This window comes from Nonomuraea sp. NEAU-A123, assembly GCF_018603905.1.
GTDB lineage: Bacteria > Actinomycetota > Actinomycetes > Streptosporangiales > Streptosporangiaceae > Nonomuraea.
In genome coordinates, this window is record NZ_JAHFZZ010000014.1 from 57,672 (window position 1) to 115,342 (window position 57,671).

Sequence of the window (57,671 nt, forward strand, 5' to 3'; positions counted from 1 at the left end):
CCGCCACTGGCTGATCGGCACCACGGACACGGCGTGGACGGCCGGGCTCGACCATCCGGCGGCGACCTCGACCGACATCGACTACCTGCTGCGCAACGTGAACGCCGTGCTGGAGACCGAGCTCGGCCGGGACGACGTCGACGGCGTCTTCGTCGGCCTCCGCCCCCTCATCCACGGCGAGGCCGGCACCACCAGCAAGCTCAGCCGGGAGCACGCGGTGGAGACCTCCGTCCCGGGGTTCACCACGATCGCGGGCGGCAAGTACACCACTTACCGGATCATGGCCAAGGACGCGATCGACGAGGCGGTGAAGGGACTCGGCCGAGAGGCGCCCCCGTCGCGGACCCAGAGCGTCCCCCTGATCGGCGCCGTCGGCTACGCCGAGACCAGGGCGCGCGCGGCCGGCCTCGCCGCGTCCGGCGGCCTCACTCCGGAGCAGACCGACCACCTCCTCGGTCGCTACGGCTCGCTGACCGAGGACCTGATCGCCATGATCGTCGAACGGCCCGAACTCGGGCGGCCCATCGACGGCGCGCCGGACTACCTGCTCGCCGAGGCGGTCTACGCCGTGACGCATGAGGGCGCGCTGCACCTCGACGACGTTCTGACCCGCCGTACCCACATCGCGATCGAGACGCACGATCGGGGTGCCGCCGCCGCGCGCGCGGTCGCCCCGGTGATGGGCGCGGCGCTCGGCTGGGATGCCGAGCGGGTGCGGAAGGAGCTCGACTTCTCCCTCGCCCGGATCGAGGCGGAACTGGCCGCCCAGCGGCTCCCCGACGACGAGTCGGCAGTGGCCGCCCGCGAGGTCGTCAGGGACCCCCGGCTTCGCGTGGCCGACGGTGATCGACTATGACGAATCCTGAAACTGTCCCCCACGCCGAAAGAGCCCCCGTGCGAAAGAACAAGGCTCGCCAGAACCAGATCGCCGACCTCATCCTGGGGGAGGGGTCGATGACGGCGCAGGAACTCGCGGAGATGTTCGGCGTCAGCGTCATGACGATTCACCGTGACCTCGACGAGCTCGAGCGGCAGGGCGTCCTGCGCAAGGCGCGCGGCGTCGCGACCGCCCTGCCGAGCGGGGTGTTCGAGGCCCGCGTGGCGTTCCGGCACGCGACCGCCATCGAGCACAAGCGCCGGATCGCCCAGGCGGCGCTGCGCCACGTCGAACCCGGCATGTCCGTGATGCTCGACGACTCCACGACGGTCCTGCACATGGTCCCCGGCCTCGCGGAGTACGCGCCGCTGCACGTCGCCACGAACTTCATGGCCGCGCTCAAGGATCTGACCGCCCTGCCGGACATCCGCGTCATCGGGATCGGCGGCGACTATGACCCGCTGCACGACTCCTTCCAGGGCATGCACGCCATCGAGGTCATCAAGGCCATTCACGCCGACGTGCTGTTCATGTCCACCTCGGCCGTCGCGGCCGGCCACGCCTACCACCAGGAGGAGCGCATCGTGGCGTTCAAGCGGGCGATGATCGGGTCCGCCTCGGTGCGCTACCTGCTGGTGGACAGCAGCAAGCTGGACAAGACCGCGCTGCACGGGCTGGCTCCCCTGTCCGTCTTCGACCTAGTGATCACCGACTCCGAGGCGAGCCCGCAGGCGCTCGACGCCCTTGAGGCGGCCGGAGCGACCGTGGAGGTGGCCTCATGACCCATGCCCAGACCATCGAGGGGGTCGTCTTCGACCTGGACGGTGTGATCATCGAGAGCGAGCACCTCTGGGAGGAGGTCTGGCGCGACTTCTCCGAATCCCGAGGGCGCCCGTGGGAGCTGTCCGACACCCTGGCCGTCCAGGGCATGAGCTCGATCGAGTGGGCCGGCTACCTCGCCGGCCATGTCGGCGCCCCCGGCGACGCGGACGTGGCCCGCGACTACTGCGTGGACGGTCTGGTCAGCCGCATCCGGCGCGGTGAGGCCGAGCTGCTCCCCGGCGCCAGAGAGCTGGTCACCAGCGTGAGCGCCCGCGTCCCCATCGCGCTGGCCTCGTCGGCCGCCCGCCGGGCCATCGACGCGGTGCTCCACCATCACGACCTGGCCGGCCTGTTCACCGCGACCGTGTCGAGCGAGGAGGTGCCTCGCGGCAAGCCGAGCCCCGACGTCTACCTCGAGGCCGTCGCCCTGCTCGGGATCAGCCCCGGCAACGGCCTCGCCGTGGAGGACTCCAGCAACGGCATCCGGGCCGCGTACGCCGCCGGCCTGCTCGTCGTCGGGATTCCGAACGCCACGTACCCGCCCAAACCGGATGCGGCGGCGCTGGCAGACCACCTTGCCGCCGATCACGTCGACGCGCGCGAGTTCATCCTCGCGCAGTTGCCGGAGGGAGTACGCCAGTGACCAAGATCTACAACGATCCCGCCGACTTCAAGAACGAGGTCATCAACGGGTTCGCCCTCGCCTACCCGGACTACGTCCGCCAGGTGCCCGGAGCCTCCGGTTTCATCCGGTCCGGCGGCCCGCGCGCGGGCAAGGTCAGCCTGGTCGTCGGCGGTGGATCGGGTCACTACCCGTCCTACTCGGGGGTGACCGGCGTCGGGTTCGCCGACGGAGCCGTGCTCGGCGACGTCTTCACCTCGCCCTCGGCCGAGCAGGTCTACCGGGTCGCGCGCGCCGCGCACGGCGGCGCCGGCCTGGTCCTGGCCTTCGGCAACTACGCCGGTGACCGGCTGAACTTCGCCGCCGCCGCCGATCGCCTGCGCGCGGAAGGCGTCGACGTCCGCATCGTGTACGTGACCGACGACATCGCCTCCGCCACCGCCACCGAGGTGGACAAGCGGCGCGGCATCGCCGGCACGTTCACCGTCTACAAGGTCGGAGGGGCCGCCGCGGAGCGCGGCGACGATCTCGACACGGTGGAGCGGATCATGCGCGCGGCCAACGCCCGCACGTTCTCGTTCGGCGTGGCCTTCGCCGGCTGCACGTTCCCGGGGCAGTCCGGCCCGCTGTTCGCCGTGGCCGAGCGGACGATGGACTTCGGGCTGGGCATCCACGGCGAGCCCGGTGTCCGATCCGACGCCTGGATGCCCGCGTCGAAGATCGCCGCCGCGCTGGTGGAGCCGCTCCTCGCCGAACGTCCGGCGGGCGCCCGCCGCGCCGCCGTGCTCCTCAACGGCCTCGGGGCCACCAAGTACGAGGAGCTGTTCCTGCTCTGGAGCAACGTGTGGCCGCTGCTCGCCGACGCCGGTGTCGAGCCGGTCATGCCGGAGGTCGGCGAGCTGGTCACGAGCCTGGACATGGCCGGCTGCTCGCTCTCGATCACCTGGCTGGACGACGAGCTGGACGAGCTCTGGCGGGCCCCGGCGCAGACACCCGCCTTCCGCCGGGGCGGCGTCCGCGCCTTCGAACGCGCCGAGACCTTCGGACGTTACGTGCCTCCGGGACAGGCCGTCGTGGCGGGCGTCGCGGACGAGCAGGCCGGCCCCGAGTCGGAGCGCGCCGCCGCCGTGGTCCGGGACGCGCTGCGCGCGATGACCGCCGTCGTGGTCGAGCACGAGGACGAGCTGGCGCGGATCGACGCGGTCGCCGGCGACGGCGACCACGGCTCCGGCATGGTTCGCGGGTCGCGCGCCGCCCTGTCGGCCGCCGAGGCGGCCAGGGGAGGCGTCGAGACCGTGCTCGCCGCCGCCGCGAGCGCCTTCGGTGACCGGGCCGGTGGCACCTCCGGGGTGCTGTGGGGCCTGTTCCTGCGCACGATCGGGGAGTCCCTCGGCGACGTCGAGCCCGTCGACCCGGCGCGGCTCGCGCGGGCCGTACGGCGGGGCGCGGCGGCGATGAAGGACTTCGGCGGGGCCGAACTCGGCGACAAGACCATGCTCGACGCGCTCTTCCCGTTCGTCGACGCCCTCGACGCGAACCTCGCCGGGGGCGCCGCGCTCGCCGACGCGTGGGCCGCCGCGGCCCGGTCCGCGGTCGAGGCGGCCGTCGCCACCTCGCGGCTCGTGCCCAGGATCGGCCGGGCCCGGCCCCTGGCCAAACGGAGCGTCGGGTCCCCGGACGCCGGCGCGACCTCTATGGGCCTCATCCTCACCGCCGTCGGCGACGTGCTCGCCCGGCACAGCGGCTGAGCCCGACCGCAAGAACGTACGAAGGAGACGACTGTCCATGGTTTCCAAGCACTGGCGGATGGCGATCGGTTGTGACGTAGCCGGGCTCGCCTACAAGGAGTTGATCCTCGCGGATCTGCAGGCCGACGACCGCGTGGAGTCGGTCCGCGACCTCGGTGTCCCCGCGTCGGATCCGGAGAGCGAGTCCTACGGTGAGGTCGGCATCAGGCTCGCCGAGCTCGTCGCGGCGGGAGAGATCGACAGGGGGGTGCTGATCTGCGGCACCGGCATCGGCATGGCCATCAGCGCCAACAAGGTGCCCGGCGTGCGCGCCACGGTCGCGCACGACTCCTTCAGCGCCGAGCGGTCGATCCTGTCCAACGACTGCCAGGTGCTCACGCTCGGCCAGCGCGTGATCGGGCCCGAGCTGGCCCGCCGCCTGGTCAAGGAGTGGCTCGGCTACGAGTTCGACAGCTCCTCCCCGTCGAATGAGAAGGTCGTGGTCATCACCCGCTACGAGGAACGCACCGCGAGCTAGGGATCCCTCCCCGGAGATCAGCGCGGTCACGAAGGAGCGAGAAGCATGGCCATCCTGTGCGTCGACGCGGGCACCACCATGGTCAAGGCCGTGATGTTCGACGACGAGGGCCGCGAGCTGCAGGTCGCCCGCCAGGCGACGCAGGTCCGGCGACCGTCCCCGGGCTTCAGCGAGCAGGACATGTACGGCGTCTGGGACGCGGTCGTGTACACCGTCCGGTCCGTCGTCCACGGGTGCCGCGAGCCGGTGCGGATGCTCGCGTTCACCGGGCAGGGGGACGGATGCTGGCTGGTGGGACCCGACGGCCGCCCCACGGGCCCGGCCATTCTGTGGAACGACGGGCGCGCCGCCGACATCATCGACCGCTGGGAGGCCGGCGGAGTGCTCGACGACGCCTTCCGGATCAACGGCAACTACGGCTTCGCCGGCACGTCCGGTGCCATCCTGAAGTGGCTGCGGACCAACGACCGGGAGCGGCTCGACGCCTCCCACAAGGCGCTGTACTGCGGCGGCTGGCTGTTCCTGCGGCTCACCGGCGAGTACGCGGTCGAGGAGTCCGACGCCGCCTCGCCGTTCCTCGACATCCGCGGACGCACCTACTCACCCGAGATCCTCGACCTCCTCGACATGCCCTGGGCTGAACGCCTCCTGCCCGGCGTCCGCGGCGCCGGCGACCGGATCGGCGAGCTGCAGGCTCTGGCGGCGGCGGAGCTGCGGCTCCCGGCCGGGCTGCCGGTGGTCATGGCGCCGTTCGACATCCCGGCCACGGCGCTCGGCATCGGAGCCGTCACCCCGGGACAGACCTGCACGATCCTCGGGACCACCCTGTCCACCGGGACACCCGTCGCCGCAGTCGACACCTCCGGCACGCCGGCCGGGATGACCCTGCCCTCCGGAGCGCCGGGCGGATATCTGCGCTCCCTCGCGGCCATGGCCGGGGTCGAGGCCATCGGCTGGGGGATGAAGCTCATCGGCCTGGACAAGCCCAACTGGATCTCCGACCTCGCGCAGACCACCGATCCCGGCGCGGGCGGCATCTTCTTCCACCCGTACCTCAGTCCCGCGGGCGAGCGCGCCCCGTTCCGGGACACCCGGGCCCGCGGCTCGATGAGCGGGCTGTCCTTCGAGCACACCCGGTCCCACATCGCGCGCGCCATGCTGGAAGGGATGAGCTACGTCGTCCGCGAATGCCTGGAGTTCTCGGGTACCCGCGCCACGGAGCTGCGGATCACGGGTGGCGGCGCGAACAGCGACTTCTGGTGCCAACTGCTCGCCGACATCACCGGCGTGCCCACGATGCGGTCCACCGACTCCGAGATCGGGGCCAAGGGCGCGTTCGTCACCGCGCTCGTCGCCTCCGGCGCCGTGCCCTCCGTACGGGCCGCGGTGGAACGGCACGTGGTGCCGCGCGACGTCTTCGAGCCCGACGCGCGGCGGTCCGCGCTGTACGACGACCTGTACGGGGACTTCCTGGCCATCCGCGACGGGGTGATGAACAACTGGGACCGGCTGGCCGTGTCCCGGGCCCGATACCAGGCGCCCGACCCGGTCCCCTGGGAGGACCCCGGCCCAGTCGTTCTCGCCTGAGCGACTACCCGAGATAGCCGCCCATGGTGCGGAAGTAGTCGGTGGCCGCGTGCTCGACGCCGTCCGGCGTCCGCAGCCGTCTCACCACCAGCCCGCGCCGCTGCCCCTTCCGGGCGTCCGAGCCGGAGACGATGGTCACGCCGTCCCCCTCCCGGATGAAGATCCGTCCTGGGGTGCCGCCGTAGCGGGCCTGCGACACCGCGGCCGACAGGATCTCGATCCGCTCGCCGCGATGGTGGGTGAAGGCGTTCGGGTACGGGTCCGACTGGGCGCGGATCAGCCGCTCCAGGTCCTCCGCCGGCCAGTTCCAGTCGATCCGGCCGTCGTCGACCGACCGTTTGTGGAAGAAGCTGGCTTCGGCGCGGTCCTGGGGGACCCAGCGCGCCCGGCCGGAGGCGATCAGGTCCAGCGACTCCCGCACGATCGGTTCGATCAGGTCCACCGTCCGGTGGAAGAGGTCGGTCGCGGTGTCGTCCTCCCGCACGGGCACGGCCCGTTGCAGCAGAATGTCGCCCGCGTCCAGCTCGGCGTTCATGCGGTGCGCGGTGACGCCGACCTCCCGCTCGCCATTGATCAGGGCCCAGATCAGCGGTGAGAAGCCCGCGTACGCCGGCAGCAGCGAGTCGTGGACATTGAGCGTGCCGTGCGGCGGAAGGTCGAAGATCTCCGGCGGCAGCCAGGTCCGCCAGTTGTTGGCGACGATGATGTCCGGCGCGGCGTCCTTGAGCGTCCGGATGAGCTCGGCGTCGTCGGGCCGGTTGCGTAGCAGCACCGGTACGTCGTGCTCGGCCGCGAGCTCCGCGACCGAGTCGTCCCAGATCTTCTCGTAGGCGTGCTCGCTCTTGGGATGGGTGACGGCGAGGATCACGTCATGCCCGGAGTCGAGCAGGGCACGCAGCGTCCGATGACCCCAGGTCTGGTACCCGAACATGACCACTCGCATGATCGACCCTCTCCTTCATGATTATTGAAAGGTTAGCCTAACCTTATCTACTATGACCACGATGAGGGAGGCGATGCCGCGGTGGACACACTGCCGAGTGGGCCGGACAGCATCTACGACATCCTGGGAGTAGGTTTCGGGCCATCCAACCTGGCGCTGGCCATAGCCGTTGACGAGCACAACGCACGGGTTCCGGAAGCGGACCGGCTCCGCGCCGGGTTCCTGGAGAAGCAGCCCGCCTTCGGCTGGCACCGGGGGATGCTGCTCGACGACGCCACCATGCAGGTGTCGTTCCTGAAGGACCTGGTCACCATGCGTGATCCGGCGAGCGACTTCAGCTTCCTGTGCTACCTGAAGGAGCGCGGCAGGCTGGTGGACTTTCTCAACCACAAGACGCTGTTCCCGTTACGGATCGACTTCCACGGCTACTTCGAGTGGGCCGCGGCCCGCATGCGCGACGTGGTCGAGTACTCCGCCGAGGTCGTGTCCATCGAGCCGGTCGTCACCGACGACGGAGAGGTCCGCCTGTTCGACGTGATCAGCCGCGACCCCGCCGACCCGGATCGCCTCATCGTCCGCCGGACCCGCAACATCTGCGTCGCCACCGGCCTCGAACCGCACCTGCCGCCGGGCGCCGCCCTGTCGGACCGGGTGTGGCACAACAGCGAGCTGATCCCGCGCGTGGCCGCCCTCACCGAGGCCGGTGTCCCGGTGCGCCGGATCCTGGTGCTCGGGGCCGGGCAGAGCGCGGCCGAGACGGCCGACTATCTCCACCGGACCTTCACCGGGGCGGAGGTGTGCGCGGTGTTCGCCAAGTACGGCTACACCCCCGCCGACGACAGCCCCTTCGCGAACCGGATCTTCGACCCCGAAGCCGTCGACACCTTCTTCCAGGCTCCGGCCCCGGTCAAGCAGGCGCTCTACGAATACCACCGCGGCACCAACTACTCGGTGGTCGACATGGACCTCATCGAGTCCCTGTACGCGACCATGTACCGCGAGAAGGTCCAGGGCAACGAACGCCTGCGCATCCTCAAGGTCTCGCGCATCAGGGACGTCGACGTCGTGGGCGACCGCCTGGACGTCACGGTGGAGTTCCTGCCCACCGGCGAGCGGGAGGTGCTGGCCACGGACATCCTGGTGCACGCCACCGGCTACCGCCCTCAGGACCTCGGCTCCGTGCTCGGCGAGACGGCCAAGCTCTGCCTGCGGGACGAAGAGGACGAGGTACGGATCGGCCGCGACTACCGGGTCGAGGTGCCCTGGCACGTGTCCGCGGGCATCTACGTACAGGGGGCCAGTGAGCACACCCACGGCATCACCTCGACGCTGCTGTCCACCACGGCAGTCCGCGCCGGCGAGATCCGCGACTCCCTGCTCGCCAACCGCGCACGAGCCACGAGCTAGTGGTAGCCCTGCGCTTACGTCCGGGACAGGCGGAGCAGGCGGTGACCGGCGGCGTCGCCGCGACCAACGCGGGCCGGAGCGCGTGGCTGGCGGTGTGCGTGGCGCTGCTGGCCGCCGCCTGCGTCCTGAGCATCGTGATCGGCACCAAGAACATCGCGCCGGCCACGGTCTGGGACGCCTTCGCCCACTTCACCAACACCGACGACCAGGCACTCGTCCGCGAGCTGCGCGTCCCCAGGACCGCGCTGGGCCTGCTCGTCGGCGCGGCGCTGGGCATCTCGGGCGCGGTCCTCCAGGCCGTGACCCGCAACCCGCTGGCCGACACCCAGATCCTCGGCATCAACGCGGGCGCGGGCCTGTTCGTGGTCTTCGCGATCGGGGTGCTGGGGCTGACCGGCATCTGGTCGTACGTGTGGTTCGCCTTCCTCGGGAGTGCCGTGGCGATGGTCCTGGTGTACGCCCTGGGCTCGGCGGGGCGCAGGGGCGCGACGCCGGTCCAGCTCACGCTCGCCGGTGTGGCGCTCGGCGCGGTCATGGAGGGCGTCTCGGCCGGGATCCGGCTGCTGAAGCCGCGGGCGTTCGACTACCTGCGGTTCTGGGACGTCGGCACCCTGGCGGGCCGGCCGCTGTCGATCGCGGGAGCCGTGGCGCCGTTCGTCGTGGCAGGGCTGGTCCTGGCGCTGGCCGTCGCGCGTTCGCTCAACGCCATCGCTCTGGGCGACGATCTCGCCCGGTCCCTGGGGACGAACATCGGCCGGGCGCGGGCGCTGTCCATGGTCTCGGTGACCCTGCTGGCGGGAGCGGCGACGGCGGCGGTCGGGCCGATCGGGTTCGTCGGGCTGATGGTGCCGCATGCCGCTCGCTGGATCGTCGGGCCGGACCAGCGCTGGATCTTCGCCTACACGGTGGTCTGCGCGCCGATTCTGATGCTCGCCGCCGACGTCGTCGGGCGGGTCGTGATCCGGCCGGCCGAGCTGCAGGTGGGGATCGTGACGGCGTTCGTCGGCGCCCCGGTGCTGATCTGGCTGATCCGCCGCAGAACGGTGAGCGGGCCATGAAGCGGGTTCTGGGCTCCGAGCTGGATTTCGGCAGGCGGGTCGTGGTCGTGCGTGGCGAGGCGCTGTCTCTGCGGCTCGGCGTGCGTACCGGGATCATCTGCGCGGTGCTCGGCCTGGTCGCTCTCGCGGTGGGCGTGCTGGCTCTCGGCACCGGTGAGTTCGAGGTGCCCGTGGGGGAGGTGGTCCGCGTCCTGCTGGGCGGTGAGCAGGGCCCCGCCCGGCTGGTGGTCGTGGAGTGGCGGCTGCCGCGGGTGCTGCTGTCCCTGATCATCGGGATGGCCCTGGGGCTGAGCGGTGCCGTGTTCCAGTCGTTGATGCGTAATCCGCTGGGCAGCCCCGACGTGATCGGGTTCAACACCGGGGCGTACACCGGGGTGCTCGTCACGATGATGTTCGTGGGCCGCGACTACTACCAGACGGCCGCGGGCGCGCTGGTGGGCGGCCTGCTCGCCGCCGCGGTGGTCTACCTGCTCGCGTACCGGAAGGGCGTGCAGGGGTTCCGGCTGATCATCGTGGGGATCGCGGTCGGCGCGGTGCTCGGGGCGGCCAACCAGTGGTTCGTCATCAAGGTGAACCTGCAGACCGCCGTCGCGGCCGCGATCTGGGGACAGGGCAGCCTGAACACCCTGAACTGGGACCAGGTCCTGCCCGTGGCCGCCTCGGTCGCGCTGCTGACCGCGCTCCTGGTGGCCCTCGGGCCGCGCCTGTCCCTGCTGGCGATGGGGGACGACGCCGCCGCGGCGCTCGGCGTCCGCGCGGAGCGGTCCCGCCTGGCGTACCTCGTCATCGGGGTCGCGTTGACGGCGGTGGCGACCGCGGCCGCCGGGCCGATCTCGTTCGTCGCGCTCGCCGTCCCGCAGCTCGCCCGCCTGCTGACGCGTACGGCCGGCATCGCGCTGGTGCCGTCCGCGGTCACGGGCGCGCTGCTGCTGGCCACGAGCGACTGGCTCGCGCAGCGGGCCTTCGCCCCCACCCAGCTCCCGGTCGGCATCGTCACGGTGTCGCTGGGTGGCGTCTACTTCGCCTGGCTGCTGGCCGCGCACGCACGAAGCCGATGAGGAGAGGAATCATGCGCCTGAGTGCCCGGGACATCACCGTGGGCTACGGTCGCCGGCCGATCAGCGAACACCTGAGCGTGGACGTGCCCGACGGGCGGTTCACCGTGATCGTCGGGCCGAACGCGTGCGGCAAGTCCACCCTGCTCAGGGCGCTGTCACGGCTGCTCAAGCCGGACGCCGGGCAGGTGGTGCTGGACGGCAAGGACATCCACGCCTATCCGGCCAAGGAGGTCGCCCGGCGACTCGGTCTGCTGCCGCAGTCGTCGATCGCGCCCGACGGCATCACCGCGGCCGACCTGGTGGCCCGCGGCCGGTACCCCTACCAGAAGCTGATCAGGCAGTGGTCCGCCGAGGACGAGGCCGCCGTGGTGGCCGCGATGACGGCGACCGGCGTTCTCGACCTCTCGGGCCGGCTGGTGGACACGCTGTCCGGCGGGCAGCGCCAGCGGGTCTGGGTCGCGATGGTGCTCGCCCAGCAGACCCCGATCGTGCTGCTCGACGAGCCCACCACGTTCCTCGACATCGGCCACCAGATCGAGCTGCTCGAACTGTGCCGGCGCCTGAACCGCGAACACCGCAACACCACCGTCGCCGTGCTGCACGACCTCAACCAGGCCTGCCGGTACGCCGACCACATCATCGCCATGAAAGCGGGCGCCGTCGTCGCGCGGGGCGACCCCAAGACGATCATCACCGCCGAGCTGATCGAGGACGTGTTCGGCCTGCCCTGCCGGATCATCGACGACCCGGAGACGCACACGCCCCTGGTCATCCCGCGATCCCAGCCCATCCCCTATGCCGAGGAGGCACAGTGTCCGACAACCCCTTCGACGACGAGAACGGCACCTTCTACGTCCTGGTGAACGACGAGGAGCAGCACTCCCTGTGGCCGACCTTCAAGGAGGTGCCGGCCGGCTGGCGGATCGTCTTCGGTGACGGCGGTCAGAGCAAGCGGCAGGAGTGCCTGGACTACGTCGACCAGAACTGGACGGACCTGCGTCCCAAGAGCCTGCGCGAGAGCATGGCCCACGCTTCGGTGCAGGTGAACGACAGCTGAACGCGTCAGCGGCAGCGCGGCCCTGGACGGGTTGGCGCATCCTTCTACGTACGGTGACCCGCAACCGGCGGCGGCTGGGCCTGGGAACCGGTCTCATCAGCCTCCACCAGGTGTGCGAGTCACTCGTGCCGATCTTCATCGGGGTCATCGTCGACCGGGCCATCGGTCCCGGCGACGGCGGCGCGCTGGTGTTCTGGGTGGCGGCTCTGGCGGTGCTGTTCGTCGTGCTGACGACGGTGTACCGGTTCGGGGCCCGGCAGCTCATGCTCGCCATCGCGGTGGAGGCCCACACGCTCCGGGTCGAGGTCGCGGCGAAGATCATGCATCCGCGTGGCATCCGTACCGACCAGCGCGCCGGCGACCTGCTCACCGTCTCGACCACCGACACGGACAACACCTCGTACCTGCTGGACTACGTACCGCGCATCGCCGGTGCGGTGACGGCGACGGTGGTGAGCGCCGTCGCGCTGCTCGTGATCGACGTCCGGCTCGGGCTGGCCGTCCTCGTCGGAACGCCCGTGGTGCTCCTCGCGCTGCAGGCGGGTACGCCGCTGATCACCAAGCGGGTGACCGAGCAGCAGGAACGCGCGGCCGAGGCCACGTCACTGGCGACCGACCTGGTCAGCGGGCTGCGCCCGCTGCGCGGCATCGGCGCCGAGGAGGCGGCCGCCCAGCGTTACCGGGAGGTCAGCAGGCGTTCGCTGCGGGCCGTCGTCCGGGCGGCCCGCACCCAGGGCGTGTACGCGGCCGCCTCGACGGTCTGCGGCGCGCTGCTGGCCTGCGGCATCGCGATCCTGGCCGGATGGTTCGCGCTGAACGGGCGGATCAGCGCCGGGGAGCTCATCACCGTCATCGGGCTCGCCCAGTTCCTGATGGAACCGATAGGGCTGCTGGCCATCGTCCCGAGCTGGGTCGCCGAGGCGCGGGCGTCGGCCGAACGGGTGGCCGTCGTCCTGGCCGCGGACCCGCTGGTGCCCGAGGGCATCGAGGAACTCGCCGCCGGAGCGCCCGGACTGGAGGTGCGCGCGCTCAGGTACGGCACGCTCGAGGGGGTGGACCTGGACGTGCGCCCCGGCGAGTTCGTGGGCGTGGCGGCACACCGCGCCGCCGACGGGGAGGCGCTGGTCAAGCTCCTTTCGGGGCGGGTGGCGCCGGAGGAGTACGACGGCCAGATCCTCGTCGGCGGCCGGCAACTGGCCCGCGTCCGGCTGGCGCAGGTCCGCCGGACGATGCTGGTCGAACCCCATCACACGGACCTGTTCACCGGCACGATCAGAGACAACGTCACCGCCGGCGCACCACCGAAGCCCCTGACCGAGGACTCGCCAGATCGGGCCCTGCTGGCGGGGGTTCTGGTTGCCTCGGCGGCTGACCAGGTGCTCTCCGCGCATCCCGACGGCCTGGAGCACCTCGTCACCGAGCGGGGTGCCAGCCTGTCGGGCGGACAACGGCAACGGGTCGCGCTGGCCCGGGCGCTGATGGCCCGGCCACCGATCCTCGTACTGCACGACCCGACGACGGCCGTGGACGCCGTCACCGAACACGCGATCGCCCAAGGCGTACGGGCGCTGCGACACCCACCGGACGAGACGGAACCGTTCACCACCGTCGTGATCACGAGCAGCCCCGCGATGCTGGCCGTCACGGACCGGGTCGTCGTCATCGACGGCGGCCGGGTGGTCGCCGAAGGCGCCCACGCCGAACTGGCCGCGACAGACAGGAACTACAACCGGGCGGTGCTGAGATGACCGAACCAGCCGGCGACGACACAGCCGCAGAACTCGACCGCGAGCCGCCCCCGATCGCCGCCGCGCCGGACCGCGAGCTGCTGCCGATCGCGGGCGCGCGCCTGACGTGGTCGTGGTTGTGGCGCGAGCTGCGCGGCAGGTGGCCGAACCTCACTTTCGCGCTGCTCGTGGGCCTGCTGGGAGCGGTCGCCTCCGTGGTCCCGGCCTACGCGCTGGGCGCGCTCGTGGACCGGGTGCGGGAGCACGCACCCGGCTCCGCGATCGTGCCCATCACGATCGTGATCACCGTCGCCGCCGTGGTCGGAGGTGTGACCACCGGCCTGGCCACGTACCTGATCGGCCGGTTGTGCGGGCAGATCCTCGCGGTGCTGCGGGAGGCGACCGTGGCCCGGGCACTGACCCTCCCGGCCACGACGCTCGAACGCACCGGCAAGGGCGACCTGCTCTCGCGGGTGGGCACGGACGCGGCGTCGATCGGCAAGGCCGCCTCCGACGTGATCCCCACGATGATCTCGGCGTTCCTGCTGGGCGTCCTGAGCGTCGCCGCGATGGCCGGGATCGACTGGCGGCTGGGGCTGGCCGGTGCGGTCGCGGTGCCGTTGTACGCGCTGGCCCTGCGGTGGTACCTGCCGCGGGCGGCGCCCCAGTACGCCAGGGAGCGGCGGGCGGTGGCGGACTCCTCGCAGCTCCTGGTCGAGAACATGCAGGGCGTCCGTACGGTGCACGCCTACCGCCTGGAGCAGGCCCGCCTGCACGACATCGGGATCGCCTCCGGGCGGGCCCGTGACATCTCGGTGGCGGTCTTCACGCTGTTCACCCGCTTCGTCGGGCGGGTCAACCGGGCGGAGTTCTTCGGCCTGGCCGCGATCCTGGTGACCGGGTTCCTGCTGGTGCGCGGCGGGTCTGTCACGGTCGGCGAGAGCGCGGCCGCCGCGGTCCTCTTCCACCGCCTGTTCAACCCGATCGCGATGCTGCTGTTCACCTTCGACGAGGTACAGGCGGCGGGCGCGAGCCTGGCCCGCCTCGTCGGGGTGGTCGAGCTCACCCCGACGCCGCGCCCGGTCACCGGCGACGACCCGGACCGAGAGCCGCCCGTGCCGGTGGACGGATCGTTGGAGCTGTCCGGCGTGCGCTTCAGCTATGACGGCCAGGTCGATGTGCTCGATGGGGTGAGCGTCCAGGTCGCGGCGGGTGCGCGGGTGGCGCTGGTCGGATCCACGGGGGCGGGCAAGTCCACCCTCGCCGCCATCGCGGCCGGGATCCTGCGCCCAGGCCACGGCGAGGCGCGCGTCGGCGGCGTGCCGCTGGCGGAGCTCGCTCCGGCCGATCTGCGCGGGCGGGTGGCGATCGTCACCCAGGAGACGCACGTCTTCGCCGGGCCGCTGATCGAGGACCTGCGCCTGGCCCGGCCGGGAGCCTCCCCGGACGAGGCCGCCGAGGCGCTGGCCACCGTCGGCGCCCTCGAGTGGGCCCAGGGCCTCCCCGACGGCCTCGACACGGTGGTCGGCGAAGGCGGTCACGAGCTCACCGCGGCCCAGGCCCAGCAACTCGCCCTCGCCCGGCTGGTCCTCGTGAACCCCGCGATCGCCGTCCTTGACGAGGCCACGGCGGAGGCGGGCAGCCTGGGCGCCCGTGACATCGAGGCATCCGCCGCCGCGGCGACGAGGGGACGGACCACCCTGATCGTCGCCCACCGCCTCACCCAGGCGGCCTCGGCCGACCGGGTGATCGTCCTCGAACACGGCCGGGTCGTCGAGGAGGGGCCACACCACGAGCTGGTCGCCACCGGCGGCCGGTACGCCGAACTGTGGCGGGCCTGGGAGACGCGTACACCCACTTCCCCATCTAGTAAGGCTAGGCTAACCTAAGTTGCGTGGCGAATACCGTGAACCCAGGACGTCAGGACGGCATCGCGGAGCGACTTGAGGCATTGCGCAGGTGGAACAACGCGACCACGCCTGAGACGATCACCACGGTCGCCGACCTGTTCACCGCACAGGTACGCCGGACCCCGCAGGCCCTCGCGGTCGTGGCACCCGGCGCCCGCCTGACGTACGCCGAGCTGGGCACACACGTCTTCCAGCTCGCGCGCCATCTGCGCGGACGCGGCCTGCGGGCGGAAGACGTCGTCGCCGTGTCCACCCCCCGCTCCGCCGAACTGGTCGTCGCCGTGCTGGCGGTCATGGTCGCGGGCGGCGCCTTCGTGCCGGTCGAGCCGTCCTGGCCGGCGGACCGCCGAGGCCAGGTACGGGCCGAGGCGGGCGCGAACCTGGTCATCGCCGCCCCCGGCATGGAGACCGGTGACTCCGTCGTGGAGGTGGACCTCGGCACCTGGCGCTACGGCCACGAGCCCGCCGAACCGCCGTCGCTGCCGCCCATCAGCGGGGGGCGGCTCGCGTACGTGATGTTCACCTCCGGCTCCACGGGCAAGCCCAAGGGCGCGATGATCCGGCACGAGGCGATCAGCACCCGGCTGTTGTGGCAGGTCGAAGAGATCCTCGGGTTCGGGCCCGGCGACGCGTCGCTGTTCAAGGCGCCGCTGTCGTTCGACATCTCGGTCAACGAGATCCTGCTTCCGCTCGTCTCCGGCGGCTACGTGGTGGTCGCCGAGCCCGGCGGCGAACGCGATCCCCAATACCTGCTCGACCTGATCGCGCGGGAGCGGGTGACGTTCGTCTATTTGGTGTCGTCGATGCTCGACACCCTCCTGGAGATGGCCCACGGGACCTCGCTGCTGTCCGGGCTGAAGCATGTCTGGTGCGGTGGCGAGGTGCTCACCCCTGAGCTGTTCGACCGGTTCCGGAGCCAGCTGTCCACGACCCTCTACCACGGGTACGGCCCGGCCGAGGCGACCATCGGCGTCTCACACGTCATCTACCGCGACACCGCCGAACGCATCGCGACCTCGATCGGCCGCCCGAACCCGCACACACAGCTCTACGTCCTCGACGACCGGCTCGAGCCGCTGCCGGTGGGCGAGGCCGGTGAGCTGTATGCCGCGGGGTTCCTGCTCGGGCGCGGATACATCAACGCCCCCGCGCTGACCGGCTCCCGCTTCGTGGCCAACCCGTTCGGTGACGGCGGATCCCGGATGTACCGCACCGGCGACCTGGCGCGCTGGAACGCCGACGGCTCGCTGGAGTTCGTGGGGCGGGCGGACAACCAGGTGAAGATCCGCGGCATGCGACTGGAGCCGGAGGAGGTGGAAGCCGCGCTCGCCACGCACCCGCGGGTCCGCCAGGCGACCGTCACCGTGGGCACGAACGCTGCGGGCGCGCGGCACCTCATCGGGTACGTGACCTCCCACGACGACCTCCCGGCCGGGGAACTACGGCGCTGGTGCGCCGACCGGCTGCCCGAGTACATGGTGCCGAGCGCCTTCGTCGTCCTGGACCGCTTCCCACTCACCGCCAACGGCAAGGTGGACCGCCGCGCACTCCCGGAACCCCAGCGGCGGCCTCTGCCGACGCCGAAGGTGGACGGCCGCACCCTGCCGGAACCGGACGAACGGGGACAGGAGCGCACGCTCGAGCCGCAGGCTGCCCGGGAACGCGTCCTGTGCGAGATCTTCGCGCGGGTCCTCGGCCTCGAGGAGGTGGGGGCGGAGGAGGACTTCTTCGCTTTGGGCGGTGACAGCATCGTCGCGATCGGCGTGGTCCGGCAGGCGCGGCAAGCGGGACTCGTGGTGCGGGCGCGCGACTTGTTCGCCCATCCCACCCCCGCCGCGCTGGCGGTCACGGTGACCGAGGTCACCACGACCCCCGGCCCCGCCACCGGCGCGGTCGGCGAGGTCCCCCCGACCCCGATCACCGAATGGCTCCAGGCCACCGGCCCGTCGATGGACGGCTTCATCCAGTCGATGACAGTCCACACGCCTGCCGGTATGACCGCTGACCAGCTCGAACACGTCGTCGACGCCATACTCACCACCCACGACCTGCTGCGAGCACGGATCGACGGCACGGCCCCCTGGACCCTGTCGATCCAGCCGGTGGGCTCGCCACGAGCAGCCCAGGTGATCACCCGCGTAGAGGTGACCACCGACGACGCCACGACGGTGAAGTCCGTCGCCGGCCGCGAGGTCATGGCGGCGGCGCGACGGCTTGACCCGGCCGGCGGCCGGATGATCGAGCTGGTGTGGCTGGATGCCGGGGCGCACGCGCAGGGTCGGCTCGTGGTGGTGATCCACCACGTGATCGTGGACGGGGTGTCGCTCCGGGTGCTCCTGGAGGACCTCGGCCAGGCATGGGCGGCGGTTCGCGAGGGGCGTGCGGTGTCGCTGCCCGGCGTACCCACTTCGTTCAGGCAGTGGGCGACGCTGCTGCGCGACCGTACCCGCGCGGGCGCGTTCACCGCCGACGAGGCGTACTGGCTGCGGGCGGCGGCCACGCCCGACCCGATGCTGGGGGAGCGGCCCCTGGACCCGCGCCGCGACGTGGTGGCCGCCGAGGAGTCGCTGACGGTCGCGCTCCCGTCCCCCGTTGCCGCCCGCCTGCTCGGCGCGGTGCCCGCGTCCATTCACGGCGGCGTGAACGACGTACTGGTCGCGGCGGCGGCGATCGCCCTGGGCCGGTGGCGGGCCGACCACTGCCCCGACGCAGGGTCCGAGGTGCTGCTGGAACTGGAGGGACACGGCCGGGAGGAAGACGCCGTCGGCGCCGGGGACGTCGACCTGTCCCGTACCTTCGGCTGGTTCACCACGCTCTTCCCGGCCGTACTCGATCCGGGGCCGGGCGACGCCGCCCTCGGCGACGCGGTGAAGGCGGTCAAGGAGCAGCTCCGCGCGGTGCCCCGGCGGGGGCTGAGCTACGGTGCCCTGCGTTATCTCGGCGGCAAGCCCCGTCCTGACCTGGCCGTCTCGCCGCAGGTGCTGTTCCACTACCTCGGGCGGTTCGCGGCCGGGTCCACCGAGGAGTGGACGGCTGTTGGCGACGGCGGTGGAGCCGGTGGTGGCGACGGCAATGGAGTCGGCGTTGGCGTCGGTGGTGGCGTTGGGGTCGGTGGTGGCGTCGGCGTTGGAGTCGGTGGTGGCGTCGGTGGTGGGGTAGGCGGTCGCGGCGGGAGTGGTCGTGGTGGTGGCGAGATCGTCGTCGAGCGGCGTGATCCGCGCATGCCGCTGCCGCGCGTGCTGGAGATCAACTCGGTCGCTGTGGACACGGCCGACGGGCCGGTGCTGGAGACGCGGTTCAGCTGGCCCGGTGGCGTGCTCGACGGCGGCCGGGTGCGGGCGCTGGCCGAGCTGTGGACCCAGGTGCTCACCGGCATCGCCACGAGCGAGACGGTTGCCGGGCATACTCCGTCGGACTTCCCCCTTGTCGCCCTGGAGCCGAGCGACGTGGCCGCGATCGAGGCCGCGGCGCCGGATCTCCGGGAGGTACTTCCTCTGTCACCGCTGCAGACCGGCCTCTACTTCCATGCCACCTTCGCCCGCGACACCGACCCGTACGTTGTCCAGCAGATCATCGAGCTGACCGGCCCGCTGGACGGCGACCGGTTACGGCTGGCCGCGGACCGGCTGATCGACAGGTACCCCAACCTGGGCGCGGCGTTCCGTACCGTCGGCGACGGGCAGGTCGTGTCCGTGATCGCGGGCCGTCCGCCGGTGCCGTGGCGGGTGGAGGATCTCAGCGGGCTTGGCGTGGAGGGTGCCGCCTCGCGGGTGGCCGCCGTCGCGGAGGCGGAGCGGTCCTTGCCGTTCGACCTGGAACGGCCCCCGTCCATGAGGTACGCGCTGCTCAGGCTCGGTGAGCGGCGGCATGTGCTGATCCACACCGTGCACCACATCCTCGCCGACGGCTGGTCGGTGCCGCTGCTCCTACGCGACCTGCTGGCGCTCTACGAGGCCGGGGGAGGGCCCGAGGCGCTGCCGGCGCCCCCGCATTACCGGGAGTTCCTGCGGATGCTGGTGGCACAGGACCCCGACGTGGCAACCGAGGCGTGGGCGGACGCCCTGGCGGACGTGCACGAGCCGACCAGGCTCGCTGATGCGCTCGGCGTCCCCGAGGAGACTGGGTTGGCTGATGCGCTGGGCGTCGCCGGGCAGGTCGTCGGTGGGTTCGGGCGCGTCGATCGGGAGCTGTCCGAGGAGGTCAGCGACCGGGTGAGCGCGTGGGCGCGGGAGCACGGGCTGACGGTCGGGGCGGTCATCGGCGCCGCTTGGGGCATTCTCGTCGGACGGTTGGTTGGTCGGTCCGATGTGACGTTCGGTTCGACTGTGTCCGGCCGTGGGGCTGCCGACGTTGCGGGCATCGACTCCATGGTCGGTCTGCTGATCAACACGGTTCCCGCGCGGGTACGGTGGAGTCCCGCCGAGTCGCTCGCCACCGTGGTACGGCGCTTCGCCCGCGACCGGCGCGAGGTGGTGGAGCACGAGCACGTCTCGCTGGCCCGGCTGCAGCGGCGGCTGGGTGTGCCCGAGCTGTTCGACACGCTCGTGGTCATCGAGAACTACCCGGCGCCGCCTACCCCGGCAGGGGAGATCCAGATCTCCGCCGTGCACACAGTCGAGGCGCCTCACTACCCCGTGACGCTGATGGCCAAGCCGGGTGCGCGGATCGCCGTCACGCTGACCCACGATCGGCGGGTGGTCGGTACGAGTGCCGCGGCCCGGCTGGCCCGCCAGTACGAGATGGTGCTTGCCGCTATCGCCGAGGACGCCGAGCAAGCCTGTGAACTGGTCGAGTTGGTGACTGGGGAGGAGCGCGAGTGGCTGATGGCCGCCGGTTCCGGCGCCCCGGTGCGGCGGACCGGCACCACGGTTGTGGATCTGTTCGCGGGTCAGGTGGCCCGGCATCCGGCGCGTACAGCCGTCGTCTGTGGCGACCTCGCGCTCACCTACGCCGAGCTGGACGATCGCGCTGTACGGGTGAGCCGGGCACTGACCCGGGCGGGTGTGCGCCGTGGCGACATCGTCGCGGTGGCGACGAGCCGCTCGGCGGACATGGCCGTGGCCCTGCTCGCCGTCATGCGTGCCGGGGCCGCCTATCTGCCGGTTGATCCCGGCTATCCGGCGGCTCGGATCGAGTTCATGCTCGGGGACGCGCGGCCGGTGTGCGTGCTCACCGACGACGCGAGCGCCAGGTCGCTGCCGCCGCACGACCTGCCGACACTCACCGTACGGGCGGCGGCCGACGCGGACATCACCGGCAACGGGACGAGAACAGGTCCGCTGGATGCGGTGCCGGGTGCGACCAGGACGGGGCCGCAGGCTGCGGTGTCGGGTGTGACTGGGACGAGCCCGCAGGACGCGGTGTCGGTCGTTTACACCTCCGGGTCGACGGGGCGGCCGAAGGCGGTTGTTGGGACGCAGGGGGCGCTTGCCAATCGGCTGGTCTGGGCGGCGCGGGAGTGGGTGGCCGATGTTCGGGTGGCGAAGAGTTCGCTGAGCTTTATCGACGGCACCACGGAGCTGCTCGGGGGCCTGGTCGCGGGGGCGACGACGGTCATCGCCGACGCCACTGAGGCCACCGACGGCGCCGCGCTGGCCGGGCTCGTCGAGCGGTCCGGGGCGACCCAACTGCTCGCCGTGCCGAGTCTGGCCGGCGCGCTGGCGGACACGGAACCGGAACGGCTCAGGACGCTCAGCCGCTGGATCTGCAGCGGGGAACCGCTGGACCGGGCCTGCGTGAACGCGCTCCGGCAGGCGTCCCCCGGTGCCCGGATCGTCAACTCCTACGGGTCGTCGGAGGTGGCGGGTGACGTGTTGCAGGGTGAGGTGGACGCGGCGGGGCCGGTGACGTTGGGGACGCCTGTGCCTGGGGCGCGGATCCATCTGCTGGATGCCGCCCTTCACGTCGTCCCGCCCGGCGCGGTCGGGGAGATCTACGTCGGTGGCGCCCAGCTCGCCCTCGGGTACCTGGGCCAGGGCGGTGCGACGGCCGCCCGATTCGTGGCTGATCCGTACACCGACGGCGGCCGGCTCTACCGCACCGGCGACCTCGGCCGGTGGACGGCCGACGGGCGGGTCGAGTTCCTCGGCCGGGCCGACGACCAGGTGAAGATCAACGGCTACCGCGTGGAGCCGGGCGAACTGGAGGCCGCTCTGATGCGCCGCGCGGGTGTGGCCGACGCCGTGGTCGCGGTACGCACCGCAGGCGGCGGCACCGGCGGCACAGGCGGCGGCACACGCTCTCTGCACGCCTACGTGGTGGCCGTCCCCGGCGAGGAAGTCGACCCCAACGCCCTCCGCGCAACCCTACGCGCCGAACTACCCCCCTACCTGGTCCCCGCCACGATAACCATCCTGGACCACCTGCCGACGCTCCCCAACGGCAAACGAGACCGCAAGGCGCTCCCCGCCCCCGAGCCGATCGCCAGGGGCGGACGCCCGCGCACCCCAAGGGAGGCGCTGATCTGCGCCCACTTCGGCACGGTGCTCGGCCTCGACGGCATCGGCGTGCACGACGACTTCTTCACGGCCGGGGGCGACAGCATCCAGGCCATCCGCGTCGTCAGCCTGCTCGCCAAGGACGGGATCGAACTGACCACAGAGGACATCTTCCGCATGCGTACCCCCTCCGCCATCGAAGCCCACCTGGCAGGCGGCGAGCCGGCGGCGCGGCTGCTCCCCGCCGAGCTGACGACCGTGTCGCTGACCCAGGCGGAGATCGACCACGTCGTGGCGGTCAGCCCGGTTCCGGTGGCCGACATCTGGGCGGTGTCGCCCCTCCAGGAAGGTGTCTACTACCAGGCGGCCTTCTCCGAGGGCGCCGGCACCTACATCGCGCAGAACGTGTTCGACTTCGACCGCCGCCTCGACGTCGAGGCCATGACCATGGCGTTCGTGGCGCTGCTGCGACGCCATCCCACCCTGCGCGCCGGGTTCACCGGCGACGGTGTCCCCGGCGTCGTGCAGTACATCGGCGCCGAGGTCCCGGCCGAGGTCGCGGTCGTGGATCTGGCTACCGGCTCCGGGGAAGCCCTCGCGGAGCTGATGCGGTCCGACCGGGAGAAGCCGTTCGATCTCACCCGGCCGCCCCTGGCCCGGCTGACCGTCGTACGCCTGCCCGGCGGCCGGGACCGGCTGCTGCTGACCGCGCACTTCCTGCTCTGGGACGGCTGGTCGCGCGAACTGGTGCTGCGCGAGCTGTTCGCGCTCTATGACTCCCGGGGGGAACGCGGCGCGTTGCCGCCGGCGCGGGCGGCGTTCACCGATCACCTCGCCTGGATCGCCGCCCGCGACCGCGACGCCTCCACCGCCGCCTGGGCCGCCGCGCTCGCCGACGTCTCCGAGCCGACCATCCTGGTCCCGGAGGCGGCCGGCCGGGAGCCGATCCCGTCCGAACGCGTCCTGGCGGCGCTCCCGGCCGAGGTGACGACCCGGCTGGGGGAGCAGGCCAGGCGCGGTGGGGTCACGCTCAACTCGCTGCTGACCGCCGCGCTCGGGTTGCTCCTCGGCTACGAGACCGGGCGCACCGATGTCGTGTTCGGCACGACGGTCGCGGGCCGGCCCACCCAGTTGCCCGGGATCGAGGACGTGATCGGCCTGTTCCTCAACACCGTCCCGGCCCGGGTGGCCGCCGCGCCCGAGATGACGGTGATCGAGCTGGCGCGCCGGGCGCAGGAGGACCGCATCCGGCTCGCGCCGCACGAGTACCTCGGGCTCGGCGACATCCAGCGGGCCGCAGGTCACGAGCAGCTCTTCGACACGCTGTACGTCCTGCAGAACTTCCTGTCCGACACGACCTTCACCGACCTGGAACGCGAGCAGGGCATCGTCGGAGTGGAGTACGTCGACACCACCCACTACCCGTTCACCTGGGTGCTGACCCCCGGCGCCAACCTGCGGATCAAGCTCGAATACCGGCCGGACGTGGTGGCGGAGCAGGACGCGCGGTGGCTGGTCCGGCGCTTCACGCGGCTGCTGGAAGCGCTCGCCGACGGCCTGTCGGTCCAGGCGGGCGCGCTCGACCCGCTGCTCGACGAGGAGCACGCCGAGCTGGCCGGGCAGTGGGCGGCCACGGAGCATCCGATCGGCTCGGCCACCATCGCCGACCTGCTGGCCGAGCGGGCCAAGGGCTGCCCGGACGAGGTCGCCCTGGTGTTCGGGGAGCTGTCGCTGACCTACGCCGAGCTGGACGGCCGGATCAACAGCCGGGCCCGGCTGCTGCTGTCCAAGGGCGCGGGACCGGGCCGGATCGTGGCACTCGGTCTGCCCCGCGGCGTCGAGATGGTGGTCGCGCTCTTCGCCGTCCTGCGTACCGGCGCCGCCTACCTGCCGCTCGACCTCGACCACCCCGTGAACCGGCTGGCCGGGATGCTCGACGACGCGCGGCCGGTGCTGCTGGTGTGCGCCGACGCGGGCACACCGCTGGCCGAGGCGCAGCGGCGGCTGGGCGGGGAATGCCTGGTGCCCGACGACACGCTGCCCGGGCATCCGCTGAGTGACGCGGAGCTGGGGGCGTTCGCCGCCACGGCGCCCGGCAGGCTGGAACATCCGGCGTACGTCATCTACACCTCCGGCTCCACCGGCCGCCCCAAGGGCGTGGTCACGCCGTACCGCGGCCTGACCAACATGCAGCTCAACCACCGGGCCGAGATCTTCGACCCGGCCGTCGCCCGCGCCCGGAGCGCCGGGCGGGACCGGCTGCGCATCGCGCACACGGTGTCGTTCTCCTTCGACATGTCGTGGGAGGAGCTGCTGTGGCTCGTCGAGGGCCACGAGGTGCACATCTGCGACGAGGAGCTGCGCCGGGACGCCGCCGCCCTGGCCGCCTACTGCCGCGCGAACCGCATCGACGTGATCAACGTGACCCCGACGTACGCCCACCACCTGTTCGAGGAGGGGCTGCTCGACCGGGACGGGCACCCGCCCCGCCTGGTGCTGCTCGGCGGCGAGGCGGTCAGCGAAGCCGTCTGGAACCGGCTGAGCGAGCCCGGCGGCGCCGAGGGCTACAACCTGTACGGCCCGACCGAGTACACGATCAACACGCTGGGCGCGGGCACGGGCGACAGCGCCACGCCGACCGTGGGCCGCCCGATCTGGAACACCCGCGCGTACGTGCTCGACGCCTGGCTGCGCCCGGTCCACCCGGGGGTGCTCGGCGAGCTCTACGTGGCGGGCGCGGGGCTCGCGCACGGCTACCTGCACGCGCCGGACCTGAGCGCGTCGCGGTTCGTGGCGGACCCGTTCGTGCCCGGCGGGCGCATGTACCGGACCGGGGACCTCGTACGGCAGCGCCGGGACGGCAACCTCGACTTCCTCGGCCGGGTCGACGACCAGGTGAAGATCCGCGGCTACCGGGTCGAACTCGGTGAGGTGGAGTCGGCCCTGACCGCGCTGCCGCAGGTCCGGCAGGCAGCGGTCATCGCCCGTACCGACTCGGCGGTGACCGGGCTGAAGAAGCTGGTCGCGTACGTGGTGCCGGCGGACGGGGCCGACCAGGCCGCCCTCGTCGCGGACCTGCGGGCCGCGCTGGCCGAGCGGCTGCCCGGTTACATGGTCCCCGCGTTGTACGGCGTCGTCGGTGAGCTGCCGCTGACCGTCAACGGCAAGCTCGACGTCGCCGCGCTGCCCGAGCCCGTGGCACCTGTCAGCAGCGGCAACGGGCCGCGCGACGACCGCGAGCGAACCCTGTGCGCGATCTACGCGGAGGTGCTCGGCCTCGCCGAGGTCGGCATCGACGACGACTTCTTCGCCCTCGGCGGCGACAGCATCTCCTCGATCGCCGTGACCGGCCGCGCCCGCAAGGCGGGCCTGCACCTCACCCCGCGCGACGTCTTCCGCCGCCGCACCGTGCGTGCGCTGGCCGCAGCCGCCCCACAGGCCCGCCCGAGCGGACCGCGGGACAGCGGCGAGGGTACGGTCGCGCTCACCCCGATGCTGGTCGAGACCATGCGGGCGGGTACGCCCCTGGAGCGCTTCTACCAGTCGATGATCCTCCGCACCCCGGCCGGCATGACCCACGCGCAACTGGAGCGGGTGCTCCAGGCCGTCGGCGAACGCCACGATCTGCTGCGGGCCCGGCTCGACCGCGACGGCGCCGACTGGGTGCTGTCGGTGCCGCCGCCCGAGGCGTTCCGCGCGGCGGACGCGCTCACAAGGGTGGATGTGTCGGCCGACGTGGAGGAGGTCACCGGGCGGGCCGCCGACGGCCTCGACCCGGATCGCGGGGTCATGCTGCGGGCGGTCTGGTTCGCCGACGAGTCCGGGCCCGGCCGGCTGCTGCTGGTCATCCACCACTTGGTGATCGACGGCGTCTCCTGGCGGGTGCTCGCCGACGACCTCGCACGGGCCTGGGCGGATGTACGGGCGGGCCGCGAGCATGTGCCCGACGAGGTGCCGACCTCCTTCCGTACCTGGTCGAAGCTGGTCGAGGCGGCGACCGAGCGGGGCACGTTCCGCGACGAGCTCGACCACTGGCGGGCCGTCCTCGCCACCGAGGACCCGTGGTTGGGCACGCGCCCGCTCGACCCGGCGATCGACACTGCCGCCACCGTGGAGTCGCTGACGGTCTCGCTGCCCGCCGAGGTGAGCACGGCCCTGCTGTCGGCCGTGCCCGCCGCGATGCACGGCGGCGTCAACGATGTCCTGCTGACCGGTTTCGCCACCGCACTCGCCGAGTGGCGGCGCGGAGAGCAGACCGCCGTGGTCCTCAGCTTGGAGAGCCACGGCCGCGACGCGCTCGACGGCGTGGACCTTTCTCGTACGGTCGGCTGGTTCACCGCCATCTACCCCGTACGCCTCGACCCGGGACCCCTGCGCTGGGCGGAGGTCACCGAGGCGGGGGCTGCCCTCGCGGCGGCGGCGAAGCGGGTCAAGGAGCAGCTCCGCGCTGTGCCCCGGCAGGGACTGGGGTATGGGATCCTGCGTTACCTGGACGGCGAGGCGGACCTGCGGGGCGAGCCGCCGCAGATCCTGTTCAACTACCTGGGGCGGTTCGCCGCCGACGAGGGCGGGGACTGGGCGGCGGCGGGCGCGCTGCGCGAAGGCGTCCACCCGAGCAACCCCGCGATGGGGCTGGAGATCAACGCGCTGGCCCGGGATGGGCGGGCGGGCACGGTGTTCTCGGCCACACTGTCCTGGCCGTCCGGCGTCATGACGGCCGGTGAGGTGGGGCGGCTGGCCGAGCTGTGGATGGCCGCGCTGACCGCGCTGACCCGCTGTGCCGAACTCGCCGGGCGTACTCCTTCCGACTTCCCGCTGGTCGAGCTGACCCAGGGGGACGTGGACCGGCTCGCGCCGTCCGGTGTGCGGGACGTACTCCCGCTGCTGCCGTTGCAGCAGGGCATGTACTTCCACGCGTCCTTCGCCGAGGACCAGACCGACACGTACGTGGTGCAGCAGGTGGCCGAGCTGTCCGGGCCGGTCGATCCGGCGGCGCTGCGCCGCGCCGTGGAGGCGGTGGTCCACCGCCACGACGCCCTGCGCGCCTGCTTCCGTGAGCTGGCCGACGGCCGGGTGGTCCAGGTGATCGCCGGTGCGGTGGACGTACCGTGGCACGAGGTGGACCTGACCGGCCTCGATGTTGAGGCGGCGCGCGAGCGGCTGGCCGAGGTCACCGCCGCCGAGCTGGCCGGGCCCTTCGATCTGGCCGCCGCGCCGCTGCTGCGTTACGCGCTGGTCTCGCTCAGCCGGACCGATCACCGGCTGGTGGAGACCATGCACCACATCCTCGCCGACGGGTGGTCGTACCCGCTGATGTTCGGCGACGTGATCGAGTCCTACGAGCGGGGCCGGGCCGGAGCCGGGTACGAGCTGCCCGCCCCTGCGGTGACGTTCCGCGACCACGTCGAGGCGGTGGCCGGCCTGGACCGGGCACACGCCCGCGGCGTGTGGGCCCGCGCGCTGTCCGGCATCGACTCCGCCACTCGCCTGTTCGGCGCCGTGGAGAAGGTTTCCCGGCATGACAGCGTCCACGTCGCGCTGCCCGCCGAACGCACGGGCGCCCTCGTGGAGGCCGCTCGCGAGCAGGGGGTGACGCTCAGTACGTTCGTGCACGGCGCCTGGGGGCTGCTGCTCGGCAGGCTGCTCGGGCAGGAGCGGGTGGTCTTCGGCTCGACGGTGTCGGGGCGGGGCGGGGAGCTGCCCGGCGTCGAGTCGATCGTCGGCCTGCTGATCAACACCGTTCCGGTGCCGATGTCCTGGCGTCCCGGCGACCCGCTGCGCGAGGTGCTCGCCCGGCTGCAGGAACAGCAGACGGACCTGCTCGACGTGCAGCAGGTGGGGCTCGGCGAGCTCGCCGCCGTCGCCGGTGTCCGTGAGTTCTTCGACACGATGGTCGTGGTGGAGAACTTCCCCACCGTGCGGGACGGTGGGCGGGACGGGCTGAGCGTGCGGGGCTTCACCGGTACGGATTCGCCGCACTATCCGGTGTCGCTGGTGGCCTTCCCCGGCGAGCGGCTGACACTGGAGATCAAGTACGACGTCGAGCTGGTCGGGGAGCGGGCGGCCCGGCGGCTGCTGGACCAGGTGGGGCGGGTGCTCGACCAGTTGGCCACGGCCCCTGGCCTGCCGGTCTCGCGGCTGGACCTGCTCGGAGCTGTGGTGCCGTCCGATGCGGCTGTGTCACGGGTGGAGGACGCTGCGACGCTCGCGGGCGCGTACGCCGCCGCCCCGGTCCGGCCGGGCTCCATCGCCGTCACCTCGGGCGACGCTTCGCTCACGCACGCCGAACTGGACGCGGCCGCCAACCGGCTGGCCCGCGCCCTGATCGCCGGAGGAGTACGGCCGGAGTCGCGGGTCGCCGTCGCGCTGCCGCGCTCGGCCGACCTCGTCGTGGCGCTGCTCGCGATCGTGAAGGCGGGCGGCTGCTACGTACCGCTGGACATCGGCGCCCCGGCCGGACGGCTCGACTACATCCTCGCCGACTCGAACCCCGTGTGCCTGCTGACCGACAGCGCGACGCTGGCCTCGCTGCCCCCTGCCACGGTGCCGGTCATGATGCTGGACGTCATCGCGGGCCACCCCAGCACCCCGCCGCAGCCGGTCCCGCTGAGCGCGGACAACGCGGCGTACGTCATCTACACCTCGGGTTCGACGGGACGTCCCAAGGGCGTGACGGTGACCCATCGGAACGTGCTGTCGCTGTTCGCCGCGGCTGAGGAGCTGTTCGAGTTCGGTCCGGCGGATGTGTGGACCATGTTCCACTCGTACGCGTTCGACTTCTCGGTGTGGGAGCTGTGGGGCGCGCTTCTGTACGGCGGGCGCCTGGTCGTCGTCGCCCACGACGTGGCGCGCGACCCGCGACGCTTCCTGGACCTGCTGGAACGCGAGCGCGTGACCGTGCTGAACCAGACCCCGTCCGCGTTCTACCCGCTGATCGAGGCCGACCGCGCGCAGCCGGGCGAGCTCGCGCTCCGGTACGTGATCTTCGGCGGCGAGGCGCTGGACCTCGCGCGCCTGGCCCCGTGGCACCACCGCCACGCCGACGGAGCACCGCGGCTGGTGAACATGTACGGCATCACCGAGACCTGCGTGCACGTGTCGTTCCGCGCCCTGACCTCGGACGACGCGAACGGCGACAGCGTCATCGGCGGGCCGCTGCCCGGCCTCGGCGTACACGTGCTCGACCGCCACCTTCAGCCGGTCCCGCCCGGCGTCACCGGCGAGATCTATGTCGCGGGCGACCAACTGGCCCGCGGGTACCTCGACCGCCCCGGCCTGACCGCCGAACGGTTCGTCGCCGACCCGAACACCTCCGGCGCGCGGCTCTACCGCACCGGTGACCTCGCGCGGTGGGCTCCCGACGGCGACCTGGTCTATTTGGGCCGGTCCGACCAGCAGGTGAAGGTACGGGGGTACCGCATCGAACTCGGCGAGATCGAGTCCGCGCTGCTGACACTGGACGGAGTCGTGAACGCCGCCGTCACCGTACGCGAGGACGAGCCCGGACGGCGGCGGCTCGTGGCGTACCTGGTCGCACGGGCCGGGGTGCGCATCGGTGCCGCCGAGGCCCATGCCCACCTGGCTGAGAGGCTGCCTGGCTACATGATCCCGGCGGCCTTCGTGCCGCTCGACGCGCTGCCACTCACGGTCAACGGCAAGCTCGACCGCGAGGCATTGCCCGCTCCGGCGACCGCGCGGGCTGCGGTTACCGGCGAGCTTGACCGCGAGGCCGCCCTGCCCGTCCCGGCGACCGCTCGGGTTGAGGTCCTTTCTGGGGTTGCGTCGCCTGTGGTCGTCCTGCGGGCGCTGTACGCGGAGGTGCTGCGTCTGGACGACGTCGGTCCCGACGACGACTTCTTCGTGCTCGGCGGCGACAGCATCATTGCGATCCAGCTCGTCAACCTGGCCCGGCGCCGGTCATTGCGGCTGTCCCCGAAGGACGTGTTCGTCCACCGCACTCCGGCCGCGCTCGCCGACGCGATTGGTCACTTCGGCACGGACACCGGATCTGGCCGGGGGACGGCCGCCGGACGTGGCCGAGAGTCGGGTGCGGACGTCGGATCCGGTCAGGCGCACACTGGATCCGGCCGGGAGCCGGAGGAGGTCGCGTCCGATGGGGTTGGCGAGGTCATGCTGATGCCGATCGTGCACCGGCTGGCCGAGCTGGGCGGGCGGATCTCCCGGCTGAACCAGTCCGAGCTGCTGCTCACCCCACCGGGAGCCACCCACGAGCAGGTCAGCACGCTGATCCGCGCGTTGGTCGGGCGGCACGACGCGCTCCGGCTGCGGCTGAACCGGCCGTCTCCGCTGCTGTGGTCCCTGGAGGCCCGTCCGGCCGCCGACGTCCCGGTTCCCGCCGTGGCCTCGGTCGACGCGGTCGGTCTCGACGAGGACGCCCTGCGCGCCCTCGTCGCCGCCGAGTCCGACGCCGCCGCCGACCGGCTGGACCCTGACGGCGGCGATGTGTTGCAGACGGTGTGGTTCGACCAGGGGCCCGAGCATCAGGGCAGGCTGCTGCTCGTCGCGCACCACCTGGTGGTCGACGGGGTCTCGTGGCGGATCCTGGTCGACGACCTGCGAGACGCCTGGGACGCCGTGAGCACCGGCCAACACGTGCGACTCGAACCGGTCGGCACGTCGCTGCGCGCCTTCGCCCGCTCCATCACCGAGAACGCCACCCAGTCGGCCCGGCTCGCCGAGTTCGACCATTGGACGGCCACCCTGGCGCCGGGCGGCGAACTCGATCCGGCAACCCCGACCATCGGCCTGACAGCAGGCCGAACCCGGGACCACGTCGTGCGCCTGCCCACCGAGGTGACCGGCCCACTGCTGACAACCGTGCCGGCGACCGCCGCGACCTGGCCGCTGCGGTCGGCTGCGTCGGCCATCGGAACAGCCGACGCGACCAGGCCGATGACCGGGCTGGCGGCCCCCGTGGCAGACGTGACTGGGCCAGCCGCCCCTGTGGCCGACGTGATCTGGCCGATGACCGGGTCTGCCACCCCCATGGCCGATGTGACCGATGTGCTCGTTGCCGCGCTGCATGTCGCGGTCTCACGCTGGCGGGCGGCGCGTGGCGGTGACCCCGCGGCGCCGCTGGTGATCGACCTGGAACGGCACGGGCGCGAGGAGATCGCGGACGGAGAGGACCTGTCCAGAACCGTGGGGTGGTTCACCGCCATCGCCCCCGTACGGCTGCCCGCGGTATCCGGTGAGGCCACCGCCGTGCTTGGCGACGTGTGCCAGGTGCTGCGGGCCGTTCCGGACGGTGGTCTCGGGTTCGGGCAGTTGCGTTACTGCAACGCGCGCACCGCCCCCGCGCTCGCCAGGCTGGGAACGCCACAAGTGCTGTTCAACTACCTCGGCCGGTTCCCCACCGGCCGATCCGGCGACTGGGACACCGCGCCCGAGGCGGAGGCGCTGCGGGTGCACCCGGACCCGGATCTGGGCACGCCGTACCTGCTGGAGATCAACGTCGCCTGCCACGACACGGCGGCGGGGCCCGAGTTGCACGCCGTGTTCACCTATGCGGACGGCGGCCTCGGCGCGGACGACGTGGACGCACTCGCCGACGCCTGGGCCGCGGCCGCGCGCGAGCTGGCCGCCGCATCGCCCGGCCATGACCGCGAGCGTGGGACAACCCACCCACCCCGGCCCACCGCGCTGAGCGACTCGACCGGGCTGAGCGACTCGACCGCGCTGACCCACCGCACTCTCACCCCCGATGAGGTCGACCGGGTGCTCGCCGCAGCCCCGGTCGCCGTACAGGACATCTGGCCCTTGTCGCCGCTCCAGGAGGGCCTGTACTTCCAGGCGGGCTACGCGGGCGACGCCGACGTGTACGTGGCGCAGAACGCGTTCGACTTCGCCGGGCGGCTCGACGTCGCCGCACTCCGCCACGCGTACGCCGCCGTGCTCGATCGGCACGCGGCCATGCGGCTCGGCTTCACCGCTGAAGGCACGACTCGGCCCGTAGCCCTGGTCGGCACCGGCCTGGACAGCCGGGTCGACGTGGTGGATCTGTCGGACGCGGACGACGACCATCGGCTCCGGGCGCTGATGGAGGAGGACCGTCGCCGGTCGTTCGAGCTGGCCCGGCCGCCGCTGTGCCGCCTGACCGTGGTCCGTCTGCCCGGCGGGCGCGACCGGCTGCTGCTCACGTACCACCTGCTGCTGTGGGACGGGTGGTCGCGGGAGCTGGTCCTGCGCGAGTTGTTCGGCCAGTACGCCCTCGCCCGCGACAGTCACCCCACCCAGCGAACCGACGCGGAGACAGCGGTGGGACGGCCGAAGGGGGCGGGTCAGCTCTCGTCGGTCGCGGAGGCGGCGACGTTCACCGACTACCTTGCCTGGTTGGCTCGCCAGGACGCGGACGCGTCGGCGCGGGCCTGGGGGCGGGCGCTCGCCGGGCTGGAGGAGCCGACCATCCTGTTCCCGGCGGCGGCGGGGACCGCGCCGGTGCTGGCGACCAGCCTGTCGTTCCGGCTGAGCCGGGAGCAGACCGGCCGCGTCACCGAGCAAGCGCGGCGCGGTGGGGTGACGCTCAACGCGATGCTCAGCACGGCGCTGGCGATGGTGCTGAGTCATGCCTCGGGACGGCAGGAGGCCGTGTTCGGTACGACCGTCGCCGGGCGGCCGACCGAGCTGGACGGCATCGACTCGGTGATCGGGGTCTTCCTCAACACCGTTCCCGTCCACGTACGCCTGGCCCCGGGCGAACCCGTGCTGGAGGTCATGCGGCGCGTGCAGGCCGACCGCGTGGAGATGATGGCGCACGAGTACCTCGGCCTGGGCGACATCCAGCGCGCGGCGGGCCGTGACCAGCTCTTCGACAGCCTCTACGTCCTGCAGAACTTCCTCGACGACGACACCTTCACCGACCTGGAGGAGGAGCACGGCATCGTCGGCGTGGAGAGCGTGGACGCCACGCACTACCCGCTCACCTGGGTGGCCACGCCGGGGGCGCGGCTGGCGGTGCGGCTGGAGTTCCGTGCCGACGTGGTCGCGCCGGAGCAGGCGCGGGCGCTGCTGTCCCGGCTGGAGCAGGTGCTGCTCCACCTCTCGGAGCGGGCCGCCGCGACGGTCGCCGATGTTCCCGTCCTTCTGCCGTACGAGCTCGCGGAGCTGGAGGCTAGATGGGACGCGGTCACCCATCCCATCGGCGCCGAGACGATCGCGGAACTGATGGGCGCCCAGGCCCGGCGGACACCGGACGCCGCGGCCCTCACCTCCGGCACCCGGACACTGACCTACGCCGAACTCGACGCGCGCGTGAACCAGCTCGCCCGCCTGCTGCTCGACCGGGGAGCGGGCCCCGAGCGGATCATCGCGCTGGCCGTGCCTCGATCCATCGACATGGTGGCCGCGCTGTTCGCGGTCCTCCGTACCGGAGCCGCCTACCTTCCCCTCGAACTCGACCATCCCGACGACCGCCTGCTGGCGATGCTGGCCGACGCGGGGCCGGTCCTGCTGGTCACCACCGAGGCGGTGGCGCCCCGGCTCGCTTCCCACCCGGTGCCGGTGCTGTGCCTGGACGGCGCCGCCGCGCGTACCGGATCGTCGGAGCCGATCGAGGACCGCGAGCTGGGCGACTTCGCCCCCGGCAGTCCGGGACGGCTCGACCACCCGGCGTACGTCATCTACACCTCCGGCTCCACGGGCCGGCCCAAGGGCGTGGTCACGCCGTACCGGGGCCTGACCAACATGCAGCTCAACCACCGCGAGGCCATCTTCGCCCCCACGATCGCCGCCGCCGGGAACCGGATCCTCACGATCGCCCACACGGTCTCGTTCTCCTTCGACATGTCGTGGGAGGAACTGCTGTGGCTGGTCGAAGGCCATCACGTACACATCTGCGACGAGGAACTGCGCCGCGACGCCCGCGCGCTCGTCGCCTACTGCGACCGGCATCGCGTCGACGTCGTGAACGTGACACCGACCTACGCCCAGCACCTGCTCGACCAGGGGCTGCTCGACGGCGCGCGGTATGGGGGGCCGCCCGGCTCGTACCGTCCGGCTCTGGTGCTGCTCGGCGGCGAGGCGGTGCCGCAGACGCTGTGGACCGCGCTGCGCGAGGCCGAGGGGGTGGATGGCTACAACCTGTACGGTCCGACCGAGTACACGATCAACACCCTCGGTGCGGGCACCGAGGACAGCATGGGCACCACAGTCGGGCGGCCCATCTGGAACACCCGCGGCTACATCCTGGACGCCGCCCTGCGGCCGGTGCCCACAGGCGTGCCCGGCGAGCTCTACATCAGTGGGGCGGGGCTGGCGCGTGGATATCTCGACCGGTTCGGGTTGACCGCCTCGCGGTTCGTGGCGGATCCGTTCGTGTCCGGTGGGCGGATGTACCGTACCGGCGACCTGGTGCGAGCCCGTGCGGACGGGAACCTCGACTTCCTGGGCCGTACTGACGATCAGGTCAAGATCCGTGGTTACCGGGTGGAACCGGCCGAGGTCGAGGCTGCTGTGACGGCGCGGCCGGGGGTGCACCAGAGCGCGGTGCTCGCGGTTCCCGGTCCGTCGGGTGGCAAATGGTTGGTGGCCTATGTCGTTCCCGACGAACCCGGTGATGGGGACTCGCTGCTGGTGGCCGTCCATCGTGAGCTGAAGTCGGTCCTGCCCGGGTACATGGTGCCGTCGGCCTTCGCGGTCGTGGAGGCGCTGCCGCTGACGATCAACGGCAAGCTGGACACCGCTGCGCTGCCGGCGCCGCGGTCGCTGCCGTCGAGTTCGAGGGCGCCGGTGGGTGAGGTGGAACGGCGGCTGTGCGAGCTGTTCGGCGAGGTCCTCGGCGTCGGCGAACCAGGTGAACCGGGTGACCTCGGTGACCTTGATGGCCGCAGTGGCCCTGGCTGCTTCGGCGACCGCGGCGATTTTGGCGGTTTTGGCGGTTTTGGTGCCGAGGACGACTTCTTCGATCGGGGTGGGCACTCCCTGCTCGCTATCCAGCTGTTCGGGCTGGTGCGTGCGGCTCTGGGCGTCGATCTGTCGTTGCGCGACATGTTCGACACGCGCACGCCCGCGCGCCTGGCCGCCCGTCTCGCCGACCGAGCCGGCACCACACCCCCCGAGCTCGCCTCCCGCCAGCGACCGGAGCGCCCGCCTCTATCGGCGGCCCAGGAACGGCTCTGGCTGCTCCAGCAACTGGACCCCACCTCGACGGCGTACAACTACCCGCTACTCGTCCGCCTCCGCGGATCCGTCGACCACGAAGCCCTCCGGGCCGCGCTCGGCGACGTGGTGGCACGGCACGAGGTGCTGAGGACGCTGGTCACGGTCGTCGACGACCAGCCGTTCCAGGACGTACTCGACCCGTCCCCGATCGCAGTCGCGGTCGTGGACTGCCCGGCCGCCGAGACCGGGAACGCGGTGTCGGCGGCGGTGGCCTACCCCTTCGACCTGGCCGCCGACCCGCCGTTGCGGGTCACCCTGATTCAAGAGCAGGACACCGGGGACAGCGTGCTGGCCCTGATCCTGCACCACATCGCCATGGACGAGTGGTCCGACCGGCCGCTGCTGCGCGACCTCGACACCGCCTACGCCGCACGGCAGGCGGGTCACGCCCCACGCTGGGAGCCGCTGCCGGTGCAGTACGCGGACTACACCCTGTGGCAGCGCGAGCTGCTCGGCGACCCCGAAAACCCGGCCAGCAGACACGCCGCCGAGCGGGCCTACTGGCAGGAGCACCTGCGCGGCCTACCGGCCGAGATCCCCCTCCCCGCCGACCGGCCCCGGCAGGCGCGCGACGCCCGCCGGCTCGACCAGACCCGCGACGCCCGCTGGGCCGGACAGGTGTCCGCGCCGCTCTCGCCGGAGCTGATCGACCCGCTGCGGGAGCTGGGCAGGGCCGAGTCGGCGAGCTTGTTCATGGTGCTGCACGCCGCACTGGCTACCTTGCTGCACCGCCTCGGCGCCGGCACCGACGTCCCGATCGGCAGCCCGACCTCGGGCCGCGCCGACGCGGTGCTGAACGACCTGGTCGGTTTCTTCGTCAACACCCTCGTCCTGCGCGCCGACCTTTCCGGCTCACCCTCCTTCACCGAGCTGTTGCGTCGGCTACGTGAGACCGACCTGGCCGCGTTCGAGCACGCCAACGTGCCCTTCCAGCAGGTCGTCGAGGTGGTCAATCCGGTACGCGAACAGGGACGCAACCCACTGTTCCAGGTGATGATCGGCTTCCTGCACCGGCCGACCGGCCACGACACCGCCCTGGGCCTGCCCACGGGCGACGCGCCCTCGTACCTCTCCGACCCCAAAGTCGACCTGAACTTCACCTTCGTCGACGCCGGCCCGCGACAGCCGGTCGAAATCACCCTGGAGTACGACGCCGCACGCTTCCACGACGGCACCGCGCGGCGCCTGCTCGACCGCCTCATCGTGCTGCTCGGCGAGCTCGCGGTCCGGCCGGAGCAGCCGGTCGCCATGGTCCCGGTACTCGCCGCGGCCGACCTCGACGACCTCTCGCGGTGGCGGTCCGGCGGGCCGGTGGAAGCCGATGACCTGCCCTGGGACGTACGGTTCTCCGCGCGGGCGAAGGCGGCGCCGGATGCGGACGCCTGCGTGTCCGGCGGCCGGACGATGAGCTACGCCGAGCTCGACGCGGCCTCGAACGCGTTCGCCGCCAGACTCGCCGACCTCGGCGCCGGTCCGGAGAGCCTGGTCGGACTCGCCCTGCCGCGCTCGGCCGACCTGCTGGTGGCTGTACTGGGCGTGGCCAAGGCGGGGGCCGCGTACTTGCCCCTCGATCCCGCGTTCCCGGCCGAGCGGCTGCGATTCATGATCGACGACGCCCGGCCCGCCGTTGTGGTCGCCGACGAGCGATCGCGGGAACTGTTCTCCGCGATACCCGACGGCACGACACTCATCAACTTCGACGGCTTGCCAAGGCACCTCCGCCAGGTGGCTCCGAGCGATCCGAATCGCACGGACATGGACGGCGCGTCTGCCCGTCTTCGCCATGTGGCCCAGAGCGATCCAGGCCTTACCGACGTCGACGGAACACCCACACGCCCCCGTGATCCGGACTCCGCGGCGTACGTCATCTACACCTCGGGATCCACCGGCAGGCCCAAGGGCGTGGTGGTCACCCATCGCGACCTGGAGACCTTCCTCGCCGCCGTGGCCGACGCCGTCCTGATCGGGGACTCCGACCGGCTGCTCGCCGTCACCACCCTTTCCTTCGACATCTCCGTACTCGAACTGATGGCCCCCCTACGCGCCGGCGGGTGCGTGGTGATGGCCACAGAGGAGCAGGTACGCGACCCGCGCCTCCTCGCCGCGCTGGCGGCGGCCGAACGCGTCACGGTCATGCAGGCGACCCCGTCGCTGTGGTCGGCGCTGGCCCAGTCGCCGGACGCCGACCTCAGCGGCGTGCGGGCGCTGATCGGCGGCGAGGCGCTGCCGCCTACCCTCGCGGGGGAGCTGGCGAGCAGGGCTCAGAGCGTAGTGAATCTGTACGGCCCCACGGAGGCGACCGTCTGGGCCACGGCTGCCCCTGTGGACGACGGCTGGTGCGACCGCCCCACGATCGGCCGCCCACTGCCCGGCACCACGGCCCACCTCCTGGACGCGGCACTGTGCCCGGTTCCTCCCGGCGCCATCGGCGAGCTGTACCTCGGTGGGGCGCAGGTCACCCGCGGCTACCTGGGGCGCCACGGCCTCACCGCGTCCCGGTTCGTCGCCGACCCGTTCGGCGATGGCGGCCGGCTCTATCGCACAGGGGACCTCGCTCGCTGGACCTCTGACGGCTCGCTGGAGTTCCTCGGCCGCTCGGACCATCAGGTCAAAGTGCGCGGCTTCCGCATCGAGCTGGGTGAGATCGAGTCGGTCGCGGCCCAGCATCCGGCTGTCCGGCAGGTCGCGGTGGTCGCGCGACAGGACTCGCGCGGCGAGACCCACATCCTCGCGTACGTTACCACGGACGACACCGTGTCCTCGATGCGGGATGGCCTCGGTGACAGCGAAGCCTCGGCACCACTGCGGGACGGCCTCGGTGCCGGCGATGCCTTGTTGTCGCTCCAGTTCCGTGACTACCTTGCTCACCGCCTGCCGGGGTACATGGTTCCCGCGGTCGTGACAGTCCTCGACGAGTTGCCGCTCACACCGAACGGCAAAGTGGATCGCTCGGCACTGCCGGACGTCGACTTCGCCCGGATGACCACCCGTACGGAGCCGCGGTCGCGTACCGAGGCGGCCGTCTGCGCCGTCATCGCGGAGGTACTGGGGCTCGACTCGGTCGGCGTGGACGACGACTTCTTCGTCCTCGGCGGGCACTCGCTGCTGCTGGTACGGCTGGCCGCGGCCCTGCGCCGGGACCTCGGCGTCGCCCTCCCGATCGCGGACCTGTTCACAGCGCCCACGGCGGCGGCCCTCGCCCACCGGATCGGCAACGCCGCGTCCGCCAGCGATGCTGCGCTCGGCGGTGATGCCGCGTCCGCCAACGATGCCGTGTCCGCCGGCGGTGCGATGGCTCCCCTGCTGGTCCTGCGGGCAGGCGGCAAGCGGCCGCCGCTGTTCTGTCTGCCGCCAGCCAGCGGCCTGAGCTGGCAGTTTGCCGGGCTCAAGCGCCACCTGCCGCCGGACGTCCCGCTCTACGGCCTGCAGTCACCCCTCCTGAGCCGTACCACCGACCTGCCCGTCACGATGAGCGAGCTGGCCGAAGAGTACGCCGGTCTGATCGGCCGGACCGCGCCCGAGGGGCCGGTCGGGCTGCTCGGCTGGTCGTTCGGCGGTGCGGTGGCGCATCAGGTGGCGATCAACCTCACCGCCGGCGGACGTGAGGTCACGTTCCTCGGCATGCTCGACACGCGAACAGGCCTCACCGAGAGGGCCGCCGACGCATGGGACGGGCCCGCGGCGATCGCCGATCTGCTGATCGAGATGGGCTGCCAGGTGCCGGAGGAGCGGCGTCCGACGTTGTCCGTCGCCGACGCGGTCGGGTTCGTCCGGGAGCTGGGTGGCGGTGTCGCCGCGCTGGAGGACGCGCAGATCGCCCGGGTGGTGGAGAACTACCTGGCCAGCGACCGCATGATGGAGCGGGCCGAGTACGGCGTCTTCCCGGGAGACGTGGTCTTCGTGGACGCGACCGTGCCGGAGCAGGGGTTCACGGGGACGGCCTCCGAACAGTGGAGCCGGTACGTCGGGGGAGAGCTGCGGACGTTCGCCATCGAGTGCGGGCATTCCGAACTGCTGGACACCCGCACTCTGGAGATCCTCGGCCCGCTGATCGGCCGTCACCTTCCCCGGTGAGAACGGTGAGAACAGACGGTCAGGTGAGGTTGGACAGGTCGGTGACCGGGGTCGACGGGTTCATGTCGGCCGCGTTCGCCAGTTGCGGCACGAGCACATCGAGCGCGTAGAGCAGGGCGTCCGGGCCGCTGTACGACAGCGCGCCCCCGAGCGGAGTGGAGAAGTCCGTATAAATGGTTCGATCGGTCTTGACCACCTTCAGGCGGGAGAAGACCGGGGAGGAGGCCATCTTCGCCTTGGTCGAGCCGTTGACGAACAGCACGTCCCGGTCGAGCAGGTCCAGCCGCTCCTCGCTGATGTCGGCGCTCTGGCTCTGGGCGGCGAAGCCGAGCGCGTCGAACAGCGCGCGGCGCGGGTCGCGGCCGGGGATCAGGTAGTGCTGTCCGTTCTCGGGGCCGTAGTCCACCACGAGGACCTTCCCGGCGAACTCGGGATGCGCCTGCTTCGCCTCGGCGATCTTGCCGTTGACCTTGTCGACGAGCGCCTGCGCCTGCGCCGACCGGCCCAGCGCCTTGCCCGTGGTGAGCGTCTGGACGTCCCACGGGGTCTGCTCGTCCGGGTACTTGCTGGACTGGACGACCGTGGGGGCGATCTGCGAGAGCTTGTCGTACGTCTGCTTGTTGATCGTCTCGTAGATCGCGATGATCAGGTCCGGCCGCTGCTTGATGATGGCCTCGAAGTTGATCTCCGCCGAGAACGTGGGCAGCGGCTTGCCACCCAGCGCCGTCTTGACCCACGGGTAGGTGAGGTACTCGTCGAACCACTGCCGCGTGCTCACCGGCACCACACCCAGGCTGAGGGCGAAGTCCTGGTCGTTCCACCCGACGGTGACCACCCGGGTGGGCCTCGACTTGATCGTGGTGGACCCGAACTTGTGGTCGATGGCGACGGGGAAGGCCGGATCGGCCGCCGCCGTGGCCTTCGGGGCCTGCGCGGGGCTCGAACACGAGACCAGCGAACTCACCAGGAGGGCGCAGGCCGCGGCGATCGCCGCGAAGCGCGAGAGACGGACGGTGCCGGGAGGAGTCATCTGAGTTCCTTGTCTCTGTGTCCTCCGGCGTCTCGGTGACCGCTGGCCGGGGGGTTGCACAGGCGGGAGTCGATGGATGAACTTAGGATAGCATTACCTAACTTTTACTACCTCTCGGAGGGCATGGACATGCAGCGCACCCTGCTCGGCGGAAAGATCCACAGGGCCACCGTGACCCAGGCCGACCTGCACTACGTCGGCTCGATCACGATCGACAAGGTCCTCTTGGACGCGGCCGATCTCGTCGAGGGCGAGCAGGTCCACGTCGTCGACATCACCAACGGTGCCCGGCTGACGACCTACGTCATCGAAGGGCCGGCGGGTTCGGGCGTGATCGGCATCAACGGCGCGGCCGCCCACCTCGTGTCCCCGGATGACCTGGTCATCATCATGTCCTACCGGCAGGTGGACGAGAGCGAGATCAAGTCGTACGTCCCGTCCGTCGTCCACGTCGACGGGCGCAACCGGATCGTGGACCTCGGATCCGACCCGTCCGCCCCGGTGCCGGGCTCCACCGCTCAGAAGTCCGGCTCGGTGGTCGGCTGACCTGGCGAGTCACCGGTCAGGCGGGCAGCCGCCGGCCGGTGACCGCCGAGAAGAGCCGCTCCTTGCCCTGCAGGATGCGCAGCCGGACCCGTTCGCCCTTGGCCGGTGGCTGATTGGGGTTGACACGGGCGATGACGGTCTGTTCCAGGCGTGCCGGATCGGTCGTGTCGGCGTACTGGCCGTAGAGGAAGGCGTCCGAGCCGAGTTCCTCCACGACGGTGACGGAGACCGGGAAGCTCCCCGCCGTGCCCTCGCTCACCACCTCGACGCTCTCGGGCCGGAAGCCCAGGACGACGCGGTCGGCGCCCTCGTCCTTGAGCGCGTTGAGCGTCTCGCGGCTCAGCGGCACCCGTGTGTCGTTGAGGACCGCTTCGCCGCCTTCGACCGGGTACTCCGAGAGGTTCATCGACGGGGAGCCGATGAAGCCGGCCACGAAGACGTTGGCCGGGTGCTGGTAGAGCCGGAGCGGCGTGTCGACCTGCTGGAGCACCCCGTCCTTGAGGACGGCGACCCGGTCGCCCATGGTCATGGCCTCGACCTGGTCGTGGGTCACGTAGACCGTCGTCACGCCGAGCCTGCGCTGCAGCGCGGCGATCTGCGTGCGGGTCTGTACGCGTAGTTTGGCGTCCAGGTTGGACAAGGGCTCGTCCATGAGGAACACCTTCGGTTCGCGGACGATCGCCCGGCCCATGGCCACCCGTTGCCGCTGCCCGCCGGAGAGCGCCTTGGGTTTGCGGTCGAGGAACTCGTCCAGGTCCAGCAGGTGGGCGGCCTCACGGACCCGGCGGTCGATCTCGTCCTTGGGCGCCTTCATCACCCGAAGGGCGAAGCCCATGTTGTCGGCCACCGACATGTGCGGGTACAGGGCGTAGTTCTGGAACACCATCGCGATGTCCCGATCACGCGGCGCCAGGTGGGTGACGTCGCGATCGCCGATGGCGATGCGCCCGCCGTCCACCCTTTCCAGCCCGGCGAGCATGCGCAGGGAGGTGGACTTCCCGCAGCCTGACGGGCCGACGAGGACCAGGAACTCACCGTCATGGATGTCGAGGTCGAGCGCGTCGACCGCGGGCCGGTCGGATCCGGGATAGACGCGGGTCGCCTCTTCGTACAGGACTCTGGACATGATCTCTCCTTAGGACGTGCCCTCACTCCTGCGGCCGGACGACGGCCTTGACCAGCTTGGGGTCACGGGCGCCGGCGGTGAGTGCCTGTTCGACGTCGGCCAGGCCGTAGTGGCCGGTCACCAGCGCGTCCAACTGGACGCGGCCCGCGGCGGCCAAGGCGATGGCCGCCGGCCAGGTGCCGGCATAGCGGAACGTGCCCGTCACCTCGAGTTCGCGAGTCTGTACGTGGGACAGCGGCAGCGGGATCTCGTCCCCGCCCATGCCGATGAGGACGACGCGCCCGGCCCGGCCCACCGCGCGGACGGCCTCCCCGATCGCGGCCGGATGACCAGAGCATTCGAGTAGCACATCGGGCTCGAACCCGGCGTCGGACAGGGGCGTCTCGCGTACGTCGAGGGTCTCGCTCGCGCCCAGGTCACGGGCGACCCCGAGCCGCACGGGGTTCACGTCGGTGATCAGCACGTCGGTGGCGCCGAAGGCCAGCGCGGTCTGCATGCACAGCAGCCCGACCGGGCCGGCGCCGGTGACCAGCACGCGGGTGCCCGGCTCGACCCGGGCCTTCCGGCAGGCCCACACGCCCACCGACAGCGGCTCGATCAGGGCGGCGGCGTCGTCGGACAGCGTGTCGGGGACGGGGTAGGCGAACTCCTCGTGGGTGACGACGTACTCGCAGAAGGCGCCGTCGATCGGCGGGGTGCCGAAGAAGCGCATGCGCGGGCAGAGGTTGTAGCGGCCGGCCCGGCACTGCCGGCAGGTGAAGTCGGGCACCCCGGGCTCCACGGAGACGCGCTGGCCCACACGATGACGGCTGACTCCGGGCCCGGTGACGACCACGGTGCCGGACGGCTCGTGGCCCAGCACCAGCGGCGAGTCCACCACGAAGTCGCCGATGCGGCCGTGTTCGTAGTAGTGCACGTCCGAGCCGCACGTCCCGACCGAGGCGACCCGCACCAGCACCTCCCGGGGGCCGGGCTCGGGCCGTGGCCGCTCCTCCAGCTGGATCTTGCCGACACCGTGCAGTACGGCCGCGCGCATGGCTCACCTACTCCCCGGTGATGGCGCCGAGGGTGAGTCCGGTGACCAGCCAGCGGCGCACGGCGAGTCCGGCGAGCATCATCGGCACGACCACGATCGTGCCGATCGCGGTGAGCTGGCCCCAGTCGATGCCCGTCTGGGTGACGAGCTGGGAGGCGGCGATGGGCAGCGTCTGGGAGTTCGGGCCGGAGAAGACCACGGCGAACGCGTAGTCGTTCCAGGCGAAGACCAGGCACAGGATGAACGTGGTGACCAGCCCCGACTTGGTCAGCGGCAGGATGACCATGCGGAAGGCCTGCCAGCGGGAGCAGCCGGCGACCAGCGCCGACTCCTCCAGCGACGACGGCACCTCGGCGAAGAACGCGCTCATCAGCCAGATGGCGAAGGGCAGGTTGAAGGTCAGGTAGGCCAGGATCAGCCCCGGAATCGAGTCGATCAGGCCGAGTCCGCGGAAGATGAGGAACAGCGGCACCACGACCGCCGCGATGGGCGCCATACGCGTGGAGATGATCCAGAACGCCAGGTGCTTCTTCCCGCGCATGTGGGTGCGCGCCAGGCCGTACCCGGCCAGCGCGCCCAGGCCGACCGCGAGCAGCGCGGAGATGCCGGCGGCGAGCACGCTGTGCAGGATGTACGGCCCGAGGTTGTTGGCCCCGCGGAACAGGTTGCGGTAATTGTCCAGGGTCGGCGAGAAGAAGACCTGTGGCGTGGCCGAGGTCACGTCCTGGGCGTTCTTGAACGACGACAACAGCATCCATAGCAGGGGGACCAGCGTCCAGAGCAGCGCCACCACGATGAGCAGCGTCACCAGCCACTTCGTACGCCGGCTGCTCTCCTCCAGCGGAGACTGCGCCTCGCCTCGCGAGGCGGCGGTGATCGGTTCCCGCGGCGCGGCCCCACCGGGCACGGCCTGCTGAGGCAGGGACGACGGAGGCGTCATCGAGGTGCTCATCGGGTCAACCCCCTCACATCCAGCAGCCGCACGAACGTACGGGCGATGAAGATCGAGAAGGCCAGCATCGCCAGGCCGATGGCGGCGGCGTAGCCCAGGTCGAAGAAGCGGAACGCGGTCTCGTACAACCGGATGGGTACGATCTTGGTCGCGTCCGCGGGGCCGCCGTTGGTGGTGACCCAGATGATGTCGAAGTAGCGGATGGCGTCCATCGAGCGGATGAGCAGCGCGACGAGCAGCACGTTGGAGATCGCCGGGAAGAGGATGTAGCGCAGCGTCATCCATCCCCGTGCGCCGTCGACGGCGGCGGCCTCCCGGACCGACTGCGGCACGCTGGACAGCCCGGCGAGGGTGATCAGGGCGATCAGCGGGGTCCACTCCCACACGTCCATGAGGACGACGGCGGCGAAGGCGCTGATCGGGGCGCCGAGGATGTCGCCGCTGTAGCCGAACGCGCGCAGCACCCACGCGTAGAGCCCGAAGGTGGAGTCGGTGAGGTAGCGCCCCAGCAGGCCGACGATCGACGGCGCGGCGAACATCGGCAGCAGCAGCAGGGCGAGCAGGATGTTCCGGCCGCGCAGCACCCGGAACAGGCACAGCGCGATGCCGATCCCCAGGGCCATCTCCAGCCCGACGGTGAGCACGAAGAAGATGATCGTCCGCAGCCAGGACATCCACATGTCCGCGTCGGTGAAGAAGCGCGCCCAGTTGCTCAGGCCCACCAGGTCGAGCCGTACGCCGCCCAGCAGCCGGACGCGGGAGAAGCTCATCGCGATCAGGGCGAGGAAGGGCACGATCGACAGCGCGGCCAGCAGCAGCAGACCGGGAGCCATCATCGCGCCTTCGAAGCCGATCCGCGGCTCCTTGCGCGGGCTGCTCTTCGGCTTGGCCGATCCGCGTACCGCCGAGGTCTCTGCCGCGTGCGTCATCTAGGCCACCCACCCTCGCGCCACGATCTGGTCCACCCGCGACTTGATCGAACGCATCGCTTCCGCCGGTGACTCCGCCCCGCTGAGCATCGTGGACAACTGGGTGAAGATCGCGGTATTGCACTCGTTCCACATCGGGATCTTGGGCCGCAGGCCGATCCGCTCGGGCGTCCAGGCCTCCCGTACCGCGGCGGCCGCGAGCATGTTGGGCATCGACGAAGGCCGCTTCTCGGCCGCGCGCACTTCCGGCATCTCGTACACGGAGGTCCGCGTCGGGGTGCCGCCGCCGGCCTTGCTCTTGAGGTTGGCCAACTGGGTCTCGGGGGAGGTGGCCCACACCAGGAACAGCCAGGCGGCGCCGCGCTCGTTGGGCATCGTGTTCGCGCTGATCCCGATCCCCGTGCCGCCGTACATGTTGGCCGTGGCGACCGGGCCTTTGGGCAGCACCGAGTAGCCGACCTTGCCGGGCAGCACCAGCTCGTTGCTGGCCGCGAACTCATGCCAGTTCGGGCACATCGCCAGCCGGCCGGCGCGGAAGGCGGCGCCGACGCCGTCCCAGTCCCACGTCTTCGAGGCGGGGTCGGCGATGGAGAGCAGCCGGTTGTAGAACTCCGCGCCCGCGATGGCGGCTTCGGAGTCGAGCCGGCACGGTCCGGGATCCCGCGACCCCAGACGCCCCACTTCCTTGCCGTGGTCGAAGTAGTTGCCGCCGTAGGACCACAGGACGTTGCTGAAGTCGTTCATGAGGGAGTCGTGCTGCCTGGCCTGGTGGCCGGTGCCGTACTTGACGTCCTCCGTCCCGTTCTTGTTGAACCACTGGGCGATCCGGAAGTACTCCTCCCAGGTCCGGTCACCGCTCGGGGTGGGGTCGAACCCGAGGTCCTGCGTCATGCGGTCGTGGTACTTGGCGAACAGGTCCTGCCGGTACTGCCAGATCATCGTCGGCGCGTCGTACGGCAGGGCGTAGTAGGGCGCGGGTTCGACGAACCGTCCGGCGGCATCCATCTGGACGGGGATGAAGTCCCCGACACCGCCGGGCAGTTTGGGGAGGTTCGGATCCGCCTCCAGCGACCGCAGGTCGACCAGCCCTCGCTGGTACGGCGCGAGCACCTGGTAGGGGTCGGCGTAGATCACCTGGTACTGGGCCCGGCCCGAGGCCAGGTCCAGGGCGACCCGCTGGACCAGGGCGGACAGCTCGAGCGTCACGATCCTGACGTCGATCCCCGTCAGATCGGTGAACGGCTTGGTGTTCGCGGCGATGGCGGCGGTCGGGGCGGTGTTCTCGGAGATGAAGTTCAGGGTGGCGCCCTGGAACTGGCGCCACTGGTCGCTGGTGGCGGCTCGGGTCACATCACCGCGAGATCCACACGAACTCAGGCTTCCGCCGATGGTCACCGCTGCTCCGGCGGCCAAGGCCCCGCGAAGAATGTCGCGCCGGCTCGGCTGATGTGGATAGTTCACTGCCTACTTCACCCCCGGTACTGCTTAAGAAAAGGGCGATGAGACCAGTTTCATCCCTTATCGACATTGCTTTAAATGGTGCATGTGAGATTTTCGCCGGGACTATAGAATATTTTGGCCTTTCATGAGTTAAGTAAAATTGTCAAGTGCGGTGCTCCGCGAGCTCCCGTACCGTGGCGCGGGCGCCCTTGGTGTGCAGCGACTCCAGCGCTTTCAGGTACGGCTCCACGAACCGCTTGTCGTCGACCAGATCGCCGAAGAGCTCCCGATTCGCGATGAACGCCGTGGGCTCCCGGCGCTGCGTGCTCGCGATGGCCGTCAACCGGTCCTTCAGCCGGTCGACGATCGCGATGGGCGCCCCCGATTCGTCCACGCCCTCGGCATAACGCGCCCAGCTCGCCACCACGGCGGCCGAGCGGCGGACCTCCCCGCCCCGGGCCAGTTGCTCGCGTATGACGGGAAGCAGCCACTTCGGGATCCGGTCCGACGACTCGGCGCACAACCGCGCGACCGTGTCGCGTACCTCGGGATTGGAGAAGCGCTCGATCAGGGTCCGCTTGTAGAGGTCCAGATCGACGCCCGGCACCGGGCGCAGCGTGGGGGTGGCCTCGACGTCCATGTAGGCGAGCAGGAACGCCGCGATCGCCGGGTCGGAGGCCGCCTCGTGGACGTAGTGGTATCCGCTGAGGAAGCCGAAGTAGGCGAGCGCCTGGTGCCCGGCGTTGAGCAGGCGCAGCTTCATCAGCTCGTACGGCTCGACATCCGCGACGACCTGCACCCCCACCTCTTCGAACGGCGGCCGTCCGCCGGGGAAGTGCTCCTCCAGCACCCACTGCGTGAACGGTTCGCAGATGACCGGCCACTCATCCCGCACCCCGAACCGCCGGGCCACGGTCTCGCGGTCCTCGTCGGTGGTGGCCGGGGTGATGCGATCGACCATGGAGTTGGGGAAGGCGACCTCGCGCTCCATCCAGGCGGCGAGCTCGGGATCGGCGAGCCGGGCGAAAGCGGTGAAGGTACGGCGGGCGACGTCGCCGTTTCCCTGGATGTTGTCGCACGACATGACCGTGAACGGCGTCACCCCCCGATCGCGCCGGCGCCGCAGCGCCTCGGTGACCAGGCCGAACACCGTGGCCGGGCGCGCTCCGGGCGCCAGATCCGCGCGGATCGCCGGTGTCCGCGCGTCGAACTCACCGGTGACGGGGTGGATGTTGTAGCCCCCTTCGGTGACGGTGAGCGACACGATGCGTACGGCGGGCTCGGCCATCTTCTCGATGACCGCCTCGGGATCGTCGGGGGCGAAGAGATAGTCGACGATCGACCCGATGACCCGGGCCTCGCGCGTCCCGTCAGGGTGCTTCAGCACGAGCGTGTAGAGGCCGTCCTGCGCGGTCAGCACGTCGCGCATCCGCGCGTCGCCGGGCAGGACCCCGACGCCGCAGATCGCCCAGTCGAACGCCTTGCCCTCGTTCATCAGCCGGTCGAGGTACATCGCCTGGTGCGCGCGGTGGAATCCGCCCACCCCGAAGTGGACGATGCCGGCCGTGAGCAGCGACCGGTCATAGGAGGGGACCGCCACCTGCTCGGAAAGGCCGGTCAGTGTCTCCTGCGTCAGCGTCGTCACAGCCATCGGTCCCCCTCACCGGCCCCCCTACGCTCAACATGGCCAACTCCGCCCGCTTCAAACTCCTGACCTGCCGGTATGCCCGTGAGCCCCGGCCGCCGAGTCCGGGGCGGAGCTACGCCGCCCTGGCCCACCCGGACCGGGTGGCCGACCTCCAGCCCGGAGTGGCGCGGCTGATCCCGGAGACCGGCGACGAGGCGCTGAGCTGGGACATAGCCGCCGAGATCATCGGGCGGACCGGCTAGGCACCGGCTCGTCCGGATAGAGGTCCCGCCACAGCCGCCGCAGGAACCGCTGCGTGCTGCCGTCGCTGTACCGCACGACCTCGTACAGCGACGGCGCCTCCTCGGGAAAGACCAGGGCATGGCGCAGCGACGCTCATCGCGGTGACCATCCTGGTCGTCCGGCGAAGGAAGGGCACCTCGTGACGGTCAGTGGAACTGCGGGACGATCAGGTAGATGCCGTAGCCGACCACCGCCGCGCAGGCGGCGAAGCACAGGACGGCCGCGGCCAGCGCGCCACCGCCCGTGGCCTGCCGTTCCTGGGCGAGCTGGCGGGCCGACATCGACAGCACGCCGAGCGAGAAGATGACCACGACGACCACGCTGACGGCCAGGCTGACGACGAAGACCTGGCCGAGAGCGGCCCATTTGATGTCCATGAGATCCTCCTTCGATCAGGCCGCGACCTGCTGCGGTACGGCAGGCACATCGTTGACGTTGCCCGCGTGCACGGGGTCGCGGCGGCTGGCCGCGTACAGGCCGGCTGAAGCGGCCAGCGCGACCAGGGCGGCGATCGTGACGCCGAGCGTGCCGGTGGTGGCCACGGCGGCGGCGACCCCGCCCACCGCGGCCGCCGCGGGCAGCGTGAGCAGCCAGGCGAGTGCCATCCGGCCGGCCAGGCCCCAGCGCACCTGGGCCAGGCGCCGGCCGAGCCCGGTGCCGAGGATGGCACCGGAGACCACCTGTGTGGTGGACAGCGCGAAGCCCAGGTGGGAGGAGGCGAGGATGACGGTGGTCGCGCTCGCCTCGGCGGCGAAGCCCTGCGGCGACTCGATCTCGGTGATGCCCTTGCCCATGGTGCGGATGATCCGCCACCCGCCCAGGTACGTGCCCAGGCCGATGGTCACCCCGGCGGCGGCGATCACCCAGATCGGCGGGCCGGAGCCGGAGGCGAGCGTGCCGGTCGAGATCAGCGTGAGGGTGATGACGCCCATGGTCTTCTGCGCGTCGTTGGTGCCGTGGGCCAGCGACACCAGCGAGGCCGAGACGATCTGGCCGAAGCGGAAGGTCCTGGTCACCGAATCGTGCCGGGCCTTGGCGGTGATCGTGTAGGCCAGGTAGGTGGCGGTCATGGCGACGAACCCGGCGATCAGCGGCGAGGCCAGCGCCGGGATGAGGATCTTCTGCAGCACCGTGTCGAAGTGCACGCCCCGCATCCCGGCCCCGACCCAGACCGCGCCGATCAAGCCGCCGAACAGCGCGTGCGAGGAACTGGACGGCAGCCCGAACAGCCAGGTGAGCAGGTTCCACAGGATCGCGCCGATCAGCCCGGCGAACACCATCGGCGGGGTCACCAGCTTGTCGTCCACGATCCCGCCCGAGATCGTCTTGGCCACCTCCACCGACAGGAAGGCGCCCACGATGTTCAGGACGCCCGAGATCGCCACCGCCACCTTGGGCCGCAGCGCGCCGGTCGCGATGGAGGTGGCCATCGCGTTGGCCGTGTCGTGGAAACCGTTGGTGAAGTCGAATGCCAGTGCCGTGATGATCACCACGACGACCAGGAACGTTACGTGCTCCATGCCGCTGTCCTCATCGTTTCGACGTTCTCAGCACGTTAGGCGCAAACGATGAACCGGCAGTGAACTCCCAGCGGAAACCGGATAAACGACCCCAGGAGATGCTCGCCGTTTTCCTACGGTTAACCTCTCGGCCATTCTGGAGTTTTCACGGTGTGTGCGCTTTGATGGCCACGCTGGTCAGCGCGAGCAGCAGGTCCACGTCGAGCTCGGCGTCGACGTGGACGGCCACCCACGCGCGGTCGGAGCAGCTCTGTACCTGGTCACAGCCGCGCAGGTGCGGCTGCAGCCGGTTGATCGCCGGCGCGGTCAGGCGCAGGCGTACCTCGTCCCCGCCGGTCAGGCGGACGATTTTTGTCCTTCCGACCGTGAAGGCCACGCCTCGCCGCGTGTCGCTCAGGGCCAGAGCCGGCCAGGAACGCAATTCGGCCATCGCCCGGGCCACAAAAGGCCCGTGACGAAGGCTCGACTGTCGCCTGACGGAAATTCCTGCCATACCCCCTAATGCTGCTCCACGGCACACCGCGCCGCCATCCTGTGTTCCTCAACCGTTATCCGCGGGCCGATCGTGCACTTCACCTATCAGTCGTCGGTGTTGGCGGGCCGGCGCCAGGGGCCGGTGATCGCGAAGACGTGCCCGGGGGTCTGGATGTTGGCGAACAGGATCCGGCCGTCGGCGCTGAAGTTGGGGCCGGTGAACTCGCTGTCGTTGTGGTCGTTGCGCGCCATCGGGTACGCCTTGCCCTTGTCGGTGACGCCCACCAGGTGCTGGATGCCCTCTCCGTCCTCCGCGAGGATCACTCCGCCGTACGGCGAGATGGTGATGTTGTCCGGCCCGTCGTAGTTCGTGTCCTGGGTGGGGTCGGGGTTGACGCCGAAGAGGGTCTTCAGCGTGACCGTCTGGTGGCGCGGGTCGTAGAACCACACCTGGCCGTCGTGCTCGTTGACGCTGCCGTCGGTGTGGCGGGCGAAGCTGGCGACGAAGTACGCGCCGCCGTCCGCCCACCAGGCGCCCTCCAGCTTGCGACTGCGCGTGACCTGGTCGTTGGTGAGCTGCACGCGTACCGACTGGGTGCGCGCGTCACGGTCGGGCACCTCCACCCACTGGACCCGGTAGCGGGTGCCGGGGGTGGTGGCCTCCGACAGGTCGGCGACGTGCGTGTCGTCGTGGTAGCAGCTCATCGCCTCCAGCTTGCCCGCGGTGTCGCCGCCGTCGGACAGCGCCAGCTTCCGCAGGGCGCCCCGGCCGCCGCGGAAGCCGCTCGGCGGCGTCCAGCGGTAGTACAGGCCGCTCGGGCCGCCGGCGTCCTCGGTCAGGTAGATTGCCGACGTGCGCGGGTCGACGGCGACGGCCTCGTGCGAGTAGCGGCCGAGGAACTTCAGCGGCACCGGGTCCTGGTTGGCCTTCCGGTCGAACGGGTCGACCTCGAAGACGTACCCGTGGTCCTTCTGGAAGGCGCCACCGGCCCGCTGCTCGGTCTCCTCGCAGGTCAGCCAGGTGCTCCAGGGCGTCTTGCCGCCCGCGCAGTTGTTGTGCGTGCCGGCCAGGCTGACGTACTCGCGGATCCGCTCGCCGTGCGCGTCCACGTCGATGTTCGTGGTGCCGCCGCCCGCGCCCGGGTCGTAGGTGAGACCGGGCAGGGCGGGCACCCGGTACGGCTCGCTGCCGCCGATCTCATGGTTGTTGACCAGCGTGGAGCCCCGGCCATGGGAGAAGCTCGCGGTCCCGTCCGCGTCGCTCGGCGTCGGCTCGCCGCTCTCCAGCAGCGTCACCCCCGCCTCCGCGACGATCCGGTACGAGAACCCGGCGGGCAGGGCCAGCACTCCGGCCGGATCGGCGACCAGCGGGCCGTAGCCGAGCGGGGGCCGCGTGGCCGCGAACGCGGCGGGCCCGGCGATCGCCTCAATGCTGCCGGCGAACGCGATACCGAGGCCACCGGCGGTGCCGCGGCTGATGAAGGAACGGCGGGAAACAGGTGCGGACATGGGACATCTCCTTCAGCGTCGAACGTCTGCAGGAGCCGACCCAACTGCCTCTGGGAAAAGGCCGGCACCCCGCACTCCGCCCCTATGGTGAACGCTGAATGAAGAAACCGGCAGACCTGGTTTGAGATCTTCGTCCGAAGATGAACGACTCGTACGCGCTGCGTTTGGAAACGCGACATGTGACGCTCCTAGCGTGCCGGGCATGAAACGCATCTCCCTGGCGGTGGGCGCCGTCGCGCTGGCCGTGAGCCTCGCCCCCTCGACCGGACCCGCGTCCTACGCCGCCGCGCAGGACGGTACGGGCCGCGCCACGCTGACCGGATTCGCCGCGCTGCCCGCGCAGACCTTCGTGCCCGGCAGCGAGCCCTCCGGCGCCCAGCTCGGCACGACCCCGATCAACGGCGTCACCCCGCCCTTCGCCGGCCAGCCGGTCCAGGGCTTCAGCGGCATCGTCCGGCGCGGCGACGGCAACTTCGACGTGCTGTCCGACAACGGCTACGGAGCCAAGAACAACAGCGCCGACTTCCTGCTGCGCGTGCACCGGATCAAGCCCGACTTCAAGGCCGGCACCGTCCAGGTGCTGGGCGGGTTCAACCTGTCCGACCCGCGTGGCCGGGTGTCCTGGCCGCTGACCAGGGCGGACCGGGTGCTCACCGGTGCCGACTTCGACGTGGAGTCGATCGTCCGGTCGGCGGACGGCACGTACTGGATCGGCGATGAGTTCGGCCCGTTCCTGCTGCACTTCTCCGCCACCGGGACGCTGCTGGAGGCGCCGATCGAGCTGCCCGGCGTCAAGGCGCCGGAGAACCCGACGCTCAACGGCGCGACGCCGAACCTGGCCGGCAGCAAGGGCTTCGAAGGCATGGCCCGCTCCGCCGACGGCCGGTGGCTCTACCCGCTGCTGGAGGGCACGGTCAGCGGAGACCCGGCGGGCACGCTGCGGCTGAACGAGTTCGACGTCCGTAAGCGGGCGTACACCGGTAAGCGCTGGACGTACAAGCTGGACAGCCCCGCCAACGCGATCGGCGATGCCATCGCGGTGGACGAGCACCGCTTCCTGATCATCGAGCGGGACAACAACCAGGGCGACGCCGCCGCGCTCAAGCGCGTCTACCTGGCCGACACCCGCGACCGCGACCACGACGGCGCGCTGGACAAGACCCTCGCCGCCGACCTGCTGGACCTGGCCAACCCCAAGGGGCTGGGCGGCTTCGGCGAGACATTCCGCTTCCCGTTCCAGACCATCGAGGACGTCGTGATCCTCGACGACCGCACGCTCGGCATCCTCAACGACAACAACTTCCCGTTCTCGTCCGGACGGACGCCGGGCAAGCCGGACAACGACGAGTTCATCACCGTCCGCCTGCCCTTCCGCCTGCACGCCCGATGACGAAGAGGGGGGCGGGCCGGGCCCGCCCCCCTCCAGCGTTCGAGGCGCTCGTCGTGGTGGCTGGCACGTTCCGATAACCTTGCAAAAGGTACTTTTGGCCACAAAGCGGTCAAGGGGGTCGCGAGAGTGTTAGAGCACCATAACGGTTGAAGAACGGCAGGCGTCACATGGGTAACGGGCACTCAGTATGGGTCGCATGGCGGTCCCCTTGAGCGCACGCGGTGGCGGCCAGACGTCCTACGTGGAACGAGCCAAAACCGAGTTCGGCACCTGGTCCGTCCTGGCCATGACACACGCCCCCGACGCCGTCGTCTTCACCGTGGGCGACATCGAGATCCTCCGGCTGATCGGCCGCGACACCGCCCACCTCCACCTGACCCGGCCCGTCCTCGAACGCCTGCACGAGGCGCTCGCCGTCTCCGCGCACGTTCACCTCGCCACGCAAGAACAAGACGGGTGGATCACCCTTCGTCTCGACACGCGCGCCGATTTCGATCTCCTGGTGGCGCTGGTCAGCCTCGCGATCAAGGCCAATACCGACCCCGCTTGACCGCGATGGCGGCCCGGATCAGGCGTTGAGCGCGTTCAGGAGGCCGGGCTTGGCGGCCTTCTTCCACACCGGCGCGAGGTCGCGTAGTGCCGCGTCGGCTGCGTGGCGTTCGTCGGCGAGCAGCAGGCCGAGGGTGAAGGCGTCGGCCACCCGCAGGCCCGGCCGGGTGGCGAGCTGAGTGAGTTCCCGCTGGGCGACCAGCGCGTCCTGGCGGCGGCCGAGGGTCTCCTGCAGCCGTTCGGCCTGTTTGGCGAGCTTCTTGGCGGGCTTGCCGAGCACCGGGGCGGCGGCTTCGGCGGTGTAGCGGGCGCGCTTGGCCGCCTTGCGGGTGGAATGCAGGGCCCTGTCCCGCTCGGCGCCCTCGGGCAGTCTTTGGGCTTCGGTGTACCTGGTGAGTACCTTGCGCCAGCTCCTGGCCACCAGGCGGGGCGTCTGGCGGCTCGCCTTGCGCCCGGCCCGGTCCTGGAAGGGCGGGTCGGCGATGAAGTCGTCGACGGCGGCCAGCAGCGTGAAGTAACGCGGCGCGCTCAGCGTCCGCTTGAGCGCCTGCCGGGCCTTGCTTTCCCGCGCGGCCAGCAGGCCGGGCCATCGCGCGTTCCCGAGGCCGCCGTTCTCCGGGCCGTCCTGGGGCCGGCCGGTCAGCCGCCGGTCGAACCGGGCGGTGAGCACTTCGAGATCGCGCACCGTGCCCAGCTCACCGGCCAGCCATCTCAGCTCCGCCTCCAGCGGGGCGACCCGGTCGCCGTCCAGCAGCCGGGAGTGGGTACGAAGGACGCTGCGCATGCGCCGTACCGCCACGCGCATCTTGTGCACCGTGTCATCGTCGTGATCGGCCAGCCGGACCAGCGGGTCGTAGCCGAGCAGGTGCTCGCGCTGCCGCCGCAGGTAGGCGACCAGGGCCGCACCGGCGCTCCGCCCCGAACCCCGGTCCGCGGCCGGGGGCAGGTCGTCGCCCAGCACGCGCGCCAGCTTGGACACCGACGGGGACGGCGTCGCCCCGGCCTCACGCAGCCGGCTCTCGACGGCGTCCAGTAGGCCGGTGGACCCGTCGACCAGCTCGACCTCGATCTCGCGCCACGACGCGGGCCGGCGGTCCCGGCCCAGGCGGCGGCCCACCACCTGGTCGTCGGCCACCTCGGCCACGACCTTGCCGCCCTGGCCGCGCAGCCGCCGCACCGTGCGGGTGGTCTCCAAGGTGACGACCGGGACGAGCTCGTGTCCGCGTACGTGGGCCGCGACGAGTTCGGCCAGCCGGACGGGCACGTGGTGGACGTCCGCGCCGAGCGGCGCGTGCACCTCCCGCCGGGCCCCCTTGGCCATCGGCAGCTTGAGATGCCAGCCGGCGTCCTCGCCGCCCTGGCGACGGCGCAGGGTGATGCCGTGGCTGGCGAGGGTCAGAGCCGCGGTGTCGACATACTCCGCCACGAGCCGCCACGTCTCCGGCTCGTCCGCCGTGACCTCGCCGTCCGGACCGGTGAAGTCCTCGATCGCGATCTCGACGTCACCGTCGACGTCGTACTTGCGTTCGATCTCCACATGGCTCGTCATCACCGTGCTCCTCGACTACAGATAAGCCCGCGAGCACCCACCTACCCCATCGAAGGGCGCCAATCAGGTGCCTGGTGACCTTCGGCGATTGATCATGTAGCGTCACGGGAAACGCGCGACGCTACCGGAGGTGCGGTAGATGGTTGAGGAGCGACGACCCGACGCGACAGGCGAGCACGACAGAAGGCAACTGGTCCGGGCGGTGATCGCCTCCGCTGTAGGGACCTCGATCGAGTGGTACGACTTCTTCCTGTACGGCTTCGCCGCCAGCACCATCTTCGCGAAGCTGTACTTCCCGACGAGCGAACCGACGACGGGACTCGTGCTCGCCCTCGGCACCTACTTCGGCGGCTTCGCCGCCCGCCCGATCGGTGCGGCGATCTTCGGCCACTACGGCGACCGCATCGGCCGCAAGGCCACCCTGATCGTCACCCTGCTGACCATGGGCATCTCCACCGCGCTCGTGGGCCTGGTGCCCACCTACGCCCAGATCGGGATCTGGGGCGGCATCCTGCTGACCGTCCTGCGCCTGCTCCAGGGCATCAGCGTCGGCGGCGAATGGGGCGGGTCAGTCCTGCTCGCCACCGAGTGGGGCAGGTCGCGCGGCGGCCGGCGCGGCTTCCTCGGTAGCTGGCCGCAGTTCGGCGTGCCCGTCGGCCTCGTGCTCGGCTACACGGCCCTGCAGGTGTTCCAGCCGCTCGACCCCTACTGGGGCTGGCGCATTCCGTTCCTGCTCAGCATCGTGATGGCCGCCGTCGGCCTCTACATCAGGCTCGGCATCCTGGAGACGCCCGTCTTCACCAAGCTCCTGGCGGAGAACAAGGTCGAGCGCGTCCCCGTACGCGAGGTCATCGTCAGGAACTGGCGGGAGATCGTGCTGAGCGCGTTGCTCCGCACCGGGCAGCAGGCGCCGTTCTACATCTTCACCGTCTTCATCCTGACCTACGCCACCAAGACGCTGGGCTTCGCGGCGAGCGACGTCTACCTGTACGTCATCGTGGCGGGGATCGTCTCGCTGTTCACCGTGCCGTTCTGGGGGTACATCTCCGACCTCGTGGGCCGCAGACGGCTGTACGTCGTGGGCGCAGCGGCCATGGTGATCTGGTCCTTCATCTACTGGCCCCTGCTGGACACCCGCGTCCCCACGCTGGTCTTCCTGGCCATCGTGCTGGCCGCGCCCATCCACGACATCCAGTACGGCCCCCAGGCCACCTTCATCGCCGAGAGCTTCACCGGCCGGCTGCGCTACAGCGGCGCCTCGCTCGGCTACCAGCTGGCCTCGGTGACGGCGGGCGGGCCCGCGCCGCTGATCGCCGTCTGGCTCTACACCACCTACAAGAGCTCGTTCGCCATCGCCGTCTACATGGCGATCTGCGCGCTGATCAGCCTCGTCGCCGCGCTCGCGCTGAAAGATCGTTCACAGCACGACTACGCGGTCGAGTACGACGAGGTGGCCTAGCCGAGGGCGTGGTCGAGGTTGAAGGCGGCGCTGATGAGCGCGAGGTGGGTGATGGCCTGCGGGAAGTTGCCGAGCTGCTCGCCGGTGTGGCCGATCTCTTCCGCGTACAGCCCCAGGTGGTTGGCGTAGGTGAGCATCTTCTCGAAGGCCAGGCGGGCCTCGTCGAGGCGTCCGGCGCGGGCCAGGGCTTCGACGTACCAGAACGAGCAGATCGAGAACGTGCCTTCCTGCCCTTCGAGCCCGTCCGGGCTGGCTTCGGGATCGTAGCGATAGACCAGCGAGTCGGAGACCAGCTCGCGGCCGAGCGCGTCGAGGGTGGACAGCCACTTGGGGTCGGTGGGCGAGACGAACTTGGCCAGCGGCATCATCAGGATCGACGCGTCCAGGACGTCGTCGTCGAAGTGCTGGACGAACGCCTGCAGCGTGGGCGACCAGCCGCGTTTCATGATGTCGTAGTAGATCGCGTCGCGGGCCTGCCGCCAGCGCCGGATGTCGGCGGGCAGCCCCCGGTAGGAGGCCATGCGCATGGCGCGTTCGATGGCCACCCAGCACATCAGCCGGGAGTAGACGAAGTTCTTGCGCCCGCCGCGCGTCTCCCAGATCCCTTCGTCGGGTTGGTCCCAGTTCTCGCAGACCCAGTTCACCAGCGTGCAGACCTGCTCCCAGCGGTCGCTGGAGATCGGGTTGCCCCACTTGTTGTAGAGGTAGATGGAGTCGAGGAGTGCTCCGTAGATGTCCAGTTGGAGCTGGCTGACGGCGGCGTTCCCCACGCGTACCGGGGCCGAGGCCCGGTAGCCCTCCAGGTGGGTCAGCTCGCTTTCGGGCAGGTCGCTGCGCCCGTCGATGCCGTACATGATCTGCAGCGGGCCGGCATGGCGGTCGCCGCTGGAGCGGACGTGCGTGGACAGGAAGCCCATGAAGGCCTCGGCCTCCTCGGTGAAGCCGAGCCTGAGCAGGGCGTACACGCAGAACGCCGCGTCGCGGACCCACACGTAGCGGTAGTCCCAGTTACGGCTGCCCTTCAGCCGCTCGGGCAGGCTGGTCGTGGCCGCGGCGACGATCCCGCCGGTCGGCGCGTAGGTGAGCAACTTCAGCGTGAGCGCCGAACGGTGGACGACCTCCCGCCACCGGCCCCGGTAGCGGGAGGCGGACAGCCAGTTCCGCCAGAACCGCACCGTGGTGGCGAACTGCTCCTCCGCCTCCTCGATC

General features: G+C 71.1%; 33 protein-coding genes (2 of these 33 cut by a window edge). 19 read left to right on the top strand and 14 right to left on the bottom strand.

Annotated elements, in window-relative coordinates; genetic code table 11:
* The 6 genes in view from KLK06_RS36810 to KLK06_RS36835 are tightly spaced (at most 45 nt apart) and all read left to right on the top strand, a layout consistent with a single transcriptional unit that may run on beyond the window.
* On the top strand, window positions 1-856 hold the end of the coding sequence (locus KLK06_RS36810) for a glycerol-3-phosphate dehydrogenase/oxidase (RefSeq protein ID WP_214640255.1). 860 nt of this gene lie to the left of the window's left edge; only the last 856 of its 1,716 coding nucleotides appear in the window; its start codon lies off the left edge, out of view; it ends in the stop codon at window positions 854-856.
* Between the two features lie 38 nt (window positions 857-894).
* Window positions 895-1,659: a DeoR/GlpR family DNA-binding transcription regulator gene (locus tag KLK06_RS36815; protein WP_308168612.1), complete on the top strand. Its 765-nt coding sequence runs from the start codon at window positions 895-897 to the stop codon at window positions 1,657-1,659.
* Complete coding sequence (locus KLK06_RS36820; protein WP_214640257.1) at window positions 1,656-2,342, top strand: HAD family phosphatase; 687 nt, start codon at window positions 1,656-1,658, stop codon at window positions 2,340-2,342. Before KLK06_RS36815 ends, KLK06_RS36820 begins: the two co-directional genes overlap by 4 nt.
* Window positions 2,339-4,069, top strand: coding sequence for a dihydroxyacetone kinase family protein (locus KLK06_RS36825; RefSeq protein WP_214640258.1), 1,731 nt, complete (start codon window positions 2,339-2,341; stop codon window positions 4,067-4,069). The genes KLK06_RS36820 and KLK06_RS36825 overlap by 4 nt, the downstream gene beginning before the upstream one ends.
* 37 nt (window positions 4,070-4,106) lie before the next feature.
* A complete protein-coding gene (locus KLK06_RS36830) occupies window positions 4,107-4,586 on the top strand; it encodes an RpiB/LacA/LacB family sugar-phosphate isomerase (RefSeq protein WP_214640259.1) in 480 nt (159 codons plus the stop codon).
* 45 nt (window positions 4,587-4,631) lie between these two features.
* Window positions 4,632-6,173, top strand: a complete 1,542-nt coding sequence (locus KLK06_RS36835; protein ID WP_214640260.1) for an FGGY-family carbohydrate kinase — start codon at window positions 4,632-4,634, stop codon at window positions 6,171-6,173.
* A 4-nt stretch (window positions 6,174-6,177) separates the two neighbouring features.
* Here the strand turns inward: KLK06_RS36835 and KLK06_RS36840 are convergent, their stop codons facing one another.
* Complete coding sequence (locus KLK06_RS36840) at window positions 6,178-7,116, bottom strand: methionyl-tRNA formyltransferase (RefSeq protein WP_214640261.1); 939 nt, start codon at window positions 7,114-7,116, stop codon at window positions 6,178-6,180.
* An 81-nt stretch (window positions 7,117-7,197) separates the two neighbouring features.
* On the opposite strand from KLK06_RS36840, the gene KLK06_RS36845 reads away from it, so the two are divergent.
* From KLK06_RS36845 to KLK06_RS36880, 8 genes are read left to right on the top strand one after another with little or no spacing between them, the layout of a single operon-like run.
* On the top strand, window positions 7,198-8,523 hold the full coding sequence (locus KLK06_RS36845; protein ID WP_214640262.1) for a lysine N(6)-hydroxylase/L-ornithine N(5)-oxygenase family protein: 1,326 nt from the start codon (window positions 7,198-7,200) through the stop codon (window positions 8,521-8,523).
* Window positions 8,524-8,564: 41 nt separating this feature from the next.
* Window positions 8,565-9,581 carry an iron chelate uptake ABC transporter family permease subunit gene (locus tag KLK06_RS36850; protein WP_308168613.1) on the top strand — a complete coding sequence of 339 codons (1,017 nt, stop codon included), beginning with the start codon at window positions 8,565-8,567 and terminating at the stop codon, window positions 9,579-9,581.
* On the top strand, window positions 9,578-10,639 hold the full coding sequence (locus KLK06_RS36855) for an iron chelate uptake ABC transporter family permease subunit (protein ID WP_214640263.1): 1,062 nt from the start codon (window positions 9,578-9,580) through the stop codon (window positions 10,637-10,639). Before KLK06_RS36850 ends, KLK06_RS36855 begins: the two co-directional genes overlap by 4 nt.
* 11 nt (window positions 10,640-10,650) lie before the next feature.
* Window positions 10,651-11,502 carry an ABC transporter ATP-binding protein gene (locus tag KLK06_RS36860; RefSeq protein WP_250906606.1) on the top strand — a complete coding sequence of 284 codons (852 nt, stop codon included), beginning with the start codon at window positions 10,651-10,653 and terminating at the stop codon, window positions 11,500-11,502.
* Window positions 11,451-11,696, top strand: a complete 246-nt coding sequence (locus tag KLK06_RS36865) for an MbtH family protein (RefSeq protein ID WP_214640265.1) — start codon at window positions 11,451-11,453, stop codon at window positions 11,694-11,696. Before KLK06_RS36860 ends, KLK06_RS36865 begins: the two co-directional genes overlap by 52 nt.
* A gap of 53 nt (window positions 11,697-11,749) precedes the next feature.
* Window positions 11,750-13,444 (top strand): ABC transporter ATP-binding protein, encoded by a 1,695-nt coding sequence (locus tag KLK06_RS36870; RefSeq protein WP_308168614.1) that lies wholly within the window; start codon window positions 11,750-11,752, stop codon window positions 13,442-13,444.
* The gene (locus KLK06_RS36875) at window positions 13,441-15,312 is read left to right on the top strand and encodes an ABC transporter ATP-binding protein (protein ID WP_214640266.1); all 1,872 of its coding nucleotides are present in this window, start codon (window positions 13,441-13,443) and stop codon (window positions 15,310-15,312) included. The genes KLK06_RS36870 and KLK06_RS36875 overlap by 4 nt, the downstream gene beginning before the upstream one ends.
* Before the next feature lie 5 nt (window positions 15,313-15,317).
* Window positions 15,318-39,023: a non-ribosomal peptide synthase/polyketide synthase gene (locus KLK06_RS36880; RefSeq protein ID WP_214640267.1), complete on the top strand. Its 23,706-nt coding sequence runs from the start codon at window positions 15,318-15,320 to the stop codon at window positions 39,021-39,023.
* 19 nt (window positions 39,024-39,042) lie between these two features.
* Here KLK06_RS36880 and KLK06_RS36885 read toward each other — a convergent pair whose 3' ends face one another.
* Window positions 39,043-40,053 (bottom strand): ABC transporter substrate-binding protein, encoded by a 1,011-nt coding sequence (locus KLK06_RS36885; protein ID WP_214640268.1) that lies wholly within the window; start codon window positions 40,051-40,053, stop codon window positions 39,043-39,045.
* 129 nt (window positions 40,054-40,182) lie between these two features.
* Between KLK06_RS36885 and panD the strand changes: the two genes are divergently transcribed.
* Complete coding sequence (gene panD / locus KLK06_RS36890; protein ID WP_214640419.1) at window positions 40,183-40,599, top strand: aspartate 1-decarboxylase; 417 nt, start codon at window positions 40,183-40,185, stop codon at window positions 40,597-40,599.
* A gap of 16 nt (window positions 40,600-40,615) precedes the next feature.
* Here the strand turns inward: panD and KLK06_RS36895 are convergent, their stop codons facing one another.
* The 6 genes from KLK06_RS36895 to KLK06_RS36920 form a co-directional block, all read right to left on the bottom strand.
* Window positions 40,616-41,725 (bottom strand): ABC transporter ATP-binding protein, encoded by a 1,110-nt coding sequence (locus tag KLK06_RS36895; RefSeq protein WP_214640269.1) that lies wholly within the window; start codon window positions 41,723-41,725, stop codon window positions 40,616-40,618.
* A gap of 22 nt (window positions 41,726-41,747) precedes the next feature.
* The gene (locus KLK06_RS36900) at window positions 41,748-42,761 is read right to left on the bottom strand and encodes an NAD(P)-dependent alcohol dehydrogenase (protein WP_214640270.1); all 1,014 of its coding nucleotides are present in this window, start codon (window positions 42,759-42,761) and stop codon (window positions 41,748-41,750) included.
* A 7-nt stretch (window positions 42,762-42,768) separates the two neighbouring features.
* Complete coding sequence (locus KLK06_RS36905; RefSeq protein WP_214640271.1) at window positions 42,769-43,713, bottom strand: carbohydrate ABC transporter permease; 945 nt, start codon at window positions 43,711-43,713, stop codon at window positions 42,769-42,771.
* Window positions 43,710-44,642 (bottom strand): carbohydrate ABC transporter permease, encoded by a 933-nt coding sequence (locus KLK06_RS36910; protein ID WP_214640272.1) that lies wholly within the window; start codon window positions 44,640-44,642, stop codon window positions 43,710-43,712. The genes KLK06_RS36905 and KLK06_RS36910 overlap by 4 nt, the downstream gene beginning before the upstream one ends.
* On the bottom strand, window positions 44,643-45,992 hold the full coding sequence (locus KLK06_RS36915; protein WP_374197174.1) for an extracellular solute-binding protein: 1,350 nt from the start codon (window positions 45,990-45,992) through the stop codon (window positions 44,643-44,645).
* A gap of 253 nt (window positions 45,993-46,245) precedes the next feature.
* Window positions 46,246-47,733, bottom strand: coding sequence for a mannitol dehydrogenase family protein (locus tag KLK06_RS36920; protein WP_214640274.1), 1,488 nt, complete (start codon window positions 47,731-47,733; stop codon window positions 46,246-46,248).
* Between the two features lie 32 nt (window positions 47,734-47,765).
* On the opposite strand from KLK06_RS36920, the gene KLK06_RS36925 reads away from it, so the two are divergent.
* Window positions 47,766-47,972 carry a hypothetical protein gene (locus KLK06_RS36925; RefSeq protein ID WP_214640275.1) on the top strand — a complete coding sequence of 69 codons (207 nt, stop codon included), beginning with the start codon at window positions 47,766-47,768 and terminating at the stop codon, window positions 47,970-47,972.
* A gap of 186 nt (window positions 47,973-48,158) precedes the next feature.
* Here the strand turns inward: KLK06_RS36925 and KLK06_RS36930 are convergent, their stop codons facing one another.
* The 4 genes from KLK06_RS36930 to KLK06_RS36945 form a co-directional block, all read right to left on the bottom strand.
* On the bottom strand, window positions 48,159-48,389 hold the full coding sequence (locus tag KLK06_RS36930) for a hypothetical protein (RefSeq protein ID WP_214640276.1): 231 nt from the start codon (window positions 48,387-48,389) through the stop codon (window positions 48,159-48,161).
* A 15-nt stretch (window positions 48,390-48,404) separates the two neighbouring features.
* On the bottom strand, window positions 48,405-49,532 hold the full coding sequence (locus KLK06_RS36935) for an inorganic phosphate transporter (RefSeq protein WP_214640277.1): 1,128 nt from the start codon (window positions 49,530-49,532) through the stop codon (window positions 48,405-48,407).
* 145 nt (window positions 49,533-49,677) lie between these two features.
* Entirely contained in the window at window positions 49,678-49,962 is a 285-nt protein-coding gene (locus KLK06_RS36940) for a luciferase family protein (protein WP_214640278.1), read from the bottom strand.
* Between the two features lie 149 nt (window positions 49,963-50,111).
* Window positions 50,112-51,515, bottom strand: a complete 1,404-nt coding sequence (locus tag KLK06_RS36945) for an alkaline phosphatase PhoX (RefSeq protein ID WP_214640279.1) — start codon at window positions 51,513-51,515, stop codon at window positions 50,112-50,114.
* 202 nt (window positions 51,516-51,717) lie between these two features.
* On the opposite strand from KLK06_RS36945, the gene KLK06_RS36950 reads away from it, so the two are divergent.
* Window positions 51,718-52,905, top strand: a complete 1,188-nt coding sequence (locus KLK06_RS36950) for an esterase-like activity of phytase family protein (RefSeq protein WP_250906607.1) — start codon at window positions 51,718-51,720, stop codon at window positions 52,903-52,905.
* Window positions 52,906-53,101: 196 nt separating this feature from the next.
* Entirely contained in the window at window positions 53,102-53,455 is a 354-nt protein-coding gene (locus KLK06_RS36955; RefSeq protein ID WP_214640280.1) for a luciferase family protein, read from the top strand.
* Window positions 53,456-53,473: 18 nt separating this feature from the next.
* On the opposite strand, the gene KLK06_RS36960 is transcribed toward KLK06_RS36955, so the two are convergent.
* Window positions 53,474-55,003, bottom strand: a complete 1,530-nt coding sequence (locus tag KLK06_RS36960) for a CYTH and CHAD domain-containing protein (RefSeq protein WP_214640281.1) — start codon at window positions 55,001-55,003, stop codon at window positions 53,474-53,476.
* Window positions 55,004-55,142: 139 nt separating this feature from the next.
* Between KLK06_RS36960 and KLK06_RS36965 the strand changes: the two genes are divergently transcribed.
* Window positions 55,143-56,462: an MFS transporter gene (locus tag KLK06_RS36965; protein WP_214640282.1), complete on the top strand. Its 1,320-nt coding sequence runs from the start codon at window positions 55,143-55,145 to the stop codon at window positions 56,460-56,462.
* Here the strand turns inward: KLK06_RS36965 and KLK06_RS36970 are convergent.
* Window positions 56,459-57,671, bottom strand: the 3' portion of a protein-coding gene (locus tag KLK06_RS36970) for a glycoside hydrolase family 15 protein (protein ID WP_214640283.1). Its footprint extends 617 nt past the window's final position; the window shows 1,213 of its 1,830 coding nt (coding positions 618-1,830); the start codon falls outside the window, past its right edge; its stop codon occupies window positions 56,459-56,461. The genes KLK06_RS36965 and KLK06_RS36970 overlap by 4 nt on opposite strands.

Bases quoted from the DNA above. Each gene is read 5' to 3' on its own strand.
- KLK06_RS36820 (WP_214640257.1), top strand. From the start codon at position 1,656: ATGACCCATGCCCAGACCATCGAGGGGGTCGTCTTCGACCTGGACGGT.
- KLK06_RS36830 (WP_214640259.1), top strand. From the start codon at position 4,107: ATGGTTTCCAAGCACTGGCGGATGGCGATCGGTTGTGACGTAGCCGGG.
- KLK06_RS36835 (WP_214640260.1), top strand. From the start codon at position 4,632: ATGGCCATCCTGTGCGTCGACGCGGGCACCACCATGGTCAAGGCCGTG.
- KLK06_RS36840 (WP_214640261.1), bottom strand. From the start codon at position 7,116: ATGCGAGTGGTCATGTTCGGGTACCAGACCTGGGGTCATCGGACGCTG.
- KLK06_RS36855 (WP_214640263.1), top strand. From the start codon at position 9,578: ATGAAGCGGGTTCTGGGCTCCGAGCTGGATTTCGGCAGGCGGGTCGTG.
- KLK06_RS36860 (WP_250906606.1), top strand. From the start codon at position 10,651: ATGCGCCTGAGTGCCCGGGACATCACCGTGGGCTACGGTCGCCGGCCG.
- KLK06_RS36875 (WP_214640266.1), top strand. From the start codon at position 13,441: ATGACCGAACCAGCCGGCGACGACACAGCCGCAGAACTCGACCGCGAG.
- KLK06_RS36885 (WP_214640268.1), bottom strand. From the start codon at position 40,053: ATGACTCCTCCCGGCACCGTCCGTCTCTCGCGCTTCGCGGCGATCGCC.
- panD (WP_214640419.1), top strand. From the start codon at position 40,183: ATGCAGCGCACCCTGCTCGGCGGAAAGATCCACAGGGCCACCGTGACC.
- KLK06_RS36895 (WP_214640269.1), bottom strand. From the start codon at position 41,725: ATGTCCAGAGTCCTGTACGAAGAGGCGACCCGCGTCTATCCCGGATCC.
- KLK06_RS36900 (WP_214640270.1), bottom strand. From the start codon at position 42,761: ATGCGCGCGGCCGTACTGCACGGTGTCGGCAAGATCCAGCTGGAGGAG.
- KLK06_RS36905 (WP_214640271.1), bottom strand. From the start codon at position 43,713: ATGAGCACCTCGATGACGCCTCCGTCGTCCCTGCCTCAGCAGGCCGTG.
- KLK06_RS36910 (WP_214640272.1), bottom strand. From the start codon at position 44,642: ATGACGCACGCGGCAGAGACCTCGGCGGTACGCGGATCGGCCAAGCCG.
- KLK06_RS36920 (WP_214640274.1), bottom strand. From the start codon at position 47,733: ATGGCTGTGACGACGCTGACGCAGGAGACACTGACCGGCCTTTCCGAG.
- KLK06_RS36925 (WP_214640275.1), top strand. From the start codon at position 47,766: ATGGCCAACTCCGCCCGCTTCAAACTCCTGACCTGCCGGTATGCCCGT.
- KLK06_RS36930 (WP_214640276.1), bottom strand. From the start codon at position 48,389: ATGGACATCAAATGGGCCGCTCTCGGCCAGGTCTTCGTCGTCAGCCTG.
- KLK06_RS36935 (WP_214640277.1), bottom strand. From the start codon at position 49,532: ATGGAGCACGTAACGTTCCTGGTCGTCGTGGTGATCATCACGGCACTG.
- KLK06_RS36940 (WP_214640278.1), bottom strand. From the start codon at position 49,962: ATGGCCGAATTGCGTTCCTGGCCGGCTCTGGCCCTGAGCGACACGCGG.
- KLK06_RS36945 (WP_214640279.1), bottom strand. From the start codon at position 51,515: ATGTCCGCACCTGTTTCCCGCCGTTCCTTCATCAGCCGCGGCACCGCC.
- KLK06_RS36950 (WP_250906607.1), top strand. From the start codon at position 51,718: ATGAAACGCATCTCCCTGGCGGTGGGCGCCGTCGCGCTGGCCGTGAGC.
- KLK06_RS36955 (WP_214640280.1), top strand. From the start codon at position 53,102: ATGGCGGTCCCCTTGAGCGCACGCGGTGGCGGCCAGACGTCCTACGTG.
- KLK06_RS36960 (WP_214640281.1), bottom strand. From the start codon at position 55,003: ATGACGAGCCATGTGGAGATCGAACGCAAGTACGACGTCGACGGTGAC.
- KLK06_RS36965 (WP_214640282.1), top strand. From the start codon at position 55,143: ATGGTTGAGGAGCGACGACCCGACGCGACAGGCGAGCACGACAGAAGG.